Here is a 57,671-nt window from a genome sequence, read left to right as displayed (position 1 = left end):
GGCCTGGCGGATGGGCCAGGCCAGGCAGACGAGGATCACGGCGATCAGGATCAGGGCCAGGGGCAGGGTGAACGGCGGAACTATGATCGGCGCGCTCCAGGCCGTCGCCGCCAGTTCGACCAGGAACCCGACGACGAGCCCGGCCAGGCCCAGCGCGATCAGCGGGGTGGGGTGGGTGCGCTTCATCGGCGATCGTCCTCGTCCTCGGGGAGGTCTCCGGTGGGGTCGTCCGGGGTGCCCGGTCGCGGTCGGCCCGGTGTCTTGTGCAGGGTCTCGGTGTGGGCGACCTCGGTATGCGCGGGGTCGGTGCTCGCGGTCACCGGATGCGCCCTGGCGGTGCGTGCGGTGACGGCCAGGAGTTCGCGCACCCGGCCCCGGCCGGGCAGCTCGGCGTCGGGGTCGATGTCGAGCCAGGGAGCCAGCACGAAGTCACGTTCCGCCGCGCGCGGGTGCGGGAGGGTGAGCCTGTCGTCGTCGATGCGGAGGTCGCCCAGGCAGATCAGGTCGATGTCCAGGGTGCGGTCGCCCCAGCGTTCCTCCCGGACCCGGCCGTGGTCGTTTTCGATGGCGTTGACGGCGTCGAGCAGGGCGTGCGGTTCGCCCGTCCAGAGCACGCTCACCACAAGGTTGAGGTAGCCGGGTGCGGTGAGGTCCACCCCGTCGGGCTTCACGGCGTCGGAGGCGTACACCGGGGAGATCGCGGTGAGTTGCGCGCCCGGCAGTTCGGCGATGGCGCGCACGGCGGCGGCCAGGGTGCCCTCGCGGTCACCGAGGTTACTGCCCAGTGCGAGCACGGCGGTGCGCGCCGGAGCGGCGGCTGCGGCGTCGGTCATGCGCGGCTCCCTTCGGTTTGCGTGCGTTCGATTCGCGTGCGTTCGATCTGCACCGACACATCCTCGAAGGGGATCTCGATGGGAGCCTGCGGCTTGTGCACTGTCACCTGCACGCGTTCGGCGGCGTCGTGCGCGAGCACCACGTCGGCGATGCGCTCGGCGAGGGTCTCGATGAGATCGACGGGGTCGCGGCGCACGGCGTCGGCGACCTCCTCGGCGAGTTCGCCGTAGTGGATGGTGCGGGTCAGGTCGTCACCGGACGCCGCCGCACGGAAATCCAGCCAGACCGTCACGTCGATGACGAACTCCTGGCCGTTCTCGCGTTCGAAGTCGAAGACACCGTGGTGCGCGGTGATCCGCAGCCCGGTGAGGGTGATCGAGTCGGTGCTCATGACCCTATTCTGGCCGAATCGACCCGGGCGAGCACGTTGAGGGCGGCCCGGGTGCCCGCCACGTCGTGCACCCGAACGGCCCAGGCGCCCGCCTGGGCGGCGAGCACGCTGAGCACGGCGGTCGGCAGATCCCGGTCGAGGATGGTGGCGTCTTCCGGCAGCACGCCGGCCAGGAATCGTTTGCGGGAGGCACCGACCATGACGGGTAGGCCGAGCGGAGCGAAGGCGTCGAGCCTGGCGAACACCCGCCAGTTCTGCTCGGCGTCCTTGCTGAAGCCGAGTCCGGGGTCCACGACGATCTGGCTGCGCGCCACCCCGGCAGCCTCGAGCACGGCGACTCGTGCGGTCAATTCGGCGACCACGGTGGCGACCACGTCGTCGTACTCAGCGAGGGTGTCCATGGTGCGGGCGTGGCCGCGCCAGTGCATCGCGATGTATGTGAGGCCGGTGCGGGCGACCACCGCCGCCATACCGGGGTCGGCCAGGCCGCCGGACACGTCGTTGATGATGTCGACCCCGGCGTCGGCGGCCCGTTCGGCGGTCTCGGAGTTGAGAGTATCGACACTGGTCATGATGCCCAGCCGGCGCAGCTCGGTGATCACGGGCAGTACCCGGTCCTGCTCGACCTGGGGCGACACCCGGTCGGCGCCGGGCCGGGTGGATTCCCCGCCGACGTCGATGAGGTCGGCTCCCGAGGAGTGCAGGTCCACGGCGTGCCGCACGGCAGCGTCGGTACTCGCCCACCGGCCACCGTCGCTGAACGAGTCGGGAGTGACGTTGAGCACACCCATCACCAGGGTCACCGCACGACCTGCGTCCCGCCGATGAGGGCGATGATCTCCGAGCGAGCAACGGGCAAGGCCAGGTCGCCACGGCTGGCCATGGTCACGGTGGAGCTGTGGGTCTGGCGAGGGCCCCTGGTGGTCACGCAACCGTGGCTGGCATCGAGGACCACCAGGATCCCGCGCGGCGCCAGCCCGGTCTCGAGGGTGTCGGCGATCTCTTCGGTGAGCCGTTCCTGCAGTTGGGGCCTGGCGGCAAGGGTCGTCACGACGCTGGCCAGTTTGCCCAGTCCCACGATGCGCTCACCGGGCAGGTAGGCCAGGTGGGCGGTGCCGAGGAACGGCAGCAGGTGGTGTTCGCAGACGGAACGGAACTCGATGTCACGCAGCAGCACCAGTTCACCGGTCCGGTCTCCGACCGGCACGGTGTCTCTCAGGTGGTCGAGCGGGTCCTGGCCGAGACCGGCGAAGAACTCGGCGTAGGCCGACGCCACCCGCTCCGGGGTCGACGCCAGGCCGGCCCGGCCGGGATCCTCACCGATGGCGGCGAGGATCTCGGCGACGGCCGCTTCGATGCGTGGCTGGTCGACTCCCACGGGGGCCGGTCTACGCGGTTGCGGGGCGCGGTTTGAGTGCGGGGGCGCGCTTGGGCTTGTCCGCATCGGCGCCGCCGCTGGTGACGCCACCGTCGACCGCCGCACCGTCGATGGGCGCCTTCGGCGTCGGCATCGCGATGGGGGGCAGGTCGGAAACCGGGCGCTTGTCGCTGGAGAGCCACTGCGGGCGCGGCGGCAGCTTCTGCACGTCGGCGAAGATCTCCACCAGCGCGGTCTGGTCGAGAGTCTCGTGTTCGAGCAGCTTCGCGGCCAGGTCGTCGAGGATCGCCCGGTTGGCGTTGATGACCGTGTAGGCCTCGTCGTGCGCGTTCTCGAGCAGCTGGCGCACCTCGGTGTCCACCCGCTCCGCAAGCCGCTCCGAGTAGTCGCGCTGGTGGCCCATGTCGCGGCCGAACATCATCTCACCGGAGGCCGAACCGAGCTTGAGCGGTCCGACATCACTACTCATGCCGAACTCGGTGACCATCTTGCGAGCCGTGGCGGTGGCCTTCTCGATGTCGTTCGAGGCGCCGGTGGTGGGGTCGTGGAAAATGATCTCCTCGGCGACCCGGCCGCCCATGGCGTAGGCGAGCTGGTCGAGAAGCTCGTTGCGAGACACCGAGTAGCGGTCCTCGAGCGGCATCACCATGGTGTACCCCAGGGCGCGGCCGCGGGGCAGGATGGTGATCTTGGTCACGGGGTCGGTGTTGCGCATGGCCGTGGCAACGAGAGCGTGCCCGCCCTCGTGGTACGCGGTGATGAGCTTCTCCTGGTCGCGCATCACGCGGGTGCGGCGCTGCGGACCGGCCATGACCCTGTCGACGGCTTCGTCGAGGGCGCGGTTGTCGATCAGCTGGGCGTTGGAACGCGCGGTCAGCAGTGCGGCCTCGTTGAGCACGTTCGCCAGGTCGGCGCCGGTGAAGCCCGGCGTCTTGCGGGCGAGCACCTCGAGGTCGACGCCGGCGGCCATCGGCTTGCCCTTGGAGTGCACCTCCAGGATGCGCTTGCGGCCGAGCATGTCGGGGGCGTCGACGCCGATCTGACGGTCGAAACGTCCCGGACGCAGGAGCGCCGGGTCGAGGATGTCGGGCCGGTTGGTGGCCGCAATGAGGATCACGTTGGTCTTGACGTCGAAGCCATCCATCTCCACCAGGAGCTGGTTGAGGGTCTGCTCGCGCTCGTCGTGGCCGCCGCCCATGCCGGCGCCGCGGTGGCGCCCGACGGCGTCGATCTCGTCGACGAAGATGATCGCCGGGGAGTTCTCCTTGGCCTGCTGGAACAGGTCGCGCACCCGGCTGGCACCGACACCGACGAACATCTCGACGAAGTCGGAACCGGAGATCGAGTAGAACGGAACGCCTGCCTCGCCGGCGACGGCGCGGGCCAGAAGGGTCTTTCCGGTTCCGGGAGGACCGTACAGCAGCACGCCCTTCGGGATCCGGGCGCCGACGGCCTGGAACTTGGCCGGTTCCTTGAGGAAGTCCTTGATTTCTTGCAGCTCTTCGATGGCTTCGTCCGCGCCGGCTACGTCGGTGAAGAAGACCTGCGGGGTCTCCTTGGAGACGAGTTTGGCCTTCGACTTGCCGAACTGCATGACCTTGTTGCCGCCGCCCTGCATGCCGGAGAGCATCAGCCAGAAGAACGCACCGATCAGCAGGACCGGCAGGAGGATGCCCAGCAGCGACAGGAACCAGCTGGCCTGGGGAACCTCGTCAGTGAAGCCGTCCTTCGGGTCGGCGTCGGTGACGGCGGCGACGACCTCTTCGCCGCGGGGGGCCACGTAGTAGAACTGCACCTGCTCGCCGTAGGTCGAATCGGCCTTGCTGAGGGTGAGGTCGACGCGCTGATCGCCGTCGACGATCTTCGCCTCAGACACCTTCCCGTCCTTCAGGAAATCCAGGCCCTGCTGGGTGGAAATCTCGCGGAAGCCAGACATGGTCAGGAGGCTCGACCCCACCCAGACGGCGATGACAGCCAGGATGATGTAGAGGAGCGGCCCGCGCAGAAGTTTCTTGACGTTCATGGTGGTCACAGGCTACCGCTCTCGTACTGGGGGAACACCGAGTGTTCGCCCAAAGGTGAACTGGAGGACGTGGTGCAGCGGAGCCTACTCGCCGGTGGAATATACGTGTGGAGCCAGCACCCCGACGCTGCGCAGGTTGCGGTACTTCTCGGCGTAGTCCAGACCGTAGCCGACAACGAACTGGTTGGGGATGTCGAAGCCCAGGTACTTGACGTCGATCTCGACGCGGGCCGCGTCGGGCTTCCGGAGCAGGGCGCAGATCTCGAGCGAGGCCGGCCCGCGGGACTTGAGGTTCGCCATCAGCCAGGACAGGGTGAGGCCGGAGTCGATGATGTCCTCGACGATGAGGACGTGGCGGCCGTGCAGGTCGGTGTCGAGGTCCTTCAGGATCCGCACGACACCGCTGGACTGGGTGCCTGACCCGTAGGAGCTGACGGCCATCCAGTCCATCGTGACGGGGTGCACGAGTTCGCGGGCCAGGTCGGCCATGACCATGACCGCGCCCTTGAGCACGCCCACCAGGAGCAGGTCCTTGCCGGCGTAGTCCGCTTCGATCTGCCGCGACATCTCGGCCAGGCGAGCGCGAATCTCGGTCTCTTCGATCAGGATTTCGGTGAGGTCGCCGTCAATGTCACGAGGTTCCATGGGAGTGGAAGAGTCCTTTGTTTAGGTGGGTCGAGGAGCAGAAAACACGAGCGTTCCCCCCAGGCGTTCCACTCTAACGCCTGGCAGGTCGAGCGCATTCTGCCCGTGCCAGTCGGTGACGAGCCTGGCGACGGCCAAGGTGTGGCTGCGTTCCCAGGCAACCCCGAACTCCCGCGCCACCACGTGGCGGATCATCCGCTGGCGGAGGGCCGCCGGGTGCACGGCCAGCGCGGCGACGGACACCCCGATGCCGGCTTCGGCCGGTTCGCAGATCTCCTCGACGAGGTCCCGCACCAGGGCGTCGAGGGCGTCGGCATCCTCACGCAGCGTCTCGGCGGTACGGGCGAGCGCCTCGGCGATGCCCGGCCCGAGCTCGGCCTCGAGCACCGGCAGCACCCGTTGGCGCACCCGCACCCTGGAGTAGCGGGGGTCGGCGTTCTGCGGGTCGGACCAGGCCGGCAGGCCCGCATCCAGGCAGGCCTGCCGGGTCACGACGCGGCGGATGCCCAGCAGCGGCCGCCGGTACGGCCCGCTGATCGACGCCATGCCCTGCAGGCTCGTCGCCCCCGAGCCGCGTGCCAGGCCTAGCAGCACGGTCTCGGCCTGGTCGTCGAGGGTGTGGCCGAGCAGCACCGCGATCGCGCCCGTGCCGGCCAGTGCCTGCTCGAACGCGGCGTACCGCGCGGTCCGCGCGGCGGCTTCGGGGCCGTCGCCGGCGTCTGGCGTCACCGTCACCGGCACGATCAGCACCGGATCCAGGCCGAGAGCCTGAGCCTGTCCGGCCGCGACGGCGGCGGTGTCGGCCGAGCCGGCCTGCAGGCCGTGGTCGACGATGACGGCGCCGGCAGTGAGCCCGGCCCGGGGCGCCTCGAACGCCGTCGCCGCGGCCAGGGCCAGCGAATCCGCTCCCCCGCTCAGCCCCACCAGGACCAGGCCGGCCTCCGGCAGCAGCTCGCGCACGGCACGGCGCAGGTCGGCGATGGCCGGCGACAGTCGCGGGCGGCGGGTGGACTCCATCCAGTAACGTTATCCGCAGACTTCGAATAAGGGAGATACCAGGCCATGGCCGAATACGACGCAGTCATTGAAATCCCACGCGGTAGCCGCAACAAGTATGAGGTGGACCACGAAACCGGTCGGGTCTACCTCGACAGGGTGTTGTACACGAGCTTCGTGTACCCCACCGACTACGGGTTCTTCGAGAACACCCTGGGCCTGGACGGCGACCCCGTCGACGTTCTGGTGCTGCTCGACTTCCCGTTGTTCCCCGGCGTCGGCGTGTCCGTACGCCCCGTCGGCGTGTTCAACATGACCGATGACGGCGGCTCAGACGCCAAGGTCATCGCGGTTCCGGCCGGCGACCCGCGCTGGGACTACATCCAGGACGTCACCGACATCCCGGAGTACACCCGCAAGGAGATCGAGCACTTCTTCGAGCACTACAAGGACCTTGAGCCGAACAAGTGGGTCAAGACCGAGGGCTGGGGCGACGCCGCCGAGGCCGACCAGATTGTGCGCGACGGCCTGAAGAAGCTCGTCGACGAAGGTCACTGACCCACAGCGACGCGCTGAACCGACAGAAGCCGCCTCCCATCAGGGAGGCGGCTTCTGCTGTGTGCCGGGGTCTGTTGCTTAGGACGGTCGGCCGACGTACGGCGCGACCTGGCCTGGCGACCAGATGCTGTGCACCCGAACGGGCTTGCCCACGTCCGGCGCCTCGAGGATCTGTCCGCCGCCGACATAAATGGCCACGTGATAGTAATTCCCCGGCGAACCCCAGAAGACGAGGTCGCCCACCTGCACCTGCGAGAACGAGACGAGCTTGCCCTGACCGGCCATGGTGTTGTACTGGTTGGTCGCCGAGTGGGTGCCGATGTAGATGCCCGCGGCTGCGTAGGCGGCCTTGGTCAGACCGGAACAGTCCCAGACGTCGGGGCCGGAGCCGCCGAGCTTGTAGGCGTCGCCGAGCTGCGCACGGGCGAAGGCGATGACGGTGCCGACGGCTGAAGCGTTGGGTGCGGCCGGGGCGGACTCGACGGGCGGCGGCGCCGGAACAGCGGGAGCAGGAGCAGCGGGAGCAGGGGCGGCGGGAGCCGGAGCAGCGGGAGCCGGAGCAGCGGGAGCTGGAGCCGCGGGAGCCGCCGGAGCCGCAGCGGCCGGAGCATCGGGTGCGGAAGCGGCCGGCGGATTGTTCTTGACGGCGGCCGCAGCGACGGCCTGGGCCTTGGCCAGCGCGGCGGCGGATGCGGCGGCGTCCAGCCCGGTTTGGTACTCGCGCTCCACGTCGGCGGTGGTGTCCTTCAGCAGGGCCAGCTGTTCGTAAAGCTCCGACGACTTCTTCAGCTCGACGTCGAGCGCGGCCTGGGCGCCCAGCGCGGCGTCGCTGGCCGATTCGTACTTCTCCTTGGACTCGGCGCTGAGACGCTTGCGTTCCGCGGTGGCGGCGGCAGCCTGGGCGATGAGCGATTCCGCGGTGTTCTTGTCCTGCACGGCCTGCCGGTAGATGGTCTCGGACTGCTCGCTGAGCTTGCTGGCCGTGCCGAGCTGGCTGAGCAGGTCGTCGGCGGTATTGCCGTTGAGGAACAGGTTGAGGGAGAGGTCCTGGGCACCGGTCTTGGCCAGGTGTGCGGCAATTAAGCCGGCGCGCATCTTGGACGTGTCAGCGGCCTTCTGCGCCACCGCGGACTGCTTGTCCAGGCTCTCCTCCCGGGCCGTGGCTGCATCGAGGTCGTCCTGAGTGACCCTGTAGGCCTCCGCGGCCATCTGGGAGCCCTGCGACGCCACCGCCGACGACTCCTGCAGGCCCTTGAGCAGTCCGGTGAGGTTCTCGATTTCCTTCGCCTTGGTGGCCTCGCTCAGCTTGGCCTTGGCAACTTCGTCCCAACTCGGGTAGTCCTCGTCGGCGAAGGCCGGCACGGCCACGCCGGCCGCGGCGGTGACGGAGCCGATCATCGCTGCCGACAGCAGCGCGGCCGAGGTACGCCGCGAGCGGCGGGTGGACGTGTGCTCAGCCAAGAGGCGCTCCCCTGTCGGACATGAACGGAACGGCGTTGATCCGGTTGCCGCCGCTGAACACCTCGAAGTGCAGGTGGCAACCGGTGGAGGCGCCGGTGGTGCCGGAGCTGGCGATGTTCTGGCCGACCGAGACCTGCTGGCCGACCGAGACGAAGATGCCACCATCGCGGATGTGGGCGTAGCCGGTCATGATGCCGTTGCCGTGGCTGATCTGGACGAAGTTACCGTAGGTGCCCTTGCGGCCCGCGTATTCGACGGTTCCCGATGCTGCCGCGTAGATCGGAGCGCTGCAGCCGGTGCCGATGTCGGTGCCGTAGTGGAAACCGCCGCTGCAGCCGCCGCTGCCGCAGAGGACGGCGCGGGCGCCATAGCCGTCGGTGATGCGTCCGCCGGCGGGAACACCCCAACCCTGGCTGCCGACCTGGCCGCCGCTGAGGCCTGCGCCGGGAGATCCGGTTGAGCCGCCGGACGAGGGGGCCGGTCGGGAGGCCGCGGCGCGTGCGGCTTCGGCCGCGATGGCGGCGAGGCGCGCCTTTTCGGCTTCCGCGGCGATCCGGGCCCGTTCTGCGACGCCGGCCTCGTAACCCGCGGTGGTGGTGGCCTGGGCGTCCTGCATGAACTGCAGTTGCTGCTCGAGGATCACGCTCTGCGCTTCGGAGTCGGCCAGCGCACCGGCTGCGGCGTCCGCCGCCTCCTGGGCAGCCACCATGGCGGCTTCGGCCTCGATTCGGAGGGCCTCGCGCTCGGCCTGGGCCACAGCGGCCTGGTCGCCCAGGGCCTGAGCGGTGTTGTTGGCGGTCTGGGCCTGGTCGTAGACGTCGGTGCTGCGTTCGACGAGTTTGCTCATGCTGCCGAGCTTGGACAGCAGCTCGTCGGCGCCCGCGCCGCTCTTCTGCCCGTCGATGAAGAGGTTGACGCTGAGGTCAGTGCCGCCGGTGCGGTACAGCTGCGCGGCAAGCTGACCGGCCTGGGTGGTCGCGGCGTCCGCCTCGGTCTTGCTGGTGTCGGCCTGAGCCTGCAGGTCGCCGGCGCGACGGCTGGCGTCGTCAAACTTCTCCTGGGCGGTCTGGAGCTCGACTCCACGCGCCTCGGCTTCCGCCTGGGTGCGTTCCACCTCGGTCTGCAGGCCGGCGATGAGGTTCTGGATCTCGGTGACCTGGGCGGCGGCAGCATTGGTGTTGGACTTGGCGGCCAGCACGTCTGGCCAGCTCGGGTAGTCCACGGCCATGGCCGGGCTGATCGGGCTGGCGAGCGTCACCGCGAGGGTCAGGGCGGCGGCGAAGCCGGTCACGCCCATCGTCGCCCGGCGAACGCCGATGCGCCCGCGTCGGGGCTGCTGCCGGTTCGGCCGCAGCCGGCTGAGGCCGGCGTTGACTCCGCGGCTGATCACGGTGGCCGTGCGCTTCATAACTCCCCGATCGGGCTCGTGCTTTGTCACATTTGTCACTGTGGTAACTCTCGTCACAATAACAAACCCCGCTGAGTGGCCAGGGTTCGAATAAAACCTAACCCCCGGGTGCTCCGGTTTGCCGCCCATTCGTGGGCGCGGTGAAAAGCGACACGCCGAGCTGAGAATCGGGTCGGATTCGGGTTCTGACCCGGAATCACGCGGCGAACGGACCCGCAGTCCGGCGCCACGCGCACCGGACGCTGGGGCCGATTTGAACTATCGCTCTGCCAACACTTATGATTATGCGTCGGAAGTCATCAGCTTCCGAAGAGCAAGGCCCCATCGTTTAGCGGCCTAGGACGGCGCCCTTTCACGGCGTTAACACGGGTTCGAATCCCGTTGGGGCTACGGATACTGTAGGTTGTACACGGCACGAAAAGTAAGACAGTTCCACAGCACGACAGCACAAGAATCACCGCACGAAATGCACAAAAGTTTGGCCCTGTAGCGCAGTTGGTTAGCGCGCCGCCCTGTCACGGCGGAGGTCGCCGGTTCAAGTCCGGTCAGGGTCGCCAAGGCGACAAGCCCTTTCGAAAGAAGGGGCTTTTCGTCCTTTCGAAGGCGTCTCTCGAGCCGCGTTCGAGGCCCTGTAGCTCAGTTGGTAGAGCGTTCGACTGAAAATCGAAAGGTCACCGGATCGACGCCGGTCGGGGCCACTTGGCCATCTGCGGGCTTCTACCGCGGGTGGCCATTTTTTATGCCCGAAAACAGGCGAGCTTCGGGTCGAGTGCCGTCCCGGCCGAGTCGAGCGGATGCGTGTCAGCCGAACTTCAGATCCAGCACCTGACCACCCGATGTCCATGTGAGCTCCGGATCCGGACCCCGGTAGTGGAAAAACCCCGACAACGCCCCCTTTGCAGCCTCCAGATCGACCACGGCCCCGCTGGGCGCGTATGCAGGCCTGAAGGAATGCGAATCTCCGTCTCATCCGTTCCTTCGATCGAACCCAGGATCCGCCACTGGTTCGTCTCCTGAGCGTTGGCTACGCAATGCACGATGAATCAGCGATTTCGTCTTCGCACGATCTGTCCGGGGCTCCTCAACACCGTTGATCAACCACACATCAGGGAGTTTCGGCTTGGCCGCACGAATCCCTTGTCTTGCAATATCTCCCACCATGACCCCAAGAGCATTGGCTAGTACTAGCACCAGCCATAGGCCGGACCAAGGCCGCGGGAGTTGGGAAAGAAAAACGGACTCCACCACAACGAGAACGATGAACACAAGCATCACGTTGCGATCACGAACGAGACTTCGAACCATGCCGCCTCCGACGAGACCCGCAATGACTACGACGAAGATCTCCAAGCCGTAAAGGCCGTTGAGTGTTTGAAGCACGGCCCAATAAATGCCTACAGCAAAAAGTATTGAAACACCGAGTTTTATCGATGCGTCCCGAACAACACGTTGACGCCGCTGCGATTTACTCATGCCGTGAGAGCTTCCTTCGCTAATGTGTCGTCAGACGCGTCGACTCAGCTTCGATTCCTACCACCCATTCCGGACCGAAAGACGAGGCCCTCGGATTGGCGAGAAAATCGGTCAATGCCGTTTCAACCGAGGCTAGGTCATGAACCAACCGCGCCGGCATGAACCCCTGTACGTCTCCCATCGGAACTTCCACCGACTCATCCGCGACGCCCGCAGATTGCAGCACCGCCCAGGAATTCTCGTCGGTCGAATCAGCATTCCGATGACAGACCATTCCCTGTCCCACTCCACCGGCCACTTCAAAACGAGCGGAACCATGATCAACGGACAGCCGCCCGGATTTCTTGCCGTCCAAGGAACGCAGCGCGGCTATGGCCGCCGACCGGACAGCCCCCATCGTCGCGAACCCTTCCGCATCCACGGTCCAGGGCGCAGCCGCCTGAACTGTGCGATTCGCTACAGCACGCCCCCATGCCACTCCCGCAAGCGTCCCCGCAAAAAACCCGCCGAACCACGCGTATCCAGACGAACCCAGAAGCACGGAGACTGCGACAAACAAAACGAGAACGACAGAACCGATCCACGGCCGCGGGACACCAAATCTCGTTAGCCAGGCGCCGACGCCCAGTCCCGCGAGCATTGCTCCGACCTCAAGAAGCACTCGCTCCCTCGGCACGAACACCATACCCGCGATCGTCGCCAGCAAGACCACCCCGCTGAGGATGAGCGCGCCTTTCCAGGACCGCCGCCGATTTGTTCTCACAACATCCAACTCTCTGCGCTTGCTTGTCACCAGCCGAGACGGGAACCGTAAAAGCTAGCCGAACTTCAGATCAAGTTCGGCATCTCCTGACGTCCAGGCAAGCTCCGGGTCAGGGCCCCGGTAATGGAAGAAGCCGCGTAAAGCCCTGCCTGCAGTTTCGAGATCGACCACAGCACCGCTGGGCGCATGCGCAGCTCCCGAGGGTATTCGGATCTCGGTTTCCTCATTGCCGTCAACCGAACCGAGCATCCGCCACTCCCTTTCCTCCCGGAAATTTGCTACGCAATGCACGATGAATCCCGTCGCCGGACTTCCCATGGCCTCGAACAACCCCTCGTTGCGCTCCACAAAGAAACGTCCCGCCCTCGCACTATCCCAGGACGAAAGCAACTGTTGCAATTCCCGTCTTACGGTAGTACGTCCCTTTGGAGCATCCTCATCTCCTGTGCCAGCAATCGCGCCCTCATTCATCACGGTGAGGCCCCTGCCCCTCGCTCGACTCAGGTCATTCCACCAGCCGATAACTCTGCACTTCTGGAGCTCCGCGCAAGACGTGCTTCATGATGACCCGGCCGTACCAGCCGATGTCAAACTCGTACTCGGCGCCGACTTGAAAAGAGGACGCTAGCTCTTGTTGCTCGTCGGAAGTCACACCTCTGGAAATTCCCAGGGGGCCGCAGTTCGACGTCAGGATAAGAACCGCGGGCGTCGACACCGACCCTCTCGAACCGCCCGATGCTGTCTTCGGCTCTGCCGACACCACCACACAGCGCACGCTTTCAACAGCAATCGTGTTCCACACCGGGCTGAACAACACACCCACAGCAACCACGACCGTAAGTAGGAAAACTACCCAGGATAACGACCTGACAATTCGCTTAGCGACCTTCGGTCTTACAGGATTACGCGTTGCCGGCATTTCCTTGTTCACCTTTTCCATTACCAGCCACGCACATGGAGGCCCGTTTACGGACCGGAAGCCCCGCCCGCGACTCCCTGAATGGCACCATTCATGAGTTTCACATACGACGCGACACCCGGTGGCAACCTACTAGACAACGCTCCCCGGCCGTAACCGCAGCCCAGGTCATTCCACCAGCCGATAACCCTGCACCGCCTGGATTTCGTGGAGGACATCTTTCATGATGACCCGGGAATACCAACCAATGTCGAACTCATACTCGGCACCAACTTCGAAGGAGGACGCAAGCTCCTGCCTGCCATCGAACGTCACTCCGCTCGAGATCACCAGGGGACCGCAGTTCGACGTCTCGATGAGCACCTCGGGCGTCGACGCCGACCCTCTCGATCCGCCCGACGCCGTCCTCGGCTCTGCCGACACCACCACACAGCGCACGTTCTCAACAGCAATCGAGTCCAACACCGGGCTGAACAGCACACCCCCGACAACCACAACCATAAGAAGGAAACCTACCCAGGACAACCACTCGGCTCTTGGCTTCTTCGTCGTCTTTGCTGTTACAGGGTTACCCGTTGTCGGCATTTCTCTGTTCACCTGTTGCCGGCAGCGCTCGGAATTGGTCCGTGGGGAACGAGTGCGGCGGCCGATGTGTTCAACCGACAACGTCCTGTGGGTCGACTGCAGGGTGGACGGGCCAGTGGCCGGTGGCGTCGCGGATCTCGATGGCGCGCAGCAGCGGCGTCATGTCGTAGATATTGGTGTTCAGGTTGAGCTTTACCCCCTTTGTGGACCTGATGTATACAAACGGAGGCATCGCGCTGTAACGGTCGATGTCGGTGTAGGTGATGACACGTTCCTTGCCGAGCATGGTGCGGAACGCAACCTCGTAGTCGCGTGGAGCAACGTAAAAGTTCCGGTACATCAGCAGAAACCCGGTTCCGCCCAGGAGCATTGCCACCGAAGTAATGTACTGACCCAGTGCATCTCCGTCGGCAAAACTGGCGAAGATAGTCATGAGGGCTCCCACGATCACAACGAGCCAGCCGACGATCGGAATGAACTTCACCATTCGGCGCCGATCGGGATGTTCCTTGGACCGGTTGGGGTGCTTTCGTGCCCACCACCGAACGGCCACGATAAGTAGTACGGCAAACGCGATGATGACGAACTTCAAACCGGTTTCAGCGGACATGTCTGTTGTCTTTCGTGTGCATCATAAGTGGTGAATCGATGGAGGCTGTGCGCGGTCGTCACTTGCCCTGGGTGGCTATTCCGCATTGGTGACGGGGAGTTTGTGTGCTGGCGGTCACGCGGGTGCCGTCATCTACACGAAAGGGAAAAATGGGAAACAGTCACCGCTCCCGCACCCAGCCGTGGCCGGCAGCACCGCGCCGGCGACATTGCCGAGTTCGTCAAAGACCGCTCAAGACGCATGAGTATCAGCCGAATTTCAGATCCAGCACCTGATCACCCGATGTCCAGGTGAGCTCCGGATCCGGCCCCCGATGATGGAAGAATCCCAACAATGCCGCCTTTGCAGTCTCCAGGTCGACCACAACGCCGCTGGGCGCATATGCAGGGCCTGAGGGAATCGAAATCTCGGTCTCAGCCTTTCCGACGATGGAACCGAGAATCCGCCACTCGCCCTCTTCCTGCCGATGTGCTGCACAGTGCACGATGAAACCGGTCACCGGGTTACCCATCGCCTCGAACAATCCGTCCTTGCGTTCAACACGGAAACACCCTGACTTCGCGCTGTCCCACAAAGAGAGGGCATCCAATGAAGCTGTCTTCGCACTCTCCGTCCGTTGCTCCTGAGCACCATTGATCACCCACACATCACGCAGTACCTTTGGCCGACTCTCACGTAATCCTTCGCTGACGGTGTTGCCGACCATCACGCCGATGGCGTTGGCTGGTATCAGAACCGGCCAGATCCTGGACCAGGGTTCAGGAGACTGAGAAAGAAGCGCGCACTCCGCAATAACTAGGACGAAGAGAACAACCGCCACCAAGTTTTCGCGAACGAAAGCTCGGACTGAACCGCCCCCTACAAGGCCAAGGACAATCAAGGCGGCGATCTCCACACCTTTGGAACCGTTAGTCAGGGAAAAGAGGACGAAAAAGGTCCCTAATGCAAACACCAGTGCCGTGGCCAGGAGAGCCCAGGTCCCTCGAACAAAGCGAGAAAGCGGCGACGAATTCTGCATATCTCTCATATCCTCAATCACCTACAAGCAGGAAGTTCGCGAGATCGAATCCGCCCCCAAGGGAAGTTCCTACAGCTGCCGAGCGCACTAGTGCAGTTCCGTTCACGCCGCCGCGAAGTCCCGACAACGTGCTGGCGTTGGTCCGAGCCGCCTGGGCCAGGGTACTCGACGGAGAAGGGCCGCCGGGGACATGAGTCAGAGCGCCGCCAGTAAAAGCAGACAACGCCACGTCTCCAATCTGAAGCTGTTCCCCGGATATCGCCCTATCCGCAGCAATTCCAGCTACGCCACCGCCGCTTCCAATGGCAGTCATTATCAACCGTGCTGGCGCTCGGGCAATAAGTCCTGCAGCGGGCGAATTCGCTGCGAAACCAGCGGCTTTGGCCAGAGTTCCGCCCGCCGGTCCCGCTAAACCCCCAACAGCTCCGCTCACGCCGCCGCCAACCATGGCACCAGCGAGACCTCGCCAGTCCTGGACGCCTCCGTTCTTGGCAGCGTAGATGACCCCACCGCCAACTGCACCCGCGGCTCCGTTGACAGCTGCGTTGATAGCGACGTATCCACCCAATCTGGTTACGCTCGACGCGGCAGCCATTGTGATGCGAGCAGCAGCGACGCCAGCCCCTCCCAGAGCGCCAGCGGCACCGCCCGCAAGGGCTTCCACGCCCACTTGTCCCCAATTCACGGCACCGTTCGCTGCTTTCTGGGAAATCGTCGATATGCCCCCACTCGCCAATGCCCCGGATACTGCACCAATCAGCACCATGCCAGCCGGGCCGCCCACCCCAGTGCACATCAGCGCAACTCCGGCAGCGATCGCTAACCCACCGGCAACGTATTCCCAGTGGCTCCCAGCCGCCTGATCGTGGGCCTCGAGATCCGCGTCAGTAAGGGGGCGCAGCCCGGCGGGGTCGGTGGTGTTCAGCGGGTTGTTGCCAGCGTAGGCGTAGGGGTTGCCGTCCCAGCCCGCACCCAGGATCGGGGACAGGGGGTCGGTGGAAAGGAAACCACGGCTGGCCGGATCGTAGGCGCGCGCGCCGAGCCACTCCAGTCCCGCGATGTCCAGGCCGCCGTTGCCGGTCAGGGTGATCCCGGCCGGCAACAGTCCGGCCAACCCGGCAGAACCAGCACCGGGCGTGCCTCCGGGTGCCGGGTCCGGGATGGTCGGTGCGCCGATAACAGCCCACGGGTCGGTCTGATCGGTCGGGCGGGCCGCACGCCAGCCCGGCGCCATCCACGCGTCCCCGAACCCGGTGACATCGCCCGGTAACGACAAAACCTGCCCGTCGCCGATACCGGCCAGCACCGGGAACGGGCTGGCGGTGTCCCACCACAGCTCCGTGCCGTCAACGCCAGCCAGCTCACCCAGGGCATCCACCCGCAGCTCATGCCGGGACATCGCCAGCCCGTCGGGCGTGCGATCCGTGGTGCTGTTCAGGTGACCGGTAGGTCCCCAGGCGTATTCGGTCCAGGACCCGTCGGCACCGATCAGCCGGGTCCGACGACCCAACCCGTCATGCACATACTCCGTCCGGGACCCGTCCGGTTCCGTCACCGACACCAACTGTCCCGCGGTGTCGTACTCGTAGGTTCGGGAACCGCCCGGGGCGGACTCCCGCACCAGACGCCCGCCGGCGTCATACACCCACTCCGACACCACAGCCGGAACAGACGTATCCTGCTCCCCGTTCCGGGTCGTGGCCGCCGAGACCATCTGCCCGGCACCGTCGTAGCCGTACCGGGTCACCGCCCCAGCCCGCGCCAGGCCGGTGATGCGGCCGTCGCCGTCCCGACCGATGAGCGTGACATCAGCCGTGCCCGGGTCAGTACGGTCCGCGCGACTGTGCTCGGCCAGACTCCCGTACCGATAAACCCACTCCTGAACCAGCTCGCCGGCCGTGGCAGAGTGGATCCGCCCCGAGGCGTCGTGTGTGAAGGTGGCCTGCCCGAGCGACGGGTTGCTCACGGCGGTGACCCGGCCGGCAGCATCCCGCCGATACGTGGTGGTGGTGCCGTGCGCATCGGTGAACGCAGTCCGGTTGCCATCGGCGTCGTACGCCCAGGACAACCCGCGGGACCCGCGGGTGCGGGAGGTCAGGCGACCGCACCGGTCAAAACCGAGCTCGTGCTCCACGGCCAGACCCTCACCGCCCAAGGAATCGGAAATCACCACACGGCGGCGGAGCCGGTCCCGGCTAATCGAAGCCAGGAGTTTCCCGTCCACCGAGGTGGTCGCCTCCTGCCCGGCGGCGTCGTACGTCCAGCTGGTGGTGTGACCGTCCGGGTCCGTCTGGGACAGTTGCCGCCCGGCGGCATTGTAGGTCGCGGTGGTGACCCGGCCGAGGGGGTCGGTGACCGCGTCGACCTGGTCGGTGGCCGTGTAGGTGCGGGTCGTCACCCCGCCGAGGGGGTCGGTGACTCGAACCAGGCGCCCGCGCACGTCGTACTCGAACCGGGTGCGGCCGCCCACGCCGTTGACGGTGCCGGTCAGTTCCCCGGCGGTGTTGTACTTGAACCGGCGGGTTCCGTACCAGGTGTCTTGGGAGAAGCTCAGCCGCCCGGCCTTGTCGTATCCGTACCGGGACACGCCCTGGCCAGGGCTCCGGCGCGACAGGAGCCGCCCGCAGGGGTCGTACTCGAAGGTCTCGACCTCGCCCGTGGGCAGGGTGCGCGCACTGACCCGCTGGTCGGCGTCGTAGGTGAGTTCGGTGACCGCGCCGAGCGGGTCCGTTGTTTTCCAGGGCCGGCCGCATCCGTCGTACTCATACCGCGTGAGCGCGCCGGCGGGGGAGGTGATCGAGGTGATCTTCCCGGCCACGTCCCGGCCGAGCACCGTCAGGCCGCCTTCACCGTCGACGAGTTCCACCGGGTTGCCGGCCGGGTCATAGGAGATGAGCTCCGCGGAGCCGTCTTCACCTTGCACCCGGGTGGGGCGGCCGTAGGTGTCAAAGCTGTAGGTGGCGCTCCCGAACGCGTCTGCCAGGGTGGCCGTGCCCGACTGCCGGTCCGTGGTGGCGTCCGTGCGCACGCCGGTGGGGTCGATGACGGCGCTGAGCGCACCGACCTGGTCGTACTCCCGCGCCCAGTTGTGGCCGGCGGGGTCGGTGATCCCCACGAGCCGGGACAGCGTGTCGTGCACGAAGCCCCACCGGGCGCCGTCGGGCAGCACGGCGGCGGTGACGTTGCCGAGTTCGTCGAAGACCCGCTCGATGCTGCGGCCCAGGGGGTCGATCGTGCGCACCAGCTCACCGTTGCCGGCGTATTCGAGTTCGGTGCGTCCGCCGTCCGGGGCGATGGATGCCGTCGTGCGCCCGGCCAGGTCGTGTTCAAACGTCCAGACGGCGCCGTCGGGGTCTTCCCGCCGAACTAGCAGCCCCGCGAGGTCGTAACCGAAGCGGGTGTGCGCACCGGAGGGGGTGATGGCCGCCACCGGCCGGCCGGCCGGGTCGCGGACGATCCTCGCGATGTCTCCGACCGCGTTCTGGGTGGCGACGAGGTCACCGAAGTCGTCGTAGTCAAAGCTGACGGTCACCCCTGCCGGGTCCAGCACCCGGACCAGTTGCCCGTTCCGCCACACTAGCTCGGTGCGCCCGTCCAGCGCGTCCAGAATCACCGAGGGGTCCCGGGTCACCGCGTCGGCGTACTCGAAGGAAATGACCGAACCGGTTTCGGTGACCAGGGTATCGATGCGGTCGTGATCGTCCCAGCCGTAGGTGAGGTCGGCGCCTTCCGGGGTGACGGTGCGGGTTCGCCGGCCCCGCCCGTCGTAGCCGTGCACCGTGACGGTTCCGTCGCGCTCGGTGAAGGAGACGAGGTTTCCGTGGCCGTCATACGCCATCGACTGCCGGTGGTCGTGGGAATCAAGCACCCCGACCAGGCGGCCCTTCGCGTCGGCGATCCACGAGTTGGAGCGGGTACCGTCCTCATCCGAGACCACGGTGACCCGGCCCGGCAGATACGCGAACCGGGTTCGGCGCCCGTGCTGGGTGACCTGGAGCACAACCCTGCCGTGCTCGTCATAGGTGTTTTCCGCTTCGAGAACCCCCGCGCAGGAGAAGACCGCCTCGATCAGGCCCTGCTCGTTCCACCGGTACGTTCGCGTGCCCAGTTCTGTCACCACGCCGGTCAGCTGGCCGGCGTCGTCGTAGGCGTACTCCACCCGACGCCCGTCCGACGCCCGCACCACGGCCACCCGCCCGTCCAGGTAGTCCACCTCCAGGAACCGGCCCCGCGCATGCGCCAGCCGGGTCACCGGTCCCACCGTGCCGTCGTCGGCCGGCGCATCCCGCACCGCGGACACCGTGCGGTCCGCACCCGATCCGGACCCGAGCCAGACCCCGGCCAGGCTGTAAGCCCACCAGGAACCCTGGTTGTCCCGGACCACCAGAACCTCCGGGGTCCCCACTGTCAGGTGGCGCAGCTCGGCCAGGTCAATGGTCGCCGCCGGTTCTTGGCTCAGCCAGAAGTTCTCGTTCACCGCCCGGCCCCAGCCGGACCCCTCGCGGGGGAAGTCGACGGCGCGCCCATCGGCCAGCACCCACCGGCACCCCTCGTCGGAGACCGCGAGGTGCTGGTCGAGGACCGAGGCCCAGCCGGGACCGAACACGCCAGGCACCTCCAGTCCCGACGCCAGCGAGTTATACATCCGCGACAGAACGACGTTGGCGGCCATGCCGGTGAACCCCAGATCCGATTCCGGCTCGATGAAGTTACCCGTGGCTGTGTTCACCGGGTCGTTGGCGTACCCGCTGGTGGGAATGGCCCCGGCCGCCTTCGGCGCAGCCACGACCAGCGCCGTGCGGCTGGCACCGACACCTGCCGCAGCCAGCGCCGCAGCCACGCCCGCATCCGAGACCGTCGAGATGTTTCCCTCGCCACCAGCGGCAGCGAACGCGTCCGCCACGGTCACGGCCCAGTTCGCATCGTTTTCGTTGGCGGTCAGATACGCACGGTAGGCGCTGACCACGCCGGCGGCATCGATCGTGCCCCAGTTGCAACTGGACGCAAAGTCTGAGAGGTGGCCTTCCAGCGTGCCGGGGGCTCCAGCCAAACCGTCATCCAGGCTGCGGGAGCTAGCCGCGAACGACCGCAAGGACTCGGGCCGCGCCGAGGACGTCCCTCCCGCGGATCCGCTGCCGGGCGATGGCGTGTCCCGCGACCCGGTACTGGGCACGGTCGCACCAAACTTGGGGGCGCTGGTCGGCTCCATGTCGGGCCGCGCTTCGCCACCTGACCACCAGTCACCGATCTGCTCGAACACGTCCCGGTCGTTGTAATCACGGACCCACGCGTTGTTCTTGACGCGCCGCGCATCCTCTTTTATCGCATCTGACGTCATGGCGTTGATGTATCCGGCGACGGTCCGCATGGCCTCTGCCAACGCTGACGCGTCGGTGACCGCCACGCCCGCGTTGGCTGCGAAAACAGTTGAGAAATGTCCCTGGAAGTCTTCCATCGCCGACGTGACATGCGTCCCGCGCGAACCCGACTCTTCCTCAACCCTGAGTGCCGCCGACTCGAACGCCGACTTCACCGTTCCGGCCACGCCATAATCAAACTGCCCACCGTGGGCCGCATCCGAAACCGGCAACAACGGCATCTCTACGAAATCGGTCACTATCAAAGCCCCCCACTGGACACGAACTGCAACTAAAACAGAAAACTAAAACGCAGGTACTAACCCCCGGGCCCTGGAACACCCACAACCGGTGCAGGGACACATCCCAGACCGGCCGGATACCGCTGTGCGTCACGGCCAGGTGGCCCGCTCACCAGAGCGGCGCGACTACCCGGCCGTGACGCGGTCACGTCTGACTCAGGCGCCGCCGCCCGCGGAGAAGATATCCTGCGAGATCTTCTGCAGCTGCCCGCGCAACTGCTCCAGCTCCTGCTTGGCCTTATCCAGAGCAGCCTTCGTTTCGGGCCACGTCGAACCGCGGAACTCCGCAGCGAGCGGGCCGTCCCACACATTCGGATCCGACAAAATTCGGCCCTGTGAATCCAGCGCTGAAATCTGGTCTGTGAAACCCCCGTTGATGATTGACTGCACCTGCCCGATGGCAGACTTCGCTTGCTCAGTAGACAACACTCGCGACATAAACATTCCTCCCAATGAGTACCGCTTGTCCGCCGGACTCTTAACAGCCGGCGACAGGACGGTGCTGACGCTACCAACACATCGACCACAAAACCCAATAAAGCGCAAAAAAATTGCTGACCACAACTCATTATTGAGCTAAGACCTGCACTGCTGGACCCCGATTAGTACTATCGCAGGCGCAACCCCCTATCATGCAGAAGGCACAGTGAAACCAGGGGGGACGATCATGCCTAGATTTACCAGCACCTACCAGCTCTTCGCGGGGAAGCGCAGCGGGTCGCGTCGCGCTCTGAGCGCGGTCATCATCTCCATCGGCCTGCTCGTGACCACATCGTGTGCCTACGCACCCCAGCCGGCGCCTATTGCCGACCCGGTCAAGGTCCTGCAGAACGTCCGCGTGAGCCTGACACCGTCAGCCGAAATCGAGACGGTCGAAGGGACCACGATTTCGGTGTCGGCGACCGGTGAATCGTCCTCCGAGGACACGACGTACGACGCGGAAAAAGTCGTGGGGGAACTGCCAGTACGGGTGAGCCTGCAGTACCGGGCGGGAACCAAGTACGGCTCCGATCTCACCGAGCTGCGCGGCCACACCGGGCCGGTCGAGATCACCCTGACGCTGGAAAACCTCACCGTGAAGCCGCAGGCCATCGAGTATGACGCCGCCGGCCAGACCCGCGTCGACACTGCCCTCGTCGGGGCCCCACTGACAATCGCCGCCTCGACGCACCTCACCGGTGTTCGGGCGGACCAGGTCACTGCTGGTTCCGCGGATGGCACGACGGGCACCAATGGCGTGCTGAGCGAGACCGAGGATGGCGCGGCGGTCGTGCAGTGGGCGACCATACTGGCCCCGCCTCGTTCCGGTGCGAGCACCACACTGCGGCTCGTCGCTGACGTCACAGACTTTGAGGTTCCCACCATCGACGTTGCCGTCCAGCCCGGCCTCAACACTGACCTCAGCGCTGACGGTGTGCTCGCTGGCGCGTTCTCCTCCGGCGCCGGGTCGGAGCTGGAACTGCAACGCCGCACCATCGCGCTGGTCTCCGACGTCAATACCGTGCTGACGAAGGCCGGATCGACCATTACCGATGTGCGGCGGAACCTGCAGGAAACCTCGCAGACACTGGGCACAACGACCGCAAGCGATCTGCGCGATAACTCCCAGGCGCTGGCCGGAACCATGTCCGGGCTCAAAGCGCAGCTGGGAAGCCTGGGCACCGACTTGGAGTTCGCAGCCAAGGCCACCCAGTCCACGACGTCGTCCCAGCTCCAGCAGACGGTCGCCGCCGTGGACGCAATGCTGGGCGACACTACGGCGGTTGCAGCGCCGGTGCCCATCACGGGCGTCGGCTGTACCGCCGAGGTGACCCAGTCGGAGAAGACGACAACGGTCTACTCCAGCATCCTGACCATGGCCTCGCAGCTCGACGCCTACGCGACGGTGAGCGCCGGCTGCCGGGACATTGTGGCGGGTGCCCTTGAAGCCACGATGGGCCCCGAGAATCCCACCGCGCAGGATTGTGCTTCACAAGGCTCCATGACGTGCTCTCTCTATGGATCCGCCGTGACAGTGACCGCGGCTCTGCTGGGTCTGGTGCAGACGGGCGATGAGCTCGTGGCAGACCTGCAGCCGCAGTTGGTCCAGGGCGCTATCACCGACCAGGCGGCGTCCACTGCCACGCTCGAGCAGGTTCGCACGGATTTCGCGGTGATCCTCGACGGCGCTGAGACTCCGGAAGATTACATGACGAGCCGCGCAAACGTGGATGAGGCGATCAAGACTTCCCGGGTCTCCGTCACCGCCGCCAGTGACGCGGCAGCGGCGGCCCGCAGCACAATCGATGGACTGCGCCAGAAGCTGATCGATATCCAGGCGACCGCAGAGGACGCCAGGACCGAGTCGGGTGACGGCTTGGGGCTTGACGGTTCGATGGTAAATCAGAGCCAGCAGCTGGCCGCGGAACTGTGCACGATGGCCGATGTGGATACCGATACCGATACCGATCCCGGTACCGGTACCGCCGCCCTGCCCGGCGTTGGACGACTGTCATCCCAGGATGTGGAGCGGCTGCGCTCCTACTTAACGGACGTTCCGTGCGAGACCTCGGAAACTCTCGAAAATCCGGCACCGGCGTTGACCCCGCCAACCGGGTTCGAGGCCCCGTTGGATGCCCGGCTGAAGGCGCAGACGGCCGCCTGGGACGCCGTGCTCCTGGCCACCGACACCGCCGCGCAGGACCAGTTGATCGGGCAGGCGTTTGCTGCGCTCGAGACGGCGCATGCAGACGTCGTGGCCAAGCTGGACGCGATAGAGGCGGCCGTGAAGGCGCTGGACGGCACCGCCACGGGCAATGTCGCCGACACGAGACTCCTGCTTGACGCCGTGAATGCCGCACTCGCTGACGCCATAGAATCCTCCGGCCAGGTGAGCACGGCGCTGGTGAACCTTCAGGAGCAGCAGGACCAGCTCGGCGAAAAGATCACACAGTCTCTCGGCGAAGTCTCGGCTGAGACCGCTGCCGAGGTTCTTCAGAGCGTGGACGAACAGGTCCGCCAGGTTGCCGGGATCGGCGACGCCGGAGCGGGCGCCGTGACCGCAGCTTTCAACCGCTCCATCTCCGGGTTGAAGGCCACCTCGGATGAGGTGGTGTCCGACGCCGCGGGCACGGTCGACAAGCAGCGCGGTGAACTGTTCGAGCAAAGCGACGCCCTCTCCGCCTCCTTGGACAAGAGCACGCAGTCATCACTTGCGAGCATCGCCTCGAGCACATCCGGTTCGACCCGGGACGTCGAAGGCGCAAACGCCCTCCTGTCCTCCAGCTTCAACGGGCTGATGCTCGATCTCGGTGATCGCTCGGTGAACGGGTCCGGTCTCCTCGGCGCCATGGCCACCAGCGCCGCCAAAGCAGACACCGCCGATTATCAACTGGCGTTGGCCTCGCAGAACGCTGAGGGGTACACCAACATCCGCTCCCGCGATGTCGCCGGGCTGCTGTTGGGGCAGGCGCAGTTCAAAGCCTCGCTGACCGCAATCGATGAACTGCCCGCGTTCCACCTCGAGGTGCCGGCCGGCGCGACGTCGAAGACCCTGTACACGCTGCAGATCGGCGGCACCGAATGAACCGCCGCAGCAGGCTCGTGATCATCGTCTCCGCTGGCGCCATCCTCGTCACTGCGGCGACGATCGCCCTCACCGGCACCCTCAACCGCCCCGACGAGACTTCGGTAGCCGTGACGGTGCCTGTTGCGCTCAAGGCGGATGGCCTGCCGAAGAACTTCTCCATCGGAATCGTCCTCACCCTGGGCCAGTCCGGCGAGCCCGGCTCCGAATACAACCGGGCGGCCCAGGGCGCGGTCGTCGCCACGCAGCGCTTCGCCCAGGGCGGCGCTGCCATCACCCTGTTGGCCCAAAACGACAGCGGCTCGGTTGACGGTGCTCGCGCCGCTGTCGAGACGCTCGCTGATCAGGAAGTGGCCGGCGTTATCGTGACCAGCACGGGCCCGCAGGCGCAGGCCGCGGCGAAAGCGGCCGAGGAACGCGGCATCCCGGTCATCTCGCCGTACGCCGACGTGACGGAACCCGGACAGGCCACCTGGACTACCGGACCGTCGGGCCCGTCCGTCGAAGCCGCCATCCACACGGCGCTGCAGGGCAAGACCAGGGTGCTCCTCGTCGAAGACGGCGGCTCGGTCCCCGCGTCAGTCACCGTCTCGCAGACACTGAGCCTCACGGGCTTCGAGGATGTGCCGGCTCTGGCTCAGGAGGCCGCCATCCAGACCGGCGATCAGCTGCGCCCCACTGCCGAGGATGCTCCCGCCGACGCCGAAGCCACGAGGATCGCCGAGCCTGCTGACGCTGTGGTCGTCGTGGCAGCCACCCCGCAGCGACTGGCCCGGCTGATCCAGGCCCTGCAGGCGCGAAACGTGTCCGTCCCCCTGATCATGCCCAACGGTGCCACGGCCCCGGCCTTCGCCTCTACGCTCGCCGAGCTCGACGGTGACGGCTCCGGTCAACTGGTCAGCATTGCCGCTGACGGAGGTGACACCACCGCGCTCCAACAAGACGCCCAAGGGCGGGGAATGTCTGCTTTCCTTTCCGCCGTGCGCCTGACGTCAGGCAACTCGGACATCATGAACGTGACCGCCGACGCCCCCTTCGCCGCAGACGCCTGGGCTGCGGACTCACACAGCCACGACGCCGTCATCGCACTGGTGCGGGCCGGCGCGCTGGCCAGAAGCGTAGATCCGTCGAAGGTGGGCGCGGCATTAAGCACGCTGTCGCTCGGGCCCAACGAGGGCCTCGCCGGTCCCGCTCTGGACTTCTCGCGCTCCGCGGCGCTGTCCGTTGAGCCGCTGCTGGTCTATGCATCCCCGCAGGACCTGGGCCTGCGACCGGCCGACGAAGCCGCCCCGCGGTTGATCTGGATGCCGGCGCCGGCAGGTTCCTGACCCGCTCTCCCCGACCTCGCCCCTGAGCGGACCGAACTTAGCTTCACCACGGAAGGACCGCTCTAATGCGTGTGTTGATCGACTTGGACGAGCGTCGTTTTGAGTGCGAGGTGGCATACGCCGCGCCGTCCACCACGCTGGCAGACTTCCTGGAAACCGCCGGCGGTCCGCGGCTGGCGCCCGATGAGGCGGTCTTCGTCAACGAGTCCGAGGTGCGGGGGGCGACCCCGCTCTCGGAGCTGATCTTCCTGGAAGGCAGCCGCATCGCGCGAGCTCCGTGGCAGAATCCGGAGCGGGTGCGCGACTGGAGTGTGACGCTCGCCGGCGGCCAGCGTGCCGGCGGCGTGATCAACGTCCCACGGGGGCGCGAGATGCTCATCGGCCGGTCTCCTCACGCGGACGTGAGCCTTCCCACCGAGAGCGCGTCGTGGGATCACTGCCGTCTGCGCCGGGAAGAGGACGGGTTACGCGTGCTGGACGGCGGGTCCACAAATGGCACTCTGGTCAACGGCGAGCGGATTGCGGATGACGGCGTCCTGGTCACGAGCGCTGCCACGATCACCGCGGGAGGCACCGTGCTCCTCCTGCGCCGGTCACTGGATGAGACTCCGGCACCGCCGCCCGGCAGCCTGCACAACCTCACCCCTGCGGCAACGGCGCCGTTCAACCGACCTCCCCGCCCGGGGCAGGCCCCGGCAGGCGACCCGCTGACCCCACCGAGCCGCAAGGACGTGCCGCCGGCCGGCAAATTCAGCTACATCTCGGTGCTCGCACCCCTGGTGATGGCTGCGGCCATGGTGGTGATTCTGCGGGACCTGCGCTTCGCCATGTTCGCCCTGCTCAGTCCGGTGATGGCCGTAGGCATGTGGTTCGAACAAAAGCGTCGCCACGCCCGTGGCCTCAAGGACGAGGACAAGCGATTCGCCCAGGCCCTTGAGGAGTTCGAGCAGCAGATCCGCACGGCCGCAGCGGCGGAGTCCGCGCGACTCCACCGCATGATCCCCGATCCTGCGACCGTGGTGCGGCGCGCGTCCCTGCCCACCACGTCCCTGTGGCAGCGCCGCGCCGACTCCCCCGACTTCCTCGCACTGCATGCAGGCACGGGTGACGTGCCGTGGCAGCCCGAAACGGACCGCGCTGGCGGATCCCGCCTCGACGAGAAAGTGAAGGACTCCTTGACGTCTGCGCGCTTGCAGGCTGCGCCCGTCCTGGTGGACCTGACGGACGCCGGAGTCGTTGGCATTGTGGGTTCCCGCGATGGCGCGCTGGCGCTTGCCCGGTCCCTGCTCGCCCAGGCTGCGGTGCACGTGGGTCCGGCGGATCTGACGATCGGTGTTTTCTGCGACGCCGGGCGCGCCGACGAGTGGGAGTGGGCCTCGTGGCTGCCGCACACCCGCCAAGCCGGCAGCAGCACCGGCGAGCGCTGGATGTCCATGCACCGCGAGACCAGCCTGGCCATGCTGCGCGCGCTCAAGGACACCGTCCAGGAGCTGCCGACACCGGCGATGCTGGTGGTCCTGGACTCCGAAGTGCTGACAGAGGGCAGGGACTCGCCGGCTCGTGCGCTGCTCGGCATGGGCCGCTCCGAGCCCGGGATCCATGCCGTCCCGCAGCGGCGTGCGTCCCGGGTGGCTGGCATCGTCATCGCGACCTCGGAGGAGCAGCTGCCGGCCAGCTGCACCACCATCATCAGGGTGGGAGCAGACGCCGCTGCCACCGTGGACCAGCCGGAAACCCGGAGCCGGGTGGAGGACGTCATCCTGGCGGGCCTGGACCAGGACGAGGCCGTTCGCTGCGCGATGAGCCTGGCTCACTTCGATGATCCGGAGTTGAGCGTGCCCGGCGCTTCCCTGCCGTCCCTGGTTCGGCTGCCTGCGCTGCTTGGCTACGATCGTCCGGACGCGGCGACGATCCGTCGCCTGTGGCAGGCCCCCACGGGAGTTTCCGCACCGATAGGCGCCGGCGAGAACGGGCCCCTGACCCTTGACCTGGTCAAGGACGGCCCCCACGGTCTGGTCGGCGGCACCACCGGATCGGGAAAGTCCGAATTCCTTCGCTCGCTCGTGGCCGGCCTCGCGGCACGCAACGATCCGACCCGACTGAACTTCATCCTGATCGATTTCAAGGGCGGAGCGGCGTTCAAGGCCTGCGAACGTCTGCCGCACACCATCGGCACCATCTCCAACCTGGATGAACAACTCGCCGACCGCGCCCTCCGCTCTTTGGAGGCGGAGATGGAGCGGCGCCAGCGGGTGTTCGCCGGGGCCGGCGAGGGCGTCGACAATCTGGATGCCTATCTGGCCACGAACCCGGCCGAACCGATGCCCCGGCTGCTGCTGGTGATCGACGAGTTCGCCATGCTCGCCAAGGACTTCCCGGACGTGCTCAAAGCGCTGGTCAGCGTGGGTGCCGTGGGCCGCACCCTGGGGGTGCACATGATCCTGGCCACGCAACGCCCGGCCGGGGTCGTCAGCGAGGACATCCTCGCGAACACGAACCTGCGGGTTGCGCTCCGCGTGCAGAGCCGCGACGACTCCACCAACGTCATCGGTGTGCCCGCCGCCTCGGCGATCGGCCGGGCCCAGATGGGGCGCGCCTACGTAAAACTGGGCCAGGACGACATCACCCCCGTGCAGACCGCCCTCGTCACCGGTCAAGCGCAGCTCGGCGGCACCACCGTGGACGTGCGCGGTATCCGCCAGTTCGGTGTTCCGGTGCCCGCGGTGGCGACGCCTCGATCTGCGGACGTGGACGAGAACGACCTCGACCTCCTCATCGACGCGGTGATCGAAGCCAACACTGAGGCCGGGTACGCCCGGCCCCGGCAGGTCTGGCCGGAGGCCCTGGGTGAGCGGGTGGAGCTGGACGGTTTCCTCCCCCTGCCGCCCGAAGAAGCCCCTGCCGCCCTGCCCAGCGCCCTCACCGGCCTGGAAGCCCCGCTCCTGCCGATCGTGGGCGCCGTCCGCAACTCCTCCGTCCTGGTGTCCATCGTGGATGAGCCGGCGCTGCAGCGGCAGTCCCCGGCGGGATGGGACATGTCCGTCGGGAACCTGATGCTCATGGGCGTGGCCGGCTCCGGTACGAGCACCACGCTGGCCTCGATCGCGCTGACCCTGGCGAAGGAGTGTGATCCGGCGGACCTGGATCTGATGATTCTCGACATGGGCTCCCGCGAACTTGAGCCCCTCGAAGCCCTGCCACACACGGTGGCCTACGTGGGAACGGGTGCCGGCGCCAAGGAGCAGCAGGCCCGATTCTTGCGGCATCTGCACACGGAGCTGGAGCGCCGCCGCGCCGAACCCGGCGGCCACCGCCGCACCGTGGTGCTGCTGGACGGTCTGGCGTCGCTGCGGGATGAGTTCCAGGATTTCGATGGACAGCAACTGCTGGCTCTGCTGTACGGCGCCTACGCGGACGGCCCCGCCCTGGGACTCTCGTTCGCTGTCTCGACCACCCGCGCCAAGGCGGTGCCTTCGGCCATGAACGAGGTAACCCTGCAGAAGTGGCTCTTCCGGCTGGCAGACACCTACGACTACTCCTCGCTCGGTGTGCGAGGCAAGGAGATCCCCGCTGCGTTCCCCGGACGCTGCGTCGACCCCCGCACCTCACTTCAGATGCACGTGGCCACACCGGGCATCGGACTGGTCGCTGCGGTGGACCGGGTTCGGCAGCAGTGGGCACACGTGCCTGCGAAGAACGCCATGGTCAGGCGCCTGCCCACTACGGTCACGCTGCCCGAGTTGGGTGTTGAACCCCAGCTGGAGGGCGAGCCCTGGCGTATCCCGGTGGGGGTCGGCGAGATGGACCTCTCCCCTGCCTTCCTGGACGTCTACGAGGGTGAGCACGTGCTCATCGCGGGGCCTGCCCGTTCGGGCAAGTCCACGCTGCTTCTCGCCCTGGCCGGAGCGGTGCGTGGCGCCGCCACCGACCGGGGTCCGGCGCAAGTGTGGGGCATCTGCGATCGCCGATCGCCGTTGGCCACCGCCGCGCTGGACCGAACGGCCATCGGCGCGGACGACGTGCCTGCCCTGCTGGCTGCCCTGCGCCTCGAGCGCGGCACGGTATTCCTCCTGATCGACGACGCCGAGCGCTTCGAAGACGCCGATCAATCCATCGCGGCTGTGGTGGCATCCAGGCGGGCCGGGCTGTGCGTCATCGCCGCCGGACGCGCCGCCGATCTCCGCGGGCTGTACAGTCACTGGACCAAGACACTCCGCAAATCCCGCCTCGGCGTGCTTCTGCAACCGGATGTTGACTACGACGGCGAACTGCTGGGCGCGATCCTTCCCCGCAGAGCGCCCGTGGCGCTGACGGTGGGGCGCGGGTACATCGGGGTGGGCGGACAAATGGCACTGATCCAGTCGATGAGCCCAGCGGGTTAGCCCCGGCGTCTGGTGCCCCCGCGGGGGCCGTGACCGGGACTGACGTGAGAATCGGATGGATGCAGCGAGAGGGTACGGGATGCAAATCGCACAAGCGGGTCAGGCGCTGGGAGCGTCCTATCGCTTCGGTGAACGGGTGGGTTCCGGTGCTGTCGGCGAGGTGTGGACGGTCACGTCCACCGACGGCGAGACGTTCGCCGCGAAGGTTCTGCGGCCGGAGCACGCCGACGATTCCGCGCTCGTCGAGCGGTTCGTTCGAGAACGCTCGGTACTGCTCGGGCTCCTGGACTCCCGAATCGTCACCGTGCGCGACATGGTGGTTGAGGGCGCGCGGCTGGCCATCGTCATGGACTACGTCGCGGGCGGGTCGCTGCGGGATGCGGTGAACGCGGCCGGCACGTTGCGTCCCGTGGACGCGCTGCACCTGACCATCGAGGTGTTCGACGCGCTGGCTTTCGCCCACGCCCGGGGCGTGACGCACCGCGACATCAAACCGGACAACGTGCTCCTCGCCCGGCCATGGCCCGACTGCGGTGTGGGCGACGTCCGGGTCTCCGACTTCGGCATCTCCGACGTGGTGGGCGAACGGATCCGCCAGACCACCGGCCTGATCGGCACCCCGCAGTACATGCCTCCCGAGCTCATCAGCCGAGGCCTGTCCGGGCCTCCGGGCGACGTGTACTCCACCGGGGTCATGCTCTATGAGCTCCTCGCCGGGCGCACTCCCTTTGCCGGGCCGGGAACGGATTTCAGCGTCGCCTATCGCCACGTTTCGTCGCGCCCGCCGAGAATTCCCGTCGACGATGCCGTCTGGGACGTACTCGACCGGCTGCTGTCCAAAGACCCCGCACAGCGCCCCACCGCGGCCGAGGCTGCGTCAACGCTCCGGCGTCTGGCTCCCCGTCTCGCCGGCAGCCCCGCCATCGCTCGCGGGGAAGCCCCCGCCGACTTTGCCGCCGCCGACCACGCAGCCACCGTGGTCCGGGGCGCCTTTACGGATGCTGAGCTCGCTGCCCTCTCGGAGCCTTCGCTGTCCGTGGCCGATGCGGAGGCTCCGGAACTCGGGAACGCGGGCAGCGCCACGATCGCCCGGCCGATCCGGCGCGTCGTGGTGCGGCCGCCGGTGGAAGTCCGGCCTGAGGAAACCCCGGCGTCCCCGTTCTGGCGCACGCGTAAGGCGCTGGTTCTCGCCGGCACCGCTGCCCTTCTGCTCGTCGCGATGGTCGTCGGCTTCGTTGTCTTGGTGCCGGGAAACCGGGAGAAAGCGCCCGAGGCTTCCGGCGACCAACTGTCCGCACAGGTGCAGGACACAGCCCTTCCCACCGGCCTGACCATCTCGCGGACCGCCTCCTACGACCCCTCATCCGGCCAGATCCGCGTGACGATCGCGTATGCGGCACAGAAGGCGCCGTTGTCCGGCGATTTTCTCGAGGTGATCCCAGGTGTGGCCGAGGGCGACACCTGCCCGGCGGCCACGTGGGATGGGGCTTCAGCGACCCGCAACCAGCCCTCGATCACCGGCCTCGACGTTGAGTGCGGCTGGAAGGTCTCAGGGGTGGATATCCCGGCAGGAGGTTCCGTCGACGTGACCGTGACGGTGCCGGCATCGCCCGCAGATCAAGAAGCGCTTGACGGGTGGTTGCGCGCCGGGTCTGAGTCGACGACGGCCGCGACGCAGGATCCGGGCGTCATGGGCACCGTTTACCCGGTTCAGCGTCTCATGAGTGTGGAAGTGCGCACTCCGGCCCGTGTCGTGACGCCCAGCCCCCTGAAGATCACCCTGGTTCCCGTCTGGTACGGCGGCGCCGACGAGCTGAACCCCATGTACATCAGCCCGGCGTCGGGAAAGCCCTCCCAGATACTTACCGCGGTGAGCGGCGGCGAGCAAGGGGTGCGGTTTGCCGACGGCTGCGGCGGGGCGTTGGCGGTGGACAGTACCGGGCTCACTGTCACGGCCCTGCAGATCACGCCCGAGTGCACGGTGCTGGCCAGCGTCGGGAACTTCACCCAGCTGCAGTCCCCGAGCTTCGGGATCACGTCCCGCTAGACCCCGCGAACCGTGAGTTAAGCACCTAAAACCCGAGGCACGGGTTGGGTGCTTTTCTCACGGTTCGCGGATGTATGCCACGATGTGGGCATGAAACGCTCCGCTTCCGCGCATCTCGAACTCGTTGCACACGGGCCCGCTGAGCTGGTTCTGTCCGTCGCCGTCGCCGCGGACGCGAGCGCCACGGAGCTGCTCGCCATCGTGCAGAACGACACCGCGCTCACCTACCGGGACGTCCTCGACGCGCACGGCACCCGGCTCCAGCTCGTCTCGGTACAGGCCGGCCGGATCGACATCGACTACACGGTCGAGGTGTCGGGCGAATCCGGGCCCGCAGAGGTGTCCGACATCGACCTCGTGCGTTACCTCCGGCCCAGCCGCTATATCGAATCCGACCATCTCTGGCCCACCGCGCACGCCGAGTTCCGCGGGCTCACCGGCACCGACCTGCTCAACGCGATCACCTCCTGGGTGGGCACGCACCTGAGTTACGTGCCCGGCGCCAGCCTGCCCACGGATGGTGCGGTGCGCACCCTGCTGTCCCGGCAGGGCGTCTGCCGCGACTACGCCCACCTCGTCATAGCCTTCCTGCGCGCGCACGACGTGCCGGCCCGCCTGGTGTCGGCCTACGCTCCCGGCCTGTCACCGATGGACTTCCACGCCGTGGCCGAGGCGTATCTCGACGGCGCCTGGCAGGTCGTCGACGCCACCGGGCTCGCTCCGCGCCAGTCGCTTCTGCGCATCGCCACCGGCCGGGACGCCGCAGACACCGCCTTCCTCTCCTCGGCGGGCGCCGCAATTCAGCTGAACGTGCTCACCGTCACCGCCGTCGCCGACGTGCTGCCGCGGGACGACGTCACCAGGCTGGCCCGGCTGGCCTAGACGCCACCCCTGGAGTGGTTACAGCGGGGCCGGAAGGCACGCGCTATGGTCCCTGCAGCGCACAACAGACCTGAGAATAACTCACTCGTACCTGTCGCCCCTGTCAGGCCGATGACAGCACGAGCCTCCGCGGCATCCGGCTCCCAACTTGCAAGGGATACTCGTGACGACTGACGCCGGCGCCGTGAGGGCGCTATGGATAGCACCGTCCGCGGACGTCGACCCCCGCGCGGTGCTCGGCGCCGGCAGCACGGTGGCGGACCGCGCCCAGGTCCGCGAATTCGCCCGGGTCGGCCCCGGATGCACGGTCGGGTACGCCGCGTACCTCGGGCCTGGCGTCATCCTCGGACGCCAGTGCACAGTGCAGGATTTCGCCCTTCTCTACGAACCGACCCTGCTGGAGGAACGGGTGCACGTCGGACCAGGGGCCGTGTTCACCAACGACAGGTTCCCCCGAGCCGTTTCGCCGATCGGCCGCCTCAAGACCACGGCGGACTGGGACCTCGTCGGTGTCACCGTGCGCACCGGGGCATCCATCGGCGCCAACACGGTCTGCGTCGCACCCCTCACCGTCGGGCGCTGGGCCGTGGTGGCCGACGGCTCCGTGGTGACCGCCGACGTGCCCGAGTACGCCCTGATGGACGGGATTCCGGCCAGGAGGGTGCACTGGGTGGGACAGAGCGGCGCCCGCCTGGATCGCGTCGGCCCCGACCTTTTCAGATGCCCGGTGACCGGCGCGCTCTACGGCGAACACAACGGCGCCCTCCGCCCACTCGGAATTGCCCCCCGATAAGGTCACAGCGACACCTTCCCAGCCCGGCTATGGTCACGTCGTGAGGACCTGGGCGTGCGCCAGGTCTCGTCAAGAGTCCGTCTCCGGCTTGCGCTATTGCCGGCGTCGGGCTCTGTCCGAGCTGCACCTGTACACCCGACATGCAGGGATAGAACGTGAAAAGAAGTACTTTGCGGCGACCCCTCCGTGCGGCCGGCTGCCCCGCAGCCTCCCACCGCCCCGCGAAAGGTCGACGCTCGTGATACCCGCACCGGAGACGGCCGGGCACCCCCTCATCGAAGCGACCGCCGACGTGGACCCCACCGCGGAGGTCGGCGCTGAGACACGCGTGTGGCACCTCGCCCAGGTGCGCGAAAATGCCTCCATCGGCAGCGGCTGCATCCTCGGGCGTGGCTCGTACATCGGACCCGGCGTCATTCTCGGACGCAACTGCAAGGTACAGAACTACGCACTGATCTACGAACCGGCGGTCCTGGAAGACGGCGTCTTCGTCGGTCCCGCCGTGGTGTTCACCAACGACATGTTTCCGCGGGCCGTCAACCCCGATTTGAGCATCAAAATGGCAGAGGACTGGCATCCGGTGGGTGTGCACGTCGGCACGGGCGCGTCCATCGGTGCGCGGGCCGTCTGCATCGGACCGGTCAGCATCGGCCGTTGGGCGCTCGTCGCGGCCGGCGCCGTGGTGACGAAGGATGTCCCGGACTACGCCATCGTCGCCGGCGTACCGGCCAGACGCATCGGCTGGGTCGGTCGGTCGGGGATCCCGCTGCGGAGAGCTGAGGACGGCCGGCTGACCTGCCCGGCCACCGGTGAGCACTTTTACGAACGTGACGGCGTCCTCCTGGCAGAACGTGAGTCCGGATGAACAAGCGTCAGCTCGGGCTCACCGCGCTCGCCCTCACCGTGGCAGTGGCGACGGCCGGCATGATCGTGGCCCAGCTGCTGCCGGCAGCCGACCGGATTCGCTCGGTGGCGGAATCCACACCGTCGGCCACGGCGCCACCGACAGCCGCCGAGAGCGGCGCCCCCACGCCCACGTCGACCGCGCGGATCGACGAGACGGTGCCGCCTGCTCCAGAGAGACCGCAGGCCGACCCCGCACCCGACACCGATACGGAGGCGGGCCCCCGCACCTCAACCGAAGTGCTCCCGCCCGGGCAGGTCGACGTCACCCTGCCGCCGTCGAAGCCCCGGTCCGCGCTCGTCTCGCTGCCACTCCCCCCAACCGTGAACTCCCTCGGCGACGTTGTACACGGGTTCCCCACCGATGTCATGCCGGGGATCCCGAACTCACTCGTCGACAACAGCTCGGTGGCGACGCAGGGCGACCGTCTGCAGGCCGCGTTCAAGGCAAGGACCACACTCGGCACCGACGACGTCCTCACGTTTTACCGGCACCATTTCGCGCCCCTGGGACTCCTTGAAACCCCGGCGACCACGACCGAACGCGGGACAACGCTCAGTTTCGCCCGCGACGACGATTCGGTGACCCTGTCGGTCACCGCCGTCGCCGGCGGATCCAGCTACGTGCTCTTCGGCGTTTTCACGGCGCAGGGTTGACGGCGGCCGGCCCGTGTACATCTCTTTTTCCGACCGGGGATCGGCACAAGGAACGGCATCCCCTCCCGGACGCCCCGTCGCGACGCGGGTCTCGTCCGTCGTCATCGCGCTGGGAATCGTCAGCCTGGTCACTGACGTCTCCTCGGAGTCGGTGTCGGCGATCCTTCCGCTATACATCACGGGAGTGCTGGGCCTGTCGACAGTCGCCTACGGGCTTCTCGACGGGATCTACCAGGGCGTCAGCGCCATCGTGCGCATCGCCGGCGGCTGGGCGGCGGACCGGGGGGACCAGCCGAAGTGGATCGCGTTCTTCGGGTACGGTCTGTCAGTCCTGGCCCGCACCGGACTTCTCTTCGCAACCGGATTCACGTCCCTGGCGGCCGTCATCGCTGTCGATCGCCTCGGTAAGGGCGTCCGGACCGCCCCGCGCGATGCGCTGATTACAGCGTCATCGCTCCCGGAGAACCTCGGTAGGTCTTTCGGAGTGCACCGCATGCTGGACACCGTCGGGGCCGCGGTCGGGCCACTGCTCGCCTTCGCGATCCTGTTCGCCATCCCGGACGGCTACGACACTGTTTTTGTCGTATCGCTCGCCTTCGCGATCGTCGGCGTCTTTGTGCTCGGCCTGGTCGTACCGAACACCCGTCCTTCGGCAGAGCGCGCCGCACCCGGCACCTCCCGGGCGTCGTTCAGGTGGGCTCAGCTGAGGGATCCGCGGCTGCGCCGCCTGCTCCTCACCGCGGGACTGTTGGGCATCGTGACCATCGGTGACGGGTTCATCTACCTGGTCCTGCAGAGCCGGGATGCCTTCGCGGCGGCCTGGTTTCCCCTGCTCTACGTGGGCACCAACGTCGTCTTCCTCCTCCTTGCGATCCCGCTGGGCAAGCTCGCCGACAGGTTCGGCCGCGCCAGGGTCTTCGTTTGCGGCCATCTCGCGCTCCTGTCTGCCTACGCCTCTGCAGCGGTCCCCGTTGCCGGGCTTCCGACGACGATTCTCTGTCTGATAGCCCTCGGTGCGTTCTATGCGTCCACCGACGGCATCCTCGCGGCGCTCGCGGCCCAGTCGACGTCTGAGGCCAGCCGTGCGACAGCCATCGCCTCCGCCCAGACCGTCGTTGCCGCCACCCGGCTGATCGCGTCCACTGGATTCGGTGTGCTCTGGTTCGCGGTGGGCCGCGGCGACGCCATGCTGATCATCGCGGGCGCACTCGCCCTGCTGATCCCGCTGGCCGCTCTCGTCCTGCGCGGCGCGTTCGACCGGACGCAGACGACATGACCGCACGCAAACGCACCATCGCCGCCGTGCTGGTCAGCGCGGTGCTCCTCGGCGGAGCCGGAGGCTACGGCATCGTGGCCTGGGCAGGCTCCCAGGAACGACGGACCGGCGGGAACGCCGTGCAGGCGGTCACCACCGACACGGCGGCGACAGGAGACCGGATCGTGTTCCGCAATACGGCATCCGGCGACGGGTACGGGCTGGTCGCCTTCGTCCCGCTCGCCGATCCCGCCGGTGAGCGCTCGGTGACGGCCCAGGCGTGCGACAGGGTGTATGCAACCACAGTCGTGGAGATGTGCCTCCACATCGACCGCGGGATCGTCACGACGTTCGCGGCCACCCTGCGCGGTGCGGACGCCGCCGAGCTCCGCACCTGGCCGTTACCCGGCATCCCCAGCCGCACTCGGGTATCCGCCAACTCCCGCCTCGTCGCCGTGACAGCGTTCGTGACCGGGGAATCATATGGGACGGTCGCGTTCTCGACTCAGACGACGATTTCCACAATCGACGGCACCGACTACGGCAATCTCGAAGACTTCGCTCTCTTGGTGGACGGTGAGCGCATCACAGCGGCCGACCGCAACATCTGGGGCGTGACCTTCGGCAGCGACGACACCACCTTCTATGCCACGGCGGCCACGGCCGGACGCACCTGGTTGGTGCGGGGCGACCTGACCGCCCGCACCCTGACGGCCATCCGGGAAAGCGCCGAGTGCCCGTCGCTCTCCCCCGACGGTCGTCATATCGCCTACAAGAAGGTCGTTACCGGCACTGCGTCGCCGGTCTGGTCCATCGCGGTGCTCGATCTCGAGACGGGGGTGGAGACTCTCCTCCCCGCCCCCGGCAACGTCGACGACCAGGTGGAATGGCTGGATGATTCGACACTGCTCTACGGGCTGGCCCGCACCGACGTCGTCGGTGACAGCGATGTCTGGTCCATCTCCATCGACGGGGCCAGCCAACCTCGCCTTTTCATCCCGCACGCCTGGTCTCCATCGGTGGTGCGCTCATGACTGCCAAACGCGGGCAGAACGCGACACGTCTGGACGACCCCGCGACGGCGCCCCCCACGGTCGATCACGTCCTGATCACCAGGTTCAACCTGCCGACCCCGGGCCCAGAGGGTCGAGTGCGCCAACGCGAGGGATGGCTCACCGGCCGCGCCGACCTCTTCGAGAAATACTGCCTGCCGTCGGTGCGCGCTCAAACCAACCAGAACTTCCGCTGGCTCGTTTACCTCGACCCGGACAGCCCCGAATGGCTCGTCCAACGCCTGGCACCGTTCGTGCGGGACCAGGTCTTCGAGCCGATCTACCGGGCAGAGGTCACCCCGGCCATCATTCTCGACGACATCCGCGCTGGGCGAACCACACCGTCCGCCGACCTGCTGACCACGAATCTCGACAACGACGACGGGCTCGCCGCCGATTTCGTCGACCGCCTACAGCGAATCCCTCCAAGGGGGCCGCGCTCGGCGCTGTACCTCGCGTCGGGACTGATCCTCGGTCCCGACGGGTTGTTCCTCCGCGTCGACAAGCTCAACGCGTTCTGCTCCGTCAGGGAGACCTGGAACGATCCCGTCACCTGTTGGGCGGACTGGCACACGCTGCTCCCTCGGTCCATGCCGAGCGTTGCGGTATCCGGCCCACCGGCGTGGCTGCAGGTCGTGCACGGCAGCAACGTCAGCAACCGGGTTCGCGGCCGGCTCGTCGCGTCGAACGGCTACGCCGCCCTGTTCCCCACCCTGCCCACCGATCTTGACCAGCCGACGCGTACCGACCTGCTCCGCGACCGCCTGTTGAGCGGGCCAGCCAGGCTGCTGCGGGAATCCTCTCGCGCCGCCGTGAAGTCCACCCTGCTATTCCTGGTCGGCAAGCGCGGGGTCGACCGAATCAAGGAGTGGCGCAGCGGGACGACGAAATGACACCAGTCCGCCCCGAGCCGCGTCACTTTACCCCCCGATAAGGTCACAGCGGCTCGTCGCTTGCCCGGCTATGGTCACCTCGTGAGGACCTGAGCCTGCCTCAGGTTTGAACACGAGTCCGTGCCGGGCCTTACCCTTCCGGCCGCGGGCTGTATCCGAGCTGAACCTGTACACCCGAAATGCAGGGATGGAACGTGACCACAACCATTATTTGTCGACCCCTCTGTGCGTCCGGCTGCCTCGTAGCCGACCGCTTCCTCGTTCGACGGCGACGCCGATGAACAAGCGTCAGCTCGGCCTGGCAGCGCTCGGCCTCACGGTGCTGGTGGCCAGCGCCGGCGTCGTGGTCGCGCAGCTGCTGCCCCCGACCGACCGGATCCAGAGCGTGGCGGAGTCGACGCCGCCCACCGCGCAACCGACCTCCGAGCGGAGTGTCACCCCGACGCCGGCCGACACCGACGGTGCGACGCCCGCTCCGGTTGAGGAGGAGCCGACGGACACCGGCGCGGACGGCGAGCGCTGGAGCGAAGCCGACGCCGCGCCGCGCACGTCGACCGAAGTGCTCCCTGAGCAGCCTGAGAGCGTCATCCTGCCACCATCGAAGCCCCGGACCACGTTCGTTTCGTTGCCGCTTCCCCCCACCGCCAGCTCGACCGGAACCGTGGTCGGCGGGTTCCCCACGGACGTCATGCCCGGCATCCCGGAGTCGGTTATCGACAACACGTCCGTCGCGACCGAGGGCGACCGTATGCAGGCCGCGCTGGAGGCCAGGACGTCACTCGGAACCACCGACGTCCTGGCGTTCTACCGGCAGCATTTCGCTCCGCTGGGTCTTCTGGAGTCTCCGACCACCGCCGCCAAACGGTCGACGACGCTGAGCTTCGCGCGAGGCGACGACTCCATCACCCTCGCCGTCACCGCCGTCGCCGGCGGGTCCAGCTACGTGCTCTTCGGCGCATTCACCGCGCAGGACTGACAGGCAGGCCCGTGTACATCTCGTTGTCCGGCCTCTGCACGCCCCTCCCTTCCCTTGTCCATGCCTGGTCTCCCTCGGTGGTGCGAACATGACTCTTGATACAGCCCGAATCGTCCTCGGCGGGTCCGCCGTGGACCTGCTCGAATTCAGCGACTCCATAGAACGGATAACCGAGCACCTCGAGGCGCCTGACATCCCGCCCCTGGCGGTCACGTCGATCAACCTCGACCATGTGCATCACTTCGGGGCGGGTGCCGACTGGTCGGGAACGCTCGACGACGACGGACCGGCGCCGGAGGCGGGGCACAGCCAGCTGACCTGGCTGAACCTCATCGATGGTGCCCCGCTCGCCGCGCAGGCCGGCCGCATCACCGGCCGCGCCTGGCCGCGCCTGGCCGGCAGCGACCTGATCGGACCGATCTTGGCGCTATGCGAAAGCCGCGGCACCCGCATCGGCTTTCTGGGCGGGACGGCCGACACCCACGACCGTCTTCTCGCCGAGCTCGCCGTTCGATACCCAGCGCTGTGCGTTGCCGGTCTCTGGGCTCCCGCTAGGGACGAACTGAACGATTCGGTGCGGTCGGAGGCGATCGCCCGCGAGATCCACGATGCCGCCACCGAGCTCCTGATCGTCGGACTCGGAAAGCCTCGGCAGGAGCTGTGGATCGCAGAACACGGGCTGGCGACGGGCTCCCGCGTGCTGCTGGCCTTCGGCGCCGTCGTCGACTTTCTCGCCGGACGGGTGACCAGGGCTCCGCACTGGATTTCCGCGCACGGACTGGAGTGGGCGTGGCGGCTCGCACTGGAACCCCGGCGCCTGTGCACCCGGTACCTCGTGCAGGGCCCACCTGCCTACCTCGCGGTGCGGCGGCGGGAGTCGATCGCCGCCCCCTGGACACCCTCTCCGGCGGTGATCGGAGTCCACCCCCACGATGGTGCGCCAGAGAACCGATTCGTCGGCTTCGCCGACCCGGACGAGCACGCCGACGTGGCCGTCGTTGTCGTCGCCGACAGCACAGTCAGCGTCCTCCCGCTGCTCGAGGAACTCCGAGCGGAGTGTCAGGACCTCCGACTGCGCTGCATCGTGACCGGCGGGGACCCCGGTCGCACCTCCCGGCCCGAGCTGCTGCTCCAACGGGACGTGATCCTGGTGCCGACGGAACGAAACCGCGGCCATGCGGCTTCGATCAATGCCGCCAGAGCCCACATCGGCAGGGCGGACGCTGTGCTCGTGCTCGACGGCACCGGGGAGGTGGAGCGTGGCGCGCTGCGAACCATGGTCGACCGGATGAACCGCGCCGGCGCCGGCGCGGTGGTACCCCGCTTGCTCACCGGTGATGGCGCCACCCGTCGGCACCTGCCCAAGGAACCCACGGTGAGCCGGGCCCTCCTCAGCGCAACCGTCGAAAAGGACGATTCCGGCTCTGGAGGCCGGTTCAGCTCGGTGTACACCGACGCTGAGAGCTACGAGCATGCGCATCAAGTGCGCTGGGGGTTCGACACCGGGCTCCTGGTGCGCCGGGACGTCGACGACCTCGTCGGCGACAGGGACGAGCGGTTCACCGCCGCCCAGGAGTCGGACTACTTCCGCCGCGTGCGTGAGACGGGGGCGCCGATCTGGTACGAACCTGCCGCGCGTATCAGGTCCGAAGCCAGCCCCGGCGTCCGCACGCCCGCGCTGGCGGCGCTGCTCGCCGCGAACCAGGTCCGCTTCACCCGCCGCTATCGGTCCTTCGGTTACGCGCTCGCCTTCCAGGCTGCCTTGGCCGTGACCGCCGCCCGGCACTGGACCGACCCCGCCCAGCGCACGATCGTGCGCGCCCTGCTGACGGGATCTGTCTGGAGGACGGCGCCGGCCGCTCCCCCAAAGCCGGTCGCGGTCACCACGACAGAGCCCGGCCCGTGGGGCAGGTCCGCCACGCCGGCCGGCACCATCATCATCCCCGCCCACAACGAGCGCGCGACGATCGGACGTACCCTCGCCCTGATCGCCCCGATGGCGGCCCTGAACCAGGCGGAGATCATCGTCGTCTGCAACGGCTGCTCCGACAGCACGGCGTCCGTCGCCCGCCGGTTCCCCGGCGTCGCGGTGTACGACATCGAGACAGCATCCAAGACCGCGGCCCTCAACGTCGGCGACGCCGCCGCCCACGCCTGGCCGCGTCTCTACCTGGACGCAGACGTGGCGATCGAACCCACCACGGTGCGCGCGATCTTCGACTCTCTCGGGACCGGGCGCATCCTGGCCGCACGCCCCGAGTACACCTATGACACCACAGGCGCGTCGGCCCTGGTCAAAAGCTACTACCGCGCGCGGCGAAGGATACCGACCAATCGCGACGCCGTCTGGGGCGCCGGTGCCTATGCCGTGAACGCGTCAGGGCACGGCAGATTCGACCGCTTCCCCGACGTCACGGCCGACGACTCGTACGTCGACAGCCTCTTCCGCTCCGACGAGAAGGTCGTCGTACCGACCGGCTCTCCCGTGCGGGTCTTCACACCCCGGACCGTCGCCAGCCTCGTCGCCGTTCTCGCCCGCCAGTATCGGGGGGTCTCGGAATTGGGGACCGAGTCCACGACCGCCGGAAGCATCAGGTCCCTCGTCGCATCCGTGCGCGGCCCGGCGAGCGCGGCCGACGTGGTCTGCTACGGGCTGCTCACGGTGCTCGGCCGGCTCAGGGCCCACCGTGTCGTCAGCCGAGGCCGGGCGGGCTGGGAACGCGACCTGTCCAGCCGAGCACTCCCTCCGGACCTCGCGGCGTGACCCTGACGACTTCGGCCAATCACCCCCTCTTTGGGGTCCGACGGTCTGCCTCGACCGGGATACTGTCTGCTCCGACGGGGACCCTGGTCCCGTCGATTGCATCATGGGTCTGGCTCGTAAAACCTGCCACATCCGATCCGAACCAAGGGGGTGAACGCGTGTACTCATCACGTCGACCCTGCCCGTTCCTGCCATGACCGCGTTGACGCCCGACCGGTCGCCGTCGCCCGCCCCCGGGCGCGACACCTTCGTCAGCGCTGACCAGCCGGCCGATGTCGCGGTCATCATCGTCACCTACAACAGCGAGGCAGACGTCGGGCCGCTCCTCGCCAGTCTGAGAGAGGCCACGCCGTCGGTTCGGATGTGCGTCGTCGTCGTCGACAACGATTCGACCGATGGCACCCTCGGTGTGCTTGCCGAGCACGCCGACATCACCGTGCGCTCCAGCGGCGGCAATCGCGGCTACGCCGGCGGAATCAACGTGGCGTTGAGGCTTGTCGGCCGTGCACGCAGCATTCTGGTGCTCAACCCGGACCTGGTGGTTCGACCGGGCAGTGTGCGCGAGATGCTCAACTGCTTGGAATCAACCGGCGCCGGCGTCGTCGTTCCCCGCCTGGTGGATTCCCTCGGCGTCCTCCAGGCGTCGCTCCGCCGCGAACCGACGGTGCTGCGGTCGTTCGGCGAAGCGCTGTTCGGCTCTCGGGCCCGGCGGAGGCCGGGCTGGCTCTCCGAGACCGTCTACGACCAGGAAAGCTACCGGCGCGCGCACGTCGTGGAGTGGGCCACCGGAGCCGCCCTGCTGATCGACCGGGCGCTCGCCGAGCGCCTCGGTGATTGGGATGAGCGGTACTTTCTCTATTCAGAGGAAACCGACTACTTCCGCCGCGCCCGGAACGCCGGCGCAACGGTGTGGTACGACCCGGCAGCGACCGTCGCTCACCGCCAGGGCGGCTCAGGTGTGTCCGCCGGGCAATCCGCGTTGATGTCCGTGAACCGGGTGCGCTACGCCGAACGGCACGGCACCCCCGCCGCCGCCGCGCTCGTGCACGTTGCGGTCACGCTCCATGCGGCCCTCCGGGCCCACCGGGCGGCCGATCGCTACGCCCTGGCCGTGCTGCTGGATCGTCGCCGGTGGAGGACCCTTCCTCATGCGACGAACACCGCCGCCTCTCCGATCGGGATGGGCGAATGACCGCCGCCGGCTTGCTGCGAGTTCTCCTGCGGCGCTGGTATGTCGTCGTGGCCGTTTTCGCCGTCCTGGGCGTCACGTTCGTCACCCTCGACGAGGCCGGCGGCGCTTACGTCTCGCAAACGAAGGTGGTCTTCGTGGTTCCCGATGCCGCAGCCGTCGGCGTCTTCGACGACCGACAGCGGGACACCCTGTTGGAATTCGTCGGGGCCATCGAGCAGGAGATCAACGACGGAAAGCTGCCCGACCGTCTCTCGCCGGACGCCCCACTCTTCGGTGCGGGAGTCTCCGAGGGGTATCAGGTCGTCATACCCAACACCGGCGGGCAGTGGGAGTACAGCTTCCCCGACCCGGTGTTGTCGGTACGGGTCGCCGGTCAGGATCCCGACAGGGTCAGAGTGACCCTCAACACTCTCCTCGACCGGATCGACGTTCTCACCGCCGACCGGCAGAGCACCCTGGACCCCCGGGATGCCATCAGCACTGAGCGGGTCCCGGCCGAGGCCACGGTCAGTCACGTCGGCGGATCCCGCAGAACACAGGCCAGGGCCCTGCTCGTACTCGGGCTGGTCGGGCTCGGCGTGGCCGCGACCGCGGCAACGCTCGTCGACCGGCTCGCCGGCCGGACTCCCAGACCCCGCCGCCAGGACGGGTCGGCCGGCCAAACCCTGCCGCCCACTATTTCACCGGGCACAACCGCCCAGCAAACGGAGCGTGTGACATGACATTGAAGAACTTCCTGCGAGGCCTCGGACGGCGCTGGTACGTCGTGCTGATCGGTCTGGTACTCACCGGCGTCGCTGCCGGCGTCGTGTATTCCGAGGTGCAACCCACCTACCAACGCAACGCGACCCTGCTCCTCATGCCCGCGGCCTCGAGCGTTCCCGAAGGAGAGAACCCCTACCTGTTCCTCGGCGGCCTCGGCCAAGCCAGTGACGTGTTGGTGAACACGATGGCCTCGCAGACCGTGCGTGAGTCGTTGTTGGATGGGCATCCGGCCGCGGACGCCACCGTCCAGCGCATCGCGACCAGCAGCGGTCCGCTCCTTTCCGTCACCGCCACCGGCAGCACCAACAGTGAGGTTGCCCTGGTGCTCGACCGCGCCCTCTCCGGCGTGCAGACAAACCTCAGCTCCCTGCAGACCCGAGCCGACGTTCCGGAGGTTGAGCGCATCACCGCGATGCCTCTCACCACAGACGAAACCAGTACGGTGATCCAGAAGAGCCGGCTGGAAGCCGTCGCCGCAACAGCTGCCGCCGGCTTCGCTCTCACCCTGCTCCTGGCCGGGTTGGTGGACGGGCTGCTGCTGTCCAGGGACAGGAGACGCCGGTTGGATCCGCCCGTTGCCGATTCCGCCGGCACGCCGGATGACGTTGAGCTCGAAGACGGCCGGGCAACCGAGGACTTCGACGACGACCTCGGCGCACCCCAGGGTCCGAGGCACCCGGACCTGTCCCGTTCCGGCGACCGCCGGGTGCTCGCCGGCGTCCCGGACGGCTTTGACGACAGCACGATCCCCGTCAAGCACGGCGCAGACGCACGCGCTCCCGAGCACGCCGAATGAGCAGGCCGGCGCCCGCGGCGACCCGCGCCGCCGCGACGGAGCGAGGTCCCCATCGGGGGATCGACGGACTGACTGTTCTCACCGTGTACGTGGTTCTGCTGTTCGCGGTTCCGTCCGGACTCACGATCACGGCCCTGGGGTCGGCGGGACGGCCCGCGACGCTCTGGGCCCTCGGCGCGGGACTCTGGTGGTGCTGGCATCAGCTGCAGCGTCAGTCCCCTCTGCCACCGGGCCCGCGACGCGTATCCGCGGCGTTGTTCGCCCTCCTCGCGGTGGCGGGCTTCAGCTACGCCTGTGCCATGCTTCGCGGGCTGCCCACCGACGAGGTCAGCCCGGCCGACAACGGGCTCCTGCGACTGCTGGCGTGGGCCGGGATCCTGCTCGTCGGCATCGACGGTCTCCCCAGCGTCGGCGAACTACGGGTCCTGCTGCGCAGGCTCGCGTGGGCGGGCGGCGCGATGGCGACCCTGGGCATCCTTCAGTTCCTGACGGGCAACCTTCTCCTGGAGTTCTGGCACTTCGTGCCGTTCACGATGTGGGAGGGCCCCACCTCGGACGCACTCGACCAGCGAGCCGGCTTCATCCGCGCGTCGGGAACGGCGATCCATCCGCTTGAGTACGGAGTCGTCCTGGCCATGGCTTTTCCGATCGCCCTCGCCCTGGCCGTCGAGAATCGCTCGGCGCATCGGCTGATCCCCTGGCTGCCTGTCGCCATGATCACTGTCGCGTCACTGCTCTCGGTCTCCCGGTCAACCCTGATCGGCCTCGCCGTGGGACTGATCATCATGCTGCCGACCCTCTCCCGCAGCGTCCGGATGCTCATTGTCACGGTGGGCGGCGCCCTGACCGTCGCGATCGGGGTGCTCGTCCCCGGGATGATCGGAACGATCCGCGGTCTGTTCACCGGACTGGGGTCGGACCCGAGCACCGCATCGCGAACGACCAGCTACGACATCGCCATCGACTACATGAGCCGGTTCCCGGTCGTCGGCAAGGGATTCGGCACCTTCATCGCGAAATATCACATCTTCGACAACCAGTACCTGCTCCTGGCGATCGAGTTGGGAATCCTGGGCGTCATCGCCTTCCTCATCCTGGTCGTCGCCGGCATCGTCAGTGCGGCGCAGGCCCGCCGCACGGCCACCGACAGCCTGGACCGGCAGCTGGCCCAGGCCCTCGTCGCGGCGCTCGTCGCGGGCAGTCTGCTGATGGCCTTCTTCGACGGTTTCGCGTTCTCGATGTCTGCGGGGATGCTCTTCCTCGTCCTCGGCCTGGCTGGGGGTGCGCGGCACCTGCTCGCTGCAGGGCCTCCCGTGCCCGGTCAGCCGGTGGCGACCCGATAGGACAGCTGGACTCCTCCGGGCAGTCGGCGGTTCAGCCCGCGGACACCCGCTACTCGCTGCCCGCCCCTGCCGTGAGGGGCACCCGGTAGATGTGGTAGCTGAATTCCTCGGCGAAGGCGTCGGTGAATCGTCCCTTGCCGTCGACCGCCAGGCTGCGATCTTCTCCCAGCACCTCGACGTTCTTGCCTTCGACCCCGGGCGGCAGGGTGAGAGTGCGCTCCCCCGGGCCGGCAGAGCCGTCGACCATCGCGAAGATGTAGGCCGACCCTGCATAGGTTTTGAGCATGGTGTCGAGCTTCGGACCGAAGGTGTACTCGTAGGACTGGGTGTTGAGCACCGGGGCGAGTGAGTGAATTTGAGCGTTCACCGACTTCACTGCGGCGACCTGAGCATTGCCACAAAAGCCCGGGCTGACCTGAGATTGGCGGAAAACGTTGCTGCTTTGGCACGTTCCACTGAGGCTCTGATTGAAATAGGCAATCCCTCGGGCTTCGTTGATGATCGAGTTCATCACCGCCCCCGTGAGCTGCCCCGGGGTGAGGTAGGACTTCGGCGCAGCATCCGGCGGACCGCCGTTCAGGTTCTCCACCCATTGCCAGAGTGGTTGCAGTTTTCCGTCTGCGGCGTCCTGGGCGCGGAGGGAGTTCATAGTGGCGCCGTAGCTCGACGCGGTGCGACAGGTCGCCTGCGCGACCGGGGTCAGATACACATCCCGATACGGGGTCTGGTCGCAGAAGGGGATGCTGTACCAGTACATGTCCACCGACACCACATCGGTGTATCCGTTCACGTATTGGCGCGCTGCCTCCTGCGGGAGGTCACTTGCGATCACCATCTGGGTGAAGTTCGCGTAGCGGAAGCGCCCGTCGTCGGGGAGGGCGTCGACCAACCCCTGGAGGTGCTTGTGGCCGTCTGCTGGGGTGAATCGGCCGTCGACCTCATCGTCAAGGAATTGGCCCACCCAATTGCCGCTGTCGGCGGTGAAGCCGTCGTTGAGCTTTCCGCCGATCCAGAACACACCGTTGTCGGCAAAGAGCCGGTACGGCGTGCCATCCCACATGCCGCTGTACGTGTTGATGCCGAGTGACTTGTCGTAGGCGACCTCGTCATCGGTGCTGAAGTTGCCGAACCAGGAGACGATAGGGAAAAACGTCGGGTCGTCCCAACCGGCCGCGTCGGCCTTGCTGAACTGTTTCCAGTAGGCCGGCCCTCCTTCCCAGGGAATCCGCGGAAGGGCCAGCGTGGTCCCGGTGTCGCTCGGGGGCACCGAGATCGGGTCGGGCGCAGCCGGGGTCGGGGTGGAGGACGATTCGGCCGGGGCCGAGGGACTAGCGGCCCGCGGGTGGTCTTCCGGCACCGTTTCACCCGGGGCGGCGGAGCGGAACCTGACGTCGACGTAATAGTTGGTGTCCTCGAACGACGCGGTCGGGAAGCCTCCGGACCCGTAGCGGAAGACGCCGCCGCCGGCCGGAACCGACAGCGCGCCGTTGGTATGCGGGTCGGCTAGCGCGCCGGCATCCGAGGCGTAGTGACCCCGTGGCGCGAAGTAGGAGGCGACATAGCTGTGGCCGCGGTGAACCGGCACCGGTTCGGCGAAGGTGGCTTCCTGCCATCCGCTGGAGGATTCTCGGGTGAATTCCACCCGAGTCAGCGGGTTCCCGTCACCGTCCCACAGAGTGCCCAGGTGTGGTCCGGAGTTGCCTGTGCCCTTGTAAAACCGGAGACCGGTCACCCAGCCATCCCGGGTGCTGGTGAAGCGGACGCCCACTTCCACCGACGCATCGTCCGATGCTGCGGCCACAGTGGGGGTCGGTGAACCGAAGATGTTGGCCTCTGCCCGTGCCTGTCCTGCGACGCCGGCCACCAGCGACAGTGCGGCCACAACGACCACGACGCCCGCTGCGACGATCACCGCCCACCGCCGGCGGCTCGCCGTGATGACGGTGGTCTGTTCCGATGGCATGTGCTGCTCCCTCGCGATGGCCGAACTGCCGGGTGCTCAGGTGAGCGCGCCGGATGCTGCGGGTCGTGATCGTGGCGTCGCGGGGACACCTGAGCTGCCCGCGGGGAGGACGAGGTCCAGGAGCCGCCCCGCCCGGACGTCCCAGCTGTGGGATGCCGCAAATTCGATCCGGCGTCGGCGGTCGGTCTCAGCCTCCGCGCCGCGTGCCGGATCGGAAACGATTCGCTGCACGTGCTCAGCGAAGTGCCGCGGATCAGTCCCGACGCTGATCAGGTCGGTGTTCAACCACTGGACTGCCGGCAGATCGGTCGACACCACCGGCAGCCCGTTGGCCAGGTATTCCAGGGTTTTCAAGGGAAAGCTGGCTCGGTTGAATGACGTGATGCGATACGGAGTCAGGCCGACCACCGCCCCCACGAGGTGACCGGGTAGTTCCGCAAACGGAACCTCCCCCAGCCAGGTCACCGTCTCTGCGGCGAGAAACGCGTCGAGGCGGACCGTGATCTGAGGATCACGCTCAGTACGCGGTCCGACGACCAGGATCGGCACCCCGGTCGCCAGCACCGCTTCGAGCACGTCGAAGTCCAATCGCTCATTGAGTTGTCCGACCAGGGCGGCAGCGGCTTCCGGGTCCCCGCGGTCGGGTTGACGCCGGCCGGCAGACACAACAGGTTCGCAGCCGTTGGGCAGGACCTCGACCGTGCGGTCGACGGCGAGACCGCTGACTGTTGCGGCGAGCTCCGGGGTGACCGCGGCGACGACGTCGGCCCGGGACACATTCCTTCGGAGGATCCGGGAAATACCAGACTGGGGCAGATCCAGCAGGGCAGCGCCGGCCACCCAGTCGTCGGTGAGGTAGAGCAGCCGACTACCCCGTACCCGTCTCGGGAACCGTGCCCGGGGAGTCGCCACCACGACAGCGGTCACGTCGGCGTTGAGCTTCTTGACCGCCCAGCGGACTGCCCAGGCGCCCAGGGCACCCGCGATGGAGAGCATTGCCCGCTTCGACGCGAACGGCACGGTGACGCTGCGCAGCCGAACGATGTTCGGGCCCTCGGAGACAAGCTGAGGCAACGGCCAGCGGTAGTTGCGGCGCAATGTCCTGTGCACCGCCACCGGAGGGTCAACCCAGAGGACCGGGATGCGTCGGGCCAGCGCCGCCGTGAGACGCCGGTCGGTTCCCGGAACGGCATCCCATTCGGCGCCGGCGATGTAGACGAGGTACGGCAGTGTCACGAGCCCGCTCCCGTCGTCACCGGCAGGCTTCCGGGCCGGACACTCGCCGGACGGGCGTTGAAGTCGTCGGTCTGCTCGGTTCCGATCAACCGGCGCACACGTTTCCCCGCGTAGTACCGGGCGTACCGGGTCAGGGCCGCAGCATCGTGCCGGACCTGCTGCCCGCGCGTGACCCGCAGCTGGAGTGCTGCGCGATAGATGGCCAGCTGGGTCACGGCTGCGGCCTCCACCGAGAACCGCCCGTGCACGGTTGCCAGGCCGAACGCGCCGACTTCCGCTCGAAGACCGGCGTCCTCGAGCAGTCGCCGGAGGATGCCCTCCAACCGGGCCGGACCCGTTTCGGCCGATTCTCCCACCCCGTACCACCCGGCCCAGAGGAATTCCGGCAGGGTATCCGGGGTGAGAAGCTCCCAGTATCCGCCCTCCCCCTGCACCACCAGCGGTTTCGCGAAGGCGAGCGCTTTCAACGCAGACCCGCCCATGCCGAGCATCACATCGGCTGACTCGTAGACGGGCCGGGGATCGGTCACCTCGCCCAGCAGGACCACGGTGCCGGCACCCGAGTCCGCGTTGACGTGCGCGGCACGGGCGACCACCTCCTCGCGGGCGGGCCCGTCCCCGGCGATGACGAGCCGAATGGCCGCGTGCCGGGCCAGGGCTCCGACGGTGTCGATCGCCGTGAGGATTCCCTCCAGCTTCAGCTGATGGGCGAACCTGGTCACCATGCCAACCGTGAACCGACCGTCGTCGCCGGCTCCGAAGACCCCGGCGGGCACCGCACCCGGATGATTCTCCGTCAGGTCGACCGGCGGCTCCAGCAGGCTGACCGAGGAGCGACCGAAGGCACGCTCGGCGGCGGCGATCGCCTCGGTCCCGACCGCGAGTGGCATGCTCTTCGGAAGGAACGGTGCGACAGCCATCGACATCACGGTGGACACCGCGACGGCGGATGGCTGCAGCCGGCTGGCGAGGACGCACTCCAGCGCCGGTGGCCACTCGTAACCGTGCAGCACATCGATCTTCCGTTCCACCACGAGGTCGGCGAGCGCACGGGCCACCCGGGGTGACGGGCGCCGGCCCGGTCGTGGAGCCGCGATGAATTCGAGACCCAGATCGGCGATTCGCTGCACAAGCGCACCCGGGGTGCCGAAGACAATAACCCGGTGACCACGGCGCTGCAGCGCGGCCGCAATCTCAATCGCGTTGAGCTGGCTCCCGCCGATCCCGAGGTCGTGCGGGTAGACGAGCACCCCGAGCGTCATGCGCGCCCCCCGGTCATGCGCCGGGCCAGCCAGCTGGACGGCCAGGCGAGGCCGGCCAGAACCCGGCCGAAGGTTCGGGAACGGCGAAGCGACGGCGGCACAAGCGGGAGAAGCAGCGGTGCGGTCAGCACCAGGTAGAGGATGCCGCCGGCCAACCCTCCGAGCAAAAACTTCGCCGGAGCCGCTGACACCAGCATCGCCACGGCCCACGCTGTCCCTCCGGCCGCGGTGCCGGCACACACCGGCCAGGCAATCGCCCGAACCATCACACCGAACGGTCGAGGGATCGTTCGTCGCAGCATCAGGAGATACAACGGGAGGATGACTCCCGCGCTCACCAGAATGTGGGCCAGTCCCACGCCCACCAGACCGCCGTATCGGACACCGACCGCCATGGCGGGCAGGAGCACCGCGAGAGCGGCGACCTGCACGAGGAGCAGACCGCCGGTGCGGCCGGTGGAGATGATGATGTTCGCCAGGAGGAGGCCCAACACGAAGATGACCCCGTAAACGGCGAGGACGACGAGGGCCGGTGCGGCTCCCGTCCACTGGGTTCCATAGATGGTGGTGAGCAACGGCTCGGCGAGGGCGAGGGTGAGTCCGCCGATCGCGCAGGCCACCAGGGCGACAGTTCGGCAGGCCTGAAGCAGGGCGCCGCGAAGGTCCCCGCCTTCATGACGCACTCGGGAGAACGCGGGTTGAACGATGCCGTTCAGAACGGATCCGATCACGGCGGTGGACCAGGCGGCGATGGTGAACGCCAGAGAGTAGAGCCCGGTGGCTTCAACGCCCAGGGTGCGGCCGACGAAGACGTAATCCACATTGAGCAACGCCTGGCTGAGCAGGTTGGCCAGTGCGAGCGGCAGTCCGAAGCGAATCAGCATTCCGATCTGATCCCGCCGAAATCCCGGCCAGTAGCGTTTTTTCACCTTCATGGTGAGGATCACCCCGGTGACCAGCTGCGCCGCGACCCGCGACCAGGCGAACGCCAACGCCCCATCACCGGCGAGTGCCACCAATAAGAGGACCGCGCTGCTCGGAACGAACGCGATCGCTGCCGCTCGAAAGATCACATCCTGCCGGAAGTCGCGTTGGATCAGCGCCCCCGGCACCACGAACGGCCCGATGAGTGCCACCGAGAGCGCCATCACCCGAAGCGGCCCTGCCGCATCCGGGGAGCCGAGGGCAGCAGCGAGAGGGTCGGCGAAAACGGCCATCGCGGTGCCCAGCACGAGGCTCGTGATGATCGAGACCGTGGCGATCGTCGGCGCGATGCGGTCGGGGTCGAGGTCGTTACGGAGCAGCGCCGAAGAGATGCCGAGTTCGGCGAGGCTGACGACGACCCCCTGCACGACCATGGCCAGGGCGAACACCCCGAACGCCTCCGGGGCCACGATCCGGGCGACGACCGCCATGATCGCGATGTTGGCGAAGCGCAGGAACAGGGTGCTGCCGGCCGACCAGAGCGCCCCCCTACGCACCTGATCGCCGAGGACCGAGCCGGGTGAGGCGTCGGTCACAGGCATGATTGCAGGGTGTCGACCACCCGATCCTGCTGCTCGTCGGTGAGGCCGGGGTAGATCGGCAGCGAGAGGATCTCCCCGCTCAGGCGTTCGGCGACGGGGAACGTGCCCTGCCCCCTGGCCACGTCAGCGAAGGCGGGGAGCTGATGCACCGGGACCGGGTAATGGATGCCCACGCCGATACCCGCGTCGCTCATGTCCTGATACGTCCGGTTCCGTTCCGGCACCCGCACCACGAATTGGTGGAACACGTGCTCGTTCCCTGGCGCGGTTCGGGGGGTGACCACTCCGGGAGCCCCGTCGAGCAGGGCGGTGTACCGGGCGGCAAGGCGTCGGCGTTCGGCGTTCCACCCGTCGAGCAGGGCGAGCTTGGCGGAAAGCACCACGGCCTGCAGGGTGTCGAGCCGGGAGTTGGTCCCCACGCTGAGGTGCTCGTACTTGTGCACTCCGCCGTGGTTACTGAGCGCACGCACCTCGGCGGCGATCGCGTCGGAGGATGTGATCACGGCACCTGCGTCACCGTAGGCGCCGAGGTTCTTGCCGGGGTAGAAGCTGGTGCCGGCCACGTCCCCCAGGGACCCGGCGCGCCGACCATGGGACCGCGCCCCCTGGGCCTGCGCCGCGTCTTCGACCAGGACGACGTCGGGGCCGACCAGCAGACGGAGTTCGTCGACCGGCGCGGCTTGACCGTAAAGGTGCACGGCGATGACCGCTCGGGTCTGGGCGGTCATCCGCTCGCCCACACTCACGGGGTCGAGGAGGAAATTCTCGTCGCAGTCGGCGAAGACCACCCGCGCACCGGCGCGCAGAACGGCTTCGGCGCTCGCCACGAAGGTGTTGGCGGGAACGATGACCTCGTCGCCTGCGCCGATGCCGCTGGCGCGCAGTGCGAGCTCGAGCGCGTCGGTGCCGTTACCGACACCGATCACGTGCCGGCTGGTGCAGTAGGCCGCGTATTCCCCTTCGAACCGGGCGACGTCGGGGCCCTGGATGAAGGAACTCGCCGCGATGACCCGGTCGAAGCCCTGCCGAACCACGTCGGCGATCTGCTGATGCTGCCCGGCCAGGTCGAGCATCGGGACTCGTTCGGTGGTCTTCACACTGCGCTCCTCTGATAGACGGACCGGGCGGGGACACCGGCCCAGGTTTCTCCGGCCGGCACGTCGGCGATGACAGCGGCGCCCATCCCGACGATCGCTCCGGCTCCGACGACGACGCCCTGCCGAACGGTGGCGTTCATGCCGAGGTAGGCACCCTCGTGCACTGTGACTCCCCCGGCGAGGGAGACTCCGGCAGTGAGAGTGGCAAAGTCACCGACGACCACGTCGTGCGTGAGGGTTGCCTGCGGCATGACCACGACATGACGGCCGACTCTGACGTCGGCAGTGAGCACGGTGTGCGCAAGCAGCACACTGCCCCGGCCGACAGTGCAGGAGGCGGGGACACGTGCCGAGGCGTCGATGACCGTGACATACCGCTCCGGTTGCACCTCCAGGGCGGCCAGCCGGTCAGCCACCCGGCGTCGCCCGGCGCCGGAGCCGACGCAGATCAGCAGCCCGGTCCGGTGCCTCGCAGCGCGTTCCAATCCGCCGATCACGTCGATTCCAGCCACGCGGCTGCCGTGCAGCTCCTCATCGTCGTCGAGAATTGCCACCCAGCGGAATTCACGCTGTTCCGCCGAGACGACCTCTCTCGCCAGGCCGCTGGCGGCGAGCAGGATGACGTCTCTCATGCGGCGCCCCGGCGACGGGTGGACGAGACCTGCACCACGGCATCGATCACACGGTCCTGTTCAGCATCCGCCAGCTCGTGATAGAGCGGCAGGATCAGCGTGTTGTCGTTCAGGCGCTCGGTGACCGGAAGCGGAACGTTGTGCTCGACCCAATCCCGGTAGGCCGGTTGGCGGTGTGCCGCCATGATGCCGCGGCGGGCCGAGATGTCCGCATGCGCCAGCGCCTCGACGAGGCCCTCTCGATCCGTGGGAAAATCCGGGAGCACTTCGACCCAGTAGGACTGGAAGTTCGAGGTTCCCCACTCCGGGTCGCTGACCACGCGCAGACCCGGCACTGCGGCCAGGGCGATGCTGTACCGCTCCGCCAGCTCCCGTCGCTTGCGCACGACTTCCGGCAAGCGTCCGAGTTGCACGATCCCGATCGCGGCCTGAAGGTCGGTCATCCGGTAGTTGAATCCGATCTCCCGGTATTCCTCGGCCGGTGAAAGCACACTTGCCTGGCGGCTGGCGGCCGAGAGGCTCATCGAGTGCTCCCGAAGCTGCCGGGCGCGGGTCGCCCACGCCGTTGTCGACGTGGTCAGCATCCCGCCCTCGCCGGTGGTGAGGAGCTTGCGCGGGTGGAAGGACCACGCGGCGATGTCAGCCCCGGCACCGACCGGGCGCCCCCGGTAGGTGGACCCGGCGCCGCAGGCCGCATCTTCGATGACGAAGATCCCGCGCAGTTCGCACACTGCACGGATCGCGGCGAGGTCAACCGGGATCCCGCCCTGGTCCACCACGATCACCGCTCGTGTGCGATCGGTGATGACCGCGGACACGGTCTCCGCGGTGAGGTTGCCCGTCGCCAGGTCCACGTCGGCGAAGACCGGGAGGGCGCCGACGTACGTAGGCGCGTTGGCGGTCGCGATGAACGAGAAGGAGGGGACGATCACCTCGTCCCCGGCCTGTACGCCCGCAACGACGAGTGCCAGGTGCAGGGCCGTGGTGCAGTTCGACGTCGCCACGGCGTGCTCGGCGCCCATGGCCGTCGCGAATTCCTCCTCGAACCGGGCCACCCGGGGTCCCTGCGCGACCCAGCCGGATTCGATCACTTCGGTGACCGCCTGGATCTCGTCGGCGCCGATCCACGGCTTCATGACATTGATGCGGCTCATGAGGTCACCAGCGTTCGGCCGGCGGCGATTTCCTCGCGGAGGGGTGCCCACCAGGCGACGAGTTCCCGGAACCCCTGATCGAGCCCGACCCGGGCTTCGAACCCGAGATCCCGCCGGGCTGCGGAGACATCAGCAAGTCGGCGCGCCACTCCGTTAACTGCCCGGTCGGGGCCGTGCTCAACCGGCAACGTCGAATCCATCGCTCGCAGGAGGTGCTCAGCCAGTTCGAGCAGGCTCGTCTCCACCCCGCTGGCGATGTTGTACACGCCGTCACGGCTGTCACTGGTCGCAGCGAGCAGGTTCGCCCTGGCGATGTCGGCGGTGAACACGAAGTCCATGGTTTGGCGGCCGTCCCCGAAGATCAGCGGTGCTTTCCCGTCGATGATGCGCTCCATCCACCGCACCAGGACTTCGGTATAGAGGCCGTGCACGTCCATCCTCGGACCGTAGACGTTGAAGTACCGCAGCGCCACGAAGTCGAGGCCGCGCATGGCTCTGAAGCTGCGCAGCATGCCCTCATTGAACGACTTCGCCGCACCGTAGAAGGTGTCGTTGTTGTGGTGGTGGTGGCGCTCCGAGGTGGGGAAGTGCTCCGCGAGTCCGTACACCGAAGCGCTGGACGCGGTGATGAGCTTCTCGATGCCCCGGTCGGCCGCCGCCTCGAAGACGTTGAAGGTGCCGTCGACGAGCACCTCGAGGGCCAGGCGCGGATCTTCGGCGCACTGAGTGATCCTGAGTGCTGCCTCGTGGAAGACCAGGTCCTTGCCCGCGACGATGTCATGGACCAGGTCACGGTCACGTAGGTCGCCCTCCACCAGAGTCACCCGGCCAGACGCCAGGGCCCCGGCGAGGTTGTCGCGCCGGCCCCTGACCAGGTTGTCGAGCACGTCAATGTGCGCCGCACCGGCATCAAGGAGCTGGTCGACGATAGCCGATCCGATGGTGCCGGCGCCGCCGGTGACAAGGACAGTCGCTCCGACCAGGGCGCTCATGACGCCTCACCGATCAGGCTCAGGTCATCGGCACTGGCACGGATGTCGGCAACGGGTGCGAGTTCGGCCGCCGCCAGGCTCCTGGTCGCCGCCTCCAGCACCGCCAGTACCCGCAGTCCCGACTCCCCGTCGGTCCTGGCGGGACGTTTCTCCCGGATGCTGCGGGCGAACTCCGTCGCCATCGCACCGAGGGCCTCGTGTTCGGGGAGGGCGGGCGACCACGTGTCACCCAACCGATAGGAGATCGTCGACTCCCGACGCGCCTCCCCGCCGACGGCCTGCAGCGACAGGTCGACGCCGCGGTCGTAGACGCTGACCCGTTGTTGCGGGTTCAAGTCGTCCCAGACCAGGGTTCGTTTGGTGCCGCCGATGATCATCTGGCGAATCTTGGTGGGGCTGAGCCAGTTCACGTGCACGTGGGCCATCGCCCCGTTCGCCAACGGCAGCGCGAGGTATCCCACGCACGCCTTACCCGCCCCCAGCGGATCAGCGCCGTGGGCCGACACCGACAGCGGCCGCAGCCCGCCGGGAAGCACGAAGTCGATGATAGACAGGTCGTGAGGGGCGAGGTCCCAGAAAACGTCGACGTCGGGCTGGATCAGGCCGAGGTTCACGCGCACCGAATCGATGAACAGGATGTCGCCGAGCGCTCCCTCCGCGACAAGCTCCCGGATCTTCAGGACGGCGGGCGTGTAGCAGTAGGTGTGGTCGGCCATGAGGACCAGTCCCCTGTCGGCGGCCACTCGAACCATGTCCCGGCCCTTGACCCCGGTGTCGGCGAGAGGTTTCTCCACCATCACGTGCTTGCCTGCGCTCAGGGCGGCCCTGGCGATGCCGTGGTGGGTGGAGGCCGGCGTGGCAATAGCCACGGCGTCGATGTCATCGGATTCCAGCAGGTCCTTGAGCGATGTCACCACGCGGGCGCCGCCGACACCGTCGGCGACCCGTTGGGCGCGGTCCCTGTCGAGGTCACAGATCGCGACCAGGTCCCATTCCGGGTTAGCTCGGAAGTTGCGGGCGAGGTTCGGCCCCCAGTATCCGGCGCCGACGACGGCGATTCGAAGTTTCGTGTTCACTGATACCCCCAGGGTGTTGTGGGCGTTCAGGACCGCTCGGGTGACGGGCCTGTCATGCGAGGCTTCACCGCGGGTTCGGTGAAACCGAATTCTCTAGCCGGATCGTGTGAAANCACCGCGGGTTCGGTGAAACCGAATTCTCTAGCCGGATCGTGTGAAAACCACGTCGACGAAGTAGTTCTCCGCCTGCCAGCTGTTGGTCGGGAAGCCGCCGGCGGGTCCGTAGAGGTACCGGCCGTTGGACGTCGTGCCGGCGGTCAGCGGACCGACGGTGCGCGGGGTGGCGAAGTAGTTCGGCGTCGCGGAGTACCGGCCGTTGGGTGCGAAGTAGGACACCACGTAGGTCTGGCCGGCGGTCAAGACCACGGGTGTCGCCAGCTGCGCGGTCTGCCAGCCTGACGCCGTCTCGTTGGTGAAGG

Annotated in this window: 47 protein-coding genes and 3 tRNA genes (1 of these 50 running past the window's edge); 21 read left to right on the top strand and 29 right to left on the bottom strand. The window is 67.5% G+C overall.

Features of this window, described 5'->3' with window-relative positions; all coding sequences use genetic code 11:
* The 8 genes from E3T22_RS13675 to tilS form a co-directional block, all read right to left on the bottom strand.
* Positions 1-186, bottom strand: the 5' portion of a protein-coding gene (locus E3T22_RS13675) for a DUF3180 domain-containing protein (protein ID WP_088457314.1). Its footprint begins 303 nt before the window's first position; 186 of the gene's 489 nt are visible here — the first part of the coding sequence; it begins with the start codon at positions 184-186; the stop codon falls past the left edge of the window.
* A complete protein-coding gene (gene folK / locus E3T22_RS13670; protein ID WP_134480941.1) occupies positions 183-833 on the bottom strand; it encodes a 2-amino-4-hydroxy-6-hydroxymethyldihydropteridine diphosphokinase in 651 nt (216 codons plus the stop codon). Before folK ends, E3T22_RS13675 begins: the two co-directional genes overlap by 4 nt.
* Complete coding sequence (gene folB / locus E3T22_RS13665; RefSeq protein ID WP_088457316.1) at positions 830-1,225, bottom strand: dihydroneopterin aldolase; 396 nt, start codon at positions 1,223-1,225, stop codon at positions 830-832. The genes folK and folB overlap by 4 nt, the downstream gene beginning before the upstream one ends.
* Positions 1,222-2,028 carry a dihydropteroate synthase gene (gene folP, locus E3T22_RS13660; RefSeq protein WP_134407812.1) on the bottom strand — a complete coding sequence of 269 codons (807 nt, stop codon included), beginning with the start codon at positions 2,026-2,028 and terminating at the stop codon, positions 1,222-1,224. The genes folB and folP overlap by 4 nt, the downstream gene beginning before the upstream one ends.
* A complete protein-coding gene (gene folE, locus E3T22_RS13655) occupies positions 2,025-2,603 on the bottom strand; it encodes a GTP cyclohydrolase I (RefSeq protein ID WP_174776268.1) in 579 nt (192 codons plus the stop codon). Before folE ends, folP begins: the two co-directional genes overlap by 4 nt.
* 10 nt (positions 2,604-2,613) lie before the next feature.
* The gene (ftsH, locus tag E3T22_RS13650) at positions 2,614-4,626 is read right to left on the bottom strand and encodes an ATP-dependent zinc metalloprotease FtsH (protein ID WP_088458124.1); all 2,013 of its coding nucleotides are present in this window, start codon (positions 4,624-4,626) and stop codon (positions 2,614-2,616) included.
* Positions 4,627-4,710: 84 nt separating this feature from the next.
* Positions 4,711-5,271, bottom strand: coding sequence for a hypoxanthine phosphoribosyltransferase (gene hpt / locus E3T22_RS13645; RefSeq protein ID WP_088457319.1), 561 nt, complete (start codon positions 5,269-5,271; stop codon positions 4,711-4,713).
* Positions 5,272-5,292: 21 nt separating this feature from the next.
* The gene (gene tilS, locus E3T22_RS13640) at positions 5,293-6,288 is read right to left on the bottom strand and encodes a tRNA lysidine(34) synthetase TilS (protein WP_134480942.1); all 996 of its coding nucleotides are present in this window, start codon (positions 6,286-6,288) and stop codon (positions 5,293-5,295) included.
* Positions 6,289-6,333: 45 nt separating this feature from the next.
* Here tilS and E3T22_RS13635 point away from each other — a divergent pair, with 45 nt between their 5' ends.
* Positions 6,334-6,825: an inorganic diphosphatase gene (locus E3T22_RS13635; protein ID WP_088457321.1), complete on the top strand. Its 492-nt coding sequence runs from the start codon at positions 6,334-6,336 to the stop codon at positions 6,823-6,825.
* A gap of 78 nt (positions 6,826-6,903) precedes the next feature.
* Here E3T22_RS13635 and E3T22_RS13630 read toward each other — a convergent pair whose 3' ends face one another.
* Positions 6,904-8,286, bottom strand: a complete 1,383-nt coding sequence (locus tag E3T22_RS13630) for an NlpC/P60 family protein (RefSeq protein ID WP_241979894.1) — start codon at positions 8,284-8,286, stop codon at positions 6,904-6,906.
* A complete protein-coding gene (locus E3T22_RS13625; RefSeq protein ID WP_134407811.1) occupies positions 8,279-9,724 on the bottom strand; it encodes a peptidoglycan DD-metalloendopeptidase family protein in 1,446 nt (481 codons plus the stop codon). The genes E3T22_RS13630 and E3T22_RS13625 overlap by 8 nt, the downstream gene beginning before the upstream one ends.
* Positions 9,725-10,011: 287 nt before the next feature.
* Here E3T22_RS13625 and E3T22_RS13620 point away from each other — a divergent pair.
* The 3 genes from E3T22_RS13620 (at position 10,012) to E3T22_RS13610 (ending at position 10,392) form a co-directional block, all read left to right on the top strand.
* A tRNA-Glu gene (locus E3T22_RS13620) sits at positions 10,012-10,084 on the top strand.
* A gap of 90 nt (positions 10,085-10,174) precedes the next feature.
* A tRNA-Asp gene (locus tag E3T22_RS13615) sits at positions 10,175-10,251 on the top strand.
* A gap of 68 nt (positions 10,252-10,319) precedes the next feature.
* Positions 10,320-10,392, top strand: a tRNA-Phe gene (locus tag E3T22_RS13610).
* 268 nt (positions 10,393-10,660) lie between these two features.
* On the opposite strand, the gene E3T22_RS13605 is transcribed toward E3T22_RS13610, so the two are convergent.
* From E3T22_RS13605 to E3T22_RS13565, 9 genes are all read right to left on the bottom strand, one after another.
* Positions 10,661-11,167: a hypothetical protein gene (locus E3T22_RS13605; protein ID WP_134480943.1), complete on the bottom strand. Its 507-nt coding sequence runs from the start codon at positions 11,165-11,167 to the stop codon at positions 10,661-10,663.
* Positions 11,168-11,186: 19 nt separating this feature from the next.
* The gene (locus E3T22_RS13600) at positions 11,187-11,960 is read right to left on the bottom strand and encodes a hypothetical protein (protein WP_241983688.1); all 774 of its coding nucleotides are present in this window, start codon (positions 11,958-11,960) and stop codon (positions 11,187-11,189) included.
* A gap of 24 nt (positions 11,961-11,984) precedes the next feature.
* On the bottom strand, positions 11,985-12,278 hold the full coding sequence (locus E3T22_RS13595) for a hypothetical protein (protein ID WP_134480944.1): 294 nt from the start codon (positions 12,276-12,278) through the stop codon (positions 11,985-11,987).
* Positions 12,279-12,435: 157 nt separating this feature from the next.
* The gene (locus tag E3T22_RS13590) at positions 12,436-12,870 is read right to left on the bottom strand and encodes a hypothetical protein (RefSeq protein ID WP_134497583.1); all 435 of its coding nucleotides are present in this window, start codon (positions 12,868-12,870) and stop codon (positions 12,436-12,438) included.
* Positions 12,871-13,017: 147 nt separating this feature from the next.
* Positions 13,018-13,350, bottom strand: a complete 333-nt coding sequence (locus E3T22_RS13585) for a hypothetical protein (protein ID WP_088457323.1) — start codon at positions 13,348-13,350, stop codon at positions 13,018-13,020.
* A gap of 154 nt (positions 13,351-13,504) precedes the next feature.
* On the bottom strand, positions 13,505-14,044 hold the full coding sequence (locus tag E3T22_RS13580; RefSeq protein ID WP_240632273.1) for a hypothetical protein: 540 nt from the start codon (positions 14,042-14,044) through the stop codon (positions 13,505-13,507).
* Positions 14,045-14,291: 247 nt separating this feature from the next.
* Positions 14,292-15,062: a hypothetical protein gene (locus E3T22_RS13575; RefSeq protein WP_134407806.1), complete on the bottom strand. Its 771-nt coding sequence runs from the start codon at positions 15,060-15,062 to the stop codon at positions 14,292-14,294.
* Between the two features lie 13 nt (positions 15,063-15,075).
* Positions 15,076-20,466, bottom strand: coding sequence for a DUF6531 domain-containing protein (locus tag E3T22_RS13570; protein ID WP_166789302.1), 5,391 nt, complete (start codon positions 20,464-20,466; stop codon positions 15,076-15,078).
* A 411-nt stretch (positions 20,467-20,877) separates the two neighbouring features.
* Positions 20,878-21,159 (bottom strand): pyrophosphorylase, encoded by a 282-nt coding sequence (locus E3T22_RS13565; RefSeq protein WP_134407804.1) that lies wholly within the window; start codon positions 21,157-21,159, stop codon positions 20,878-20,880.
* A 229-nt stretch (positions 21,160-21,388) separates the two neighbouring features.
* Between E3T22_RS13565 and E3T22_RS13560 the strand changes: the two genes are divergently transcribed.
* The 17 genes from E3T22_RS13560 (at position 21,389) to E3T22_RS13480 (ending at position 46,314) form a co-directional block, all read left to right on the top strand.
* Positions 21,389-24,286 (top strand): hypothetical protein, encoded by a 2,898-nt coding sequence (locus E3T22_RS13560; RefSeq protein WP_134480947.1) that lies wholly within the window; start codon positions 21,389-21,391, stop codon positions 24,284-24,286.
* Positions 24,283-25,614: an ABC transporter substrate-binding protein gene (locus E3T22_RS13555; protein WP_134480948.1), complete on the top strand. Its 1,332-nt coding sequence runs from the start codon at positions 24,283-24,285 to the stop codon at positions 25,612-25,614. Before E3T22_RS13560 ends, E3T22_RS13555 begins: the two co-directional genes overlap by 4 nt.
* A 65-nt stretch (positions 25,615-25,679) precedes the next feature.
* Complete coding sequence (locus tag E3T22_RS13550) at positions 25,680-29,996, top strand: FtsK/SpoIIIE domain-containing protein (RefSeq protein ID WP_134480949.1); 4,317 nt, start codon at positions 25,680-25,682, stop codon at positions 29,994-29,996.
* A gap of 79 nt (positions 29,997-30,075) precedes the next feature.
* A complete protein-coding gene (locus E3T22_RS13545; RefSeq protein ID WP_134407800.1) occupies positions 30,076-32,043 on the top strand; it encodes a serine/threonine-protein kinase in 1,968 nt (655 codons plus the stop codon).
* Positions 32,044-32,133: 90 nt separating this feature from the next.
* Entirely contained in the window at positions 32,134-32,925 is a 792-nt protein-coding gene (locus tag E3T22_RS13540) for a transglutaminase family protein (RefSeq protein ID WP_134407799.1), read from the top strand.
* A 163-nt stretch (positions 32,926-33,088) separates the two neighbouring features.
* Positions 33,089-33,718: an acyltransferase gene (locus E3T22_RS13535; protein ID WP_241979885.1), complete on the top strand. Its 630-nt coding sequence runs from the start codon at positions 33,089-33,091 to the stop codon at positions 33,716-33,718.
* Positions 33,719-33,959: 241 nt separating this feature from the next.
* On the top strand, positions 33,960-34,583 hold the full coding sequence (locus E3T22_RS13530; RefSeq protein WP_241979898.1) for an acyltransferase: 624 nt from the start codon (positions 33,960-33,962) through the stop codon (positions 34,581-34,583).
* Complete coding sequence (locus E3T22_RS13525; protein WP_134480950.1) at positions 34,580-35,278, top strand: hypothetical protein; 699 nt, start codon at positions 34,580-34,582, stop codon at positions 35,276-35,278. Before E3T22_RS13530 ends, E3T22_RS13525 begins: the two co-directional genes overlap by 4 nt.
* A 13-nt stretch (positions 35,279-35,291) precedes the next feature.
* Positions 35,292-36,554, top strand: a complete 1,263-nt coding sequence (locus E3T22_RS13520) for an MFS transporter (protein ID WP_134480951.1) — start codon at positions 35,292-35,294, stop codon at positions 36,552-36,554.
* Complete coding sequence (locus tag E3T22_RS13515) at positions 36,551-37,567, top strand: hypothetical protein (RefSeq protein ID WP_134480952.1); 1,017 nt, start codon at positions 36,551-36,553, stop codon at positions 37,565-37,567. Before E3T22_RS13520 ends, E3T22_RS13515 begins: the two co-directional genes overlap by 4 nt.
* On the top strand, positions 37,564-38,478 hold the full coding sequence (locus tag E3T22_RS13510; protein WP_088457331.1) for a glycosyltransferase: 915 nt from the start codon (positions 37,564-37,566) through the stop codon (positions 38,476-38,478). The genes E3T22_RS13515 and E3T22_RS13510 overlap by 4 nt, the downstream gene beginning before the upstream one ends.
* A 277-nt stretch (positions 38,479-38,755) precedes the next feature.
* On the top strand, positions 38,756-39,454 hold the full coding sequence (locus tag E3T22_RS13505; protein ID WP_134407795.1) for a hypothetical protein: 699 nt from the start codon (positions 38,756-38,758) through the stop codon (positions 39,452-39,454).
* 88 nt (positions 39,455-39,542) lie between these two features.
* A complete protein-coding gene (locus E3T22_RS13500) occupies positions 39,543-42,218 on the top strand; it encodes a WecB/TagA/CpsF family glycosyltransferase (protein WP_088457333.1) in 2,676 nt (891 codons plus the stop codon).
* A 193-nt stretch (positions 42,219-42,411) separates the two neighbouring features.
* Complete coding sequence (locus E3T22_RS13495) at positions 42,412-43,410, top strand: glycosyltransferase family 2 protein (RefSeq protein WP_088457334.1); 999 nt, start codon at positions 42,412-42,414, stop codon at positions 43,408-43,410.
* The gene (locus E3T22_RS13490; protein ID WP_134407793.1) at positions 43,407-44,132 is read left to right on the top strand and encodes a hypothetical protein; all 726 of its coding nucleotides are present in this window, start codon (positions 43,407-43,409) and stop codon (positions 44,130-44,132) included. Before E3T22_RS13495 ends, E3T22_RS13490 begins: the two co-directional genes overlap by 4 nt.
* Positions 44,129-44,971, top strand: a complete 843-nt coding sequence (locus E3T22_RS13485) for a hypothetical protein (RefSeq protein WP_088457336.1) — start codon at positions 44,129-44,131, stop codon at positions 44,969-44,971. The genes E3T22_RS13490 and E3T22_RS13485 overlap by 4 nt, the downstream gene beginning before the upstream one ends.
* Positions 44,968-46,314: an O-antigen ligase gene (locus tag E3T22_RS13480; RefSeq protein ID WP_088457337.1), complete on the top strand. Its 1,347-nt coding sequence runs from the start codon at positions 44,968-44,970 to the stop codon at positions 46,312-46,314. The genes E3T22_RS13485 and E3T22_RS13480 overlap by 4 nt, the downstream gene beginning before the upstream one ends.
* Before the next feature lie 49 nt (positions 46,315-46,363).
* Here the strand turns inward: E3T22_RS13480 and E3T22_RS13475 are convergent, their stop codons facing one another.
* The 10 genes from E3T22_RS13475 to E3T22_RS13430 form a co-directional block, all read right to left on the bottom strand.
* On the bottom strand, positions 46,364-48,277 hold the full coding sequence (locus tag E3T22_RS13475) for a DUF4082 domain-containing protein (RefSeq protein ID WP_134480953.1): 1,914 nt from the start codon (positions 48,275-48,277) through the stop codon (positions 46,364-46,366).
* 36 nt (positions 48,278-48,313) lie between these two features.
* Positions 48,314-49,513: a glycosyltransferase gene (locus tag E3T22_RS13470; RefSeq protein WP_088457339.1), complete on the bottom strand. Its 1,200-nt coding sequence runs from the start codon at positions 49,511-49,513 to the stop codon at positions 48,314-48,316.
* Entirely contained in the window at positions 49,510-50,775 is a 1,266-nt protein-coding gene (locus E3T22_RS13465) for a glycosyltransferase (RefSeq protein WP_134480954.1), read from the bottom strand. Before E3T22_RS13465 ends, E3T22_RS13470 begins: the two co-directional genes overlap by 4 nt.
* The gene (locus E3T22_RS13460) at positions 50,772-52,301 is read right to left on the bottom strand and encodes a lipopolysaccharide biosynthesis protein (RefSeq protein ID WP_134407790.1); all 1,530 of its coding nucleotides are present in this window, start codon (positions 52,299-52,301) and stop codon (positions 50,772-50,774) included. The genes E3T22_RS13465 and E3T22_RS13460 overlap by 4 nt, the downstream gene beginning before the upstream one ends.
* Positions 52,292-53,374 (bottom strand): DegT/DnrJ/EryC1/StrS aminotransferase family protein, encoded by a 1,083-nt coding sequence (locus E3T22_RS13455; protein WP_088458129.1) that lies wholly within the window; start codon positions 53,372-53,374, stop codon positions 52,292-52,294. Before E3T22_RS13455 ends, E3T22_RS13460 begins: the two co-directional genes overlap by 10 nt.
* Before the next feature lie 20 nt (positions 53,375-53,394).
* On the bottom strand, positions 53,395-54,030 hold the full coding sequence (locus E3T22_RS13450) for an acetyltransferase (RefSeq protein ID WP_134480955.1): 636 nt from the start codon (positions 54,028-54,030) through the stop codon (positions 53,395-53,397).
* Positions 54,027-55,184 carry a DegT/DnrJ/EryC1/StrS aminotransferase family protein gene (locus tag E3T22_RS13445; RefSeq protein ID WP_134480956.1) on the bottom strand — a complete coding sequence of 386 codons (1,158 nt, stop codon included), beginning with the start codon at positions 55,182-55,184 and terminating at the stop codon, positions 54,027-54,029. The genes E3T22_RS13450 and E3T22_RS13445 overlap by 4 nt, the downstream gene beginning before the upstream one ends.
* A complete protein-coding gene (locus tag E3T22_RS13440; protein ID WP_134480957.1) occupies positions 55,181-56,176 on the bottom strand; it encodes an NAD-dependent epimerase/dehydratase family protein in 996 nt (331 codons plus the stop codon). Before E3T22_RS13440 ends, E3T22_RS13445 begins: the two co-directional genes overlap by 4 nt.
* On the bottom strand, positions 56,173-57,252 hold the full coding sequence (locus E3T22_RS13435) for a Gfo/Idh/MocA family protein (protein ID WP_088457345.1): 1,080 nt from the start codon (positions 57,250-57,252) through the stop codon (positions 56,173-56,175). The genes E3T22_RS13440 and E3T22_RS13435 overlap by 4 nt, the downstream gene beginning before the upstream one ends.
* A 141-nt stretch (positions 57,253-57,393) precedes the next feature.
* Positions 57,394-57,671: DUF4082 domain-containing protein (locus tag E3T22_RS13430; RefSeq protein WP_134493535.1), on the bottom strand; the 278-nt coding region annotated here is incomplete at its 5' end.

The organism is Cryobacterium sp. TMB3-10, assembly GCF_004402305.1.
In the GTDB taxonomy this organism is placed as follows: domain Bacteria; phylum Actinomycetota; class Actinomycetes; order Actinomycetales; family Microbacteriaceae; genus Cryobacterium; species Cryobacterium zongtaii.
Note: the sequence above shows the minus strand (reverse complement) of the source record. Positions and strands in the feature narration are given on the sequence as shown.

Excerpts from the sequence above, each read along its gene's own strand:
- folK (WP_134480941.1), bottom strand. The coding sequence starts at position 833 with ATGACCGACGCCGCAGCCGCCGCTCCGGCGCGCACCGCCGTGCTCGCA.
- folB (WP_088457316.1), bottom strand. The coding sequence starts at position 1,225 with ATGAGCACCGACTCGATCACCCTCACCGGGCTGCGGATCACCGCGCAC.
- ftsH (WP_088458124.1), bottom strand. The coding sequence starts at position 4,626 with ATGAACGTCAAGAAACTTCTGCGCGGGCCGCTCCTCTACATCATCCTG.
- hpt (WP_088457319.1), bottom strand. The coding sequence starts at position 5,271 with ATGGAACCTCGTGACATTGACGGCGACCTCACCGAAATCCTGATCGAA.
- tilS (WP_134480942.1), bottom strand. The coding sequence starts at position 6,288 with ATGGAGTCCACCCGCCGCCCGCGACTGTCGCCGGCCATCGCCGACCTG.
- E3T22_RS13635 (WP_088457321.1), top strand. The coding sequence starts at position 6,334 with ATGGCCGAATACGACGCAGTCATTGAAATCCCACGCGGTAGCCGCAAC.
- E3T22_RS13605 (WP_134480943.1), bottom strand. The coding sequence starts at position 11,167 with ATGAGTAAATCGCAGCGGCGTCAACGTGTTGTTCGGGACGCATCGATA.
- E3T22_RS13590 (WP_134497583.1), bottom strand. The coding sequence starts at position 12,870 with ATGGAAAAGGTGAACAAGGAAATGCCGGCAACGCGTAATCCTGTAAGA.
- E3T22_RS13585 (WP_088457323.1), bottom strand. The coding sequence starts at position 13,350 with ATGGTTGTGGTTGTCGGGGGTGTGCTGTTCAGCCCGGTGTTGGACTCG.
- E3T22_RS13580 (WP_240632273.1), bottom strand. The coding sequence starts at position 14,044 with ATGTCCGCTGAAACCGGTTTGAAGTTCGTCATCATCGCGTTTGCCGTA.
- E3T22_RS13575 (WP_134407806.1), bottom strand. The coding sequence starts at position 15,062 with ATGCAGAATTCGTCGCCGCTTTCTCGCTTTGTTCGAGGGACCTGGGCT.
- E3T22_RS13565 (WP_134407804.1), bottom strand. The coding sequence starts at position 21,159 with ATGTCGCGAGTGTTGTCTACTGAGCAAGCGAAGTCTGCCATCGGGCAG.
- E3T22_RS13560 (WP_134480947.1), top strand. The coding sequence starts at position 21,389 with ATGCCTAGATTTACCAGCACCTACCAGCTCTTCGCGGGGAAGCGCAGC.
- E3T22_RS13555 (WP_134480948.1), top strand. The coding sequence starts at position 24,283 with ATGAACCGCCGCAGCAGGCTCGTGATCATCGTCTCCGCTGGCGCCATC.
- E3T22_RS13550 (WP_134480949.1), top strand. The coding sequence starts at position 25,680 with ATGCGTGTGTTGATCGACTTGGACGAGCGTCGTTTTGAGTGCGAGGTG.
- E3T22_RS13545 (WP_134407800.1), top strand. The coding sequence starts at position 30,076 with ATGCAAATCGCACAAGCGGGTCAGGCGCTGGGAGCGTCCTATCGCTTC.
- E3T22_RS13540 (WP_134407799.1), top strand. The coding sequence starts at position 32,134 with ATGAAACGCTCCGCTTCCGCGCATCTCGAACTCGTTGCACACGGGCCC.
- E3T22_RS13525 (WP_134480950.1), top strand. The coding sequence starts at position 34,580 with ATGAACAAGCGTCAGCTCGGGCTCACCGCGCTCGCCCTCACCGTGGCA.
- E3T22_RS13515 (WP_134480952.1), top strand. The coding sequence starts at position 36,551 with ATGACCGCACGCAAACGCACCATCGCCGCCGTGCTGGTCAGCGCGGTG.
- E3T22_RS13510 (WP_088457331.1), top strand. The coding sequence starts at position 37,564 with ATGACTGCCAAACGCGGGCAGAACGCGACACGTCTGGACGACCCCGCG.
- E3T22_RS13505 (WP_134407795.1), top strand. The coding sequence starts at position 38,756 with ATGAACAAGCGTCAGCTCGGCCTGGCAGCGCTCGGCCTCACGGTGCTG.
- E3T22_RS13500 (WP_088457333.1), top strand. The coding sequence starts at position 39,543 with ATGACTCTTGATACAGCCCGAATCGTCCTCGGCGGGTCCGCCGTGGAC.
- E3T22_RS13495 (WP_088457334.1), top strand. The coding sequence starts at position 42,412 with ATGACCGCGTTGACGCCCGACCGGTCGCCGTCGCCCGCCCCCGGGCGC.
- E3T22_RS13490 (WP_134407793.1), top strand. The coding sequence starts at position 43,407 with ATGACCGCCGCCGGCTTGCTGCGAGTTCTCCTGCGGCGCTGGTATGTC.
- E3T22_RS13485 (WP_088457336.1), top strand. The coding sequence starts at position 44,129 with ATGACATTGAAGAACTTCCTGCGAGGCCTCGGACGGCGCTGGTACGTC.
- E3T22_RS13480 (WP_088457337.1), top strand. The coding sequence starts at position 44,968 with ATGAGCAGGCCGGCGCCCGCGGCGACCCGCGCCGCCGCGACGGAGCGA.
- E3T22_RS13475 (WP_134480953.1), bottom strand. The coding sequence starts at position 48,277 with ATGCCATCGGAACAGACCACCGTCATCACGGCGAGCCGCCGGCGGTGG.
- E3T22_RS13465 (WP_134480954.1), bottom strand. The coding sequence starts at position 50,775 with ATGACGCTCGGGGTGCTCGTCTACCCGCACGACCTCGGGATCGGCGGG.
- E3T22_RS13460 (WP_134407790.1), bottom strand. The coding sequence starts at position 52,301 with ATGCCTGTGACCGACGCCTCACCCGGCTCGGTCCTCGGCGATCAGGTG.
- E3T22_RS13455 (WP_088458129.1), bottom strand. The coding sequence starts at position 53,374 with ATGCTCGACCTGGCCGGGCAGCATCAGCAGATCGCCGACGTGGTTCGG.
- E3T22_RS13450 (WP_134480955.1), bottom strand. The coding sequence starts at position 54,030 with ATGAGAGACGTCATCCTGCTCGCCGCCAGCGGCCTGGCGAGAGAGGTC.
- E3T22_RS13445 (WP_134480956.1), bottom strand. The coding sequence starts at position 55,184 with ATGAGCCGCATCAATGTCATGAAGCCGTGGATCGGCGCCGACGAGATC.
- E3T22_RS13440 (WP_134480957.1), bottom strand. The coding sequence starts at position 56,176 with ATGAGCGCCCTGGTCGGAGCGACTGTCCTTGTCACCGGCGGCGCCGGC.